At 58.6% G+C, this 57,671-nt stretch carries 41 protein-coding genes and 13 pseudogenes (1 of these 54 running past the window's edge); 27 read left to right on the top strand and 27 right to left on the bottom strand.

The window, feature by feature from the left end:
• Positions 1-1,701, bottom strand: a pseudogene (locus tag EV130_RS27640) (hypothetical protein); the annotation flags it as partial.
• A 1,465-nt stretch (positions 1,702-3,166) separates the two neighbouring features.
• On the opposite strand from EV130_RS27640, the gene EV130_RS27645 reads away from it, so the two are divergent.
• Positions 3,167-4,054 carry a hypothetical protein gene (locus EV130_RS27645; protein WP_004678802.1) on the top strand — a complete coding sequence of 296 codons (888 nt, stop codon included), beginning with the start codon at positions 3,167-3,169 and terminating at the stop codon, positions 4,052-4,054.
• Positions 4,055-4,188: 134 nt separating this feature from the next.
• Here EV130_RS27645 and EV130_RS33565 read toward each other — a convergent pair.
• Positions 4,189-4,468 (bottom strand): annotated as a pseudogene (locus EV130_RS33565) (nuclear transport factor 2 family protein); the annotation flags it as partial.
• Positions 4,469-4,752: 284 nt separating this feature from the next.
• On the opposite strand from EV130_RS33565, the gene EV130_RS27655 reads away from it, so the two are divergent.
• Together EV130_RS27655 and EV130_RS34055 are read left to right on the top strand one after the other, a co-directional pair.
• Positions 4,753-4,956: a nif-specific regulatory protein,nifA gene (locus EV130_RS27655; protein WP_010032001.1), complete on the top strand. Its 204-nt coding sequence runs from the start codon at positions 4,753-4,755 to the stop codon at positions 4,954-4,956.
• Between the two features lie 276 nt (positions 4,957-5,232).
• Positions 5,233-5,808, top strand: a pseudogene (locus EV130_RS34055) (radical SAM protein); the annotation flags it as partial.
• Between the two features lie 211 nt (positions 5,809-6,019).
• On the opposite strand, the gene EV130_RS27665 reads toward EV130_RS34055, so the two are convergent.
• From EV130_RS27665 to tssK, 10 genes and pseudogenes are all read right to left on the bottom strand, one after another.
• Positions 6,020-7,030: a LysR family transcriptional regulator gene (locus tag EV130_RS27665; RefSeq protein WP_018247171.1), complete on the bottom strand. Its 1,011-nt coding sequence runs from the start codon at positions 7,028-7,030 to the stop codon at positions 6,020-6,022.
• Positions 7,027-7,170 (bottom strand): hypothetical protein, encoded by a 144-nt coding sequence (locus EV130_RS27670; RefSeq protein WP_004678808.1) that lies wholly within the window; start codon positions 7,168-7,170, stop codon positions 7,027-7,029. Before EV130_RS27670 ends, EV130_RS27665 begins: the two co-directional genes overlap by 4 nt.
• Before the next feature lie 52 nt (positions 7,171-7,222).
• Positions 7,223-7,549 (bottom strand): annotated as a pseudogene (locus tag EV130_RS27675) (carbamoyltransferase N-terminal domain-containing protein); the annotation flags it as partial.
• A gap of 827 nt (positions 7,550-8,376) precedes the next feature.
• Positions 8,377-8,623 (bottom strand): annotated as a pseudogene (locus EV130_RS34060) (SIR2 family protein); the annotation flags it as partial.
• A gap of 99 nt (positions 8,624-8,722) precedes the next feature.
• Complete coding sequence (locus EV130_RS27685) at positions 8,723-10,339, bottom strand: hypothetical protein (RefSeq protein WP_004678814.1); 1,617 nt, start codon at positions 10,337-10,339, stop codon at positions 8,723-8,725.
• A gap of 22 nt (positions 10,340-10,361) precedes the next feature.
• Positions 10,362-10,550, bottom strand: coding sequence for a hypothetical protein (locus EV130_RS27690; RefSeq protein WP_004678816.1), 189 nt, complete (start codon positions 10,548-10,550; stop codon positions 10,362-10,364).
• An 85-nt stretch (positions 10,551-10,635) separates the two neighbouring features.
• On the bottom strand, positions 10,636-14,241 hold the full coding sequence (gene tssM / locus EV130_RS27695; RefSeq protein WP_004678817.1) for a type VI secretion system membrane subunit TssM: 3,606 nt from the start codon (positions 14,239-14,241) through the stop codon (positions 10,636-10,638).
• A gap of 9 nt (positions 14,242-14,250) precedes the next feature.
• The gene (icmH, locus tag EV130_RS27700) at positions 14,251-15,540 is read right to left on the bottom strand and encodes a type IVB secretion system protein IcmH/DotU (protein WP_004678820.1); all 1,290 of its coding nucleotides are present in this window, start codon (positions 15,538-15,540) and stop codon (positions 14,251-14,253) included.
• Positions 15,540-16,706 carry a type VI secretion system-associated FHA domain protein gene (locus EV130_RS27705; protein WP_018247169.1) on the bottom strand — a complete coding sequence of 389 codons (1,167 nt, stop codon included), beginning with the start codon at positions 16,704-16,706 and terminating at the stop codon, positions 15,540-15,542. Before EV130_RS27705 ends, icmH begins: the two co-directional genes overlap by 1 nt.
• Positions 16,707-16,767: 61 nt before the next feature.
• Positions 16,768-18,123 carry a type VI secretion system baseplate subunit TssK gene (tssK, locus tag EV130_RS27710; RefSeq protein ID WP_004678823.1) on the bottom strand — a complete coding sequence of 452 codons (1,356 nt, stop codon included), beginning with the start codon at positions 18,121-18,123 and terminating at the stop codon, positions 16,768-16,770.
• 654 nt (positions 18,124-18,777) lie between these two features.
• Between tssK and EV130_RS27715 the strand changes: the two are divergent.
• Positions 18,778-19,325: pseudogene (locus EV130_RS27715) on the top strand (transposase); the annotation flags it as partial.
• 965 nt (positions 19,326-20,290) lie between these two features.
• Positions 20,291-22,756, top strand: a complete 2,466-nt coding sequence (locus tag EV130_RS27720) for a hypothetical protein (protein ID WP_225881312.1) — start codon at positions 20,291-20,293, stop codon at positions 22,754-22,756.
• Between the two features lie 1,285 nt (positions 22,757-24,041).
• Here EV130_RS27720 and EV130_RS33580 read toward each other — a convergent pair.
• Positions 24,042-24,398 (bottom strand): annotated as a pseudogene (locus EV130_RS33580) (IS3 family transposase); the annotation flags it as partial.
• A 93-nt stretch (positions 24,399-24,491) separates the two neighbouring features.
• Between EV130_RS33580 and tssA the strand changes: the two are divergent.
• The 7 genes and pseudogenes from tssA to tssG all read left to right on the top strand — a co-directional run.
• On the top strand, positions 24,492-25,484 hold the full coding sequence (gene tssA, locus EV130_RS27735) for a type VI secretion system protein TssA (RefSeq protein ID WP_004680423.1): 993 nt from the start codon (positions 24,492-24,494) through the stop codon (positions 25,482-25,484).
• A 35-nt stretch (positions 25,485-25,519) separates the two neighbouring features.
• The gene (tssB, locus tag EV130_RS27740; protein ID WP_004680424.1) at positions 25,520-26,074 is read left to right on the top strand and encodes a type VI secretion system contractile sheath small subunit; all 555 of its coding nucleotides are present in this window, start codon (positions 25,520-25,522) and stop codon (positions 26,072-26,074) included.
• 2 nt (positions 26,075-26,076) lie between these two features.
• Positions 26,077-27,564 carry a type VI secretion system contractile sheath large subunit gene (gene tssC, locus EV130_RS27745; RefSeq protein ID WP_004680425.1) on the top strand — a complete coding sequence of 496 codons (1,488 nt, stop codon included), beginning with the start codon at positions 26,077-26,079 and terminating at the stop codon, positions 27,562-27,564.
• Positions 27,565-27,679: 115 nt separating this feature from the next.
• Entirely contained in the window at positions 27,680-28,213 is a 534-nt protein-coding gene (locus tag EV130_RS27750) for an Hcp family type VI secretion system effector (protein ID WP_004680426.1), read from the top strand.
• Positions 28,214-28,299: 86 nt separating this feature from the next.
• Positions 28,300-28,803, top strand: coding sequence for a type VI secretion system baseplate subunit TssE (tssE, locus tag EV130_RS27755; RefSeq protein WP_004680427.1), 504 nt, complete (start codon positions 28,300-28,302; stop codon positions 28,801-28,803).
• Positions 28,803-30,689 carry a type VI secretion system baseplate subunit TssF gene (gene tssF, locus EV130_RS27760; protein WP_004680428.1) on the top strand — a complete coding sequence of 629 codons (1,887 nt, stop codon included), beginning with the start codon at positions 28,803-28,805 and terminating at the stop codon, positions 30,687-30,689. Before tssE ends, tssF begins: the two co-directional genes overlap by 1 nt.
• Positions 30,653-31,624, top strand: a pseudogene (gene tssG, locus EV130_RS27765) (type VI secretion system baseplate subunit TssG); the annotation flags it as partial. The gene tssF and the pseudogene tssG, both read left to right, overlap by 37 nt.
• Positions 31,625-31,729: 105 nt before the next feature.
• Here tssG and EV130_RS34065 read toward each other — a convergent pair.
• Positions 31,730-31,867: pseudogene (locus EV130_RS34065) on the bottom strand (CoA ester lyase); the annotation flags it as partial.
• A gap of 549 nt (positions 31,868-32,416) precedes the next feature.
• Between EV130_RS34065 and EV130_RS27770 the strand changes: the two are divergent.
• The 5 genes from EV130_RS27770 to EV130_RS34075 all read left to right on the top strand — a co-directional run bounded on the left by EV130_RS27770 (position 32,417) and on the right by EV130_RS34075 (position 37,248).
• The gene (locus tag EV130_RS27770) at positions 32,417-34,444 is read left to right on the top strand and encodes a type VI secretion system Vgr family protein (protein ID WP_004680430.1); all 2,028 of its coding nucleotides are present in this window, start codon (positions 32,417-32,419) and stop codon (positions 34,442-34,444) included.
• Positions 34,445-35,159: 715 nt separating this feature from the next.
• Positions 35,160-36,131, top strand: a complete 972-nt coding sequence (locus tag EV130_RS27775; protein WP_004680431.1) for a leucine-rich repeat domain-containing protein — start codon at positions 35,160-35,162, stop codon at positions 36,129-36,131.
• A gap of 525 nt (positions 36,132-36,656) precedes the next feature.
• Positions 36,657-36,962 (top strand): hypothetical protein, encoded by a 306-nt coding sequence (locus tag EV130_RS27780; protein WP_004680432.1) that lies wholly within the window; start codon positions 36,657-36,659, stop codon positions 36,960-36,962.
• A gap of 69 nt (positions 36,963-37,031) precedes the next feature.
• Positions 37,032-37,157 (top strand): hypothetical protein, encoded by a 126-nt coding sequence (locus tag EV130_RS34070; protein ID WP_312038661.1) that lies wholly within the window; start codon positions 37,032-37,034, stop codon positions 37,155-37,157.
• A complete protein-coding gene (locus tag EV130_RS34075) occupies positions 37,114-37,248 on the top strand; it encodes a hypothetical protein (RefSeq protein WP_004680433.1) in 135 nt (44 codons plus the stop codon). The genes EV130_RS34070 and EV130_RS34075 overlap by 44 nt, the downstream gene beginning before the upstream one ends.
• A 341-nt stretch (positions 37,249-37,589) precedes the next feature.
• Here the strand turns inward: EV130_RS34075 and EV130_RS27795 are convergent, their stop codons facing one another.
• Both EV130_RS27795 and EV130_RS27800 read right to left on the bottom strand, forming a co-directional pair.
• A complete protein-coding gene (locus EV130_RS27795; RefSeq protein WP_004680434.1) occupies positions 37,590-37,889 on the bottom strand; it encodes a hypothetical protein in 300 nt (99 codons plus the stop codon).
• A gap of 263 nt (positions 37,890-38,152) precedes the next feature.
• Positions 38,153-38,608 (bottom strand): phasin, encoded by a 456-nt coding sequence (locus tag EV130_RS27800; RefSeq protein ID WP_010024976.1) that lies wholly within the window; start codon positions 38,606-38,608, stop codon positions 38,153-38,155.
• A gap of 438 nt (positions 38,609-39,046) precedes the next feature.
• Here EV130_RS27800 and EV130_RS34295 point away from each other — a divergent pair.
• Positions 39,047-39,218 (top strand): annotated as a pseudogene (locus EV130_RS34295) (IS66 family transposase); the annotation flags it as partial.
• Between the two features lie 28 nt (positions 39,219-39,246).
• Here the strand turns inward: EV130_RS34295 and EV130_RS27810 are convergent.
• From EV130_RS27810 to EV130_RS33590, 3 genes and pseudogenes are all read right to left on the bottom strand, one after another.
• On the bottom strand, positions 39,247-39,747 hold the full coding sequence (locus tag EV130_RS27810) for a helix-turn-helix domain-containing protein (protein WP_010011748.1): 501 nt from the start codon (positions 39,745-39,747) through the stop codon (positions 39,247-39,249).
• 98 nt (positions 39,748-39,845) lie between these two features.
• Positions 39,846-40,304, bottom strand: coding sequence for a hypothetical protein (locus tag EV130_RS27815; protein WP_011053402.1), 459 nt, complete (start codon positions 40,302-40,304; stop codon positions 39,846-39,848).
• Positions 40,305-40,440: 136 nt separating this feature from the next.
• Positions 40,441-40,515, bottom strand: a pseudogene (locus tag EV130_RS33590) (DUF5372 family protein); the annotation flags it as partial.
• Here EV130_RS33590 and EV130_RS27825 point away from each other — a divergent pair.
• On the top strand, positions 40,480-40,746 hold the full coding sequence (locus tag EV130_RS27825) for a hypothetical protein (RefSeq protein WP_237358605.1): 267 nt from the start codon (positions 40,480-40,482) through the stop codon (positions 40,744-40,746). The pseudogene EV130_RS33590 and the gene EV130_RS27825 overlap by 36 nt on opposite strands.
• A gap of 789 nt (positions 40,747-41,535) precedes the next feature.
• Here EV130_RS27825 and EV130_RS27840 read toward each other — a convergent pair.
• Positions 41,536-41,712 carry a DUF3606 domain-containing protein gene (locus tag EV130_RS27840; protein WP_004668584.1) on the bottom strand — a complete coding sequence of 59 codons (177 nt, stop codon included), beginning with the start codon at positions 41,710-41,712 and terminating at the stop codon, positions 41,536-41,538.
• 474 nt (positions 41,713-42,186) lie between these two features.
• Between EV130_RS27840 and EV130_RS27845 the strand changes: the two genes are divergently transcribed.
• Positions 42,187-42,381, top strand: coding sequence for a hypothetical protein (locus tag EV130_RS27845; RefSeq protein ID WP_004668585.1), 195 nt, complete (start codon positions 42,187-42,189; stop codon positions 42,379-42,381).
• Positions 42,382-42,439: 58 nt separating this feature from the next.
• Positions 42,440-42,550: pseudogene (locus tag EV130_RS27850) on the top strand (IS630 family transposase); the annotation flags it as partial.
• 209 nt (positions 42,551-42,759) lie between these two features.
• On the opposite strand, the pseudogene EV130_RS33595 reads toward EV130_RS27850, so the two are convergent.
• Both EV130_RS33595 and EV130_RS27855 read right to left on the bottom strand, forming a co-directional pair.
• Positions 42,760-42,937, bottom strand: a pseudogene (locus EV130_RS33595) (IS630 family transposase); the annotation flags it as partial.
• 173 nt (positions 42,938-43,110) lie between these two features.
• On the bottom strand, positions 43,111-44,022 hold the full coding sequence (locus EV130_RS27855; protein WP_004668587.1) for a LysR family transcriptional regulator: 912 nt from the start codon (positions 44,020-44,022) through the stop codon (positions 43,111-43,113).
• A gap of 241 nt (positions 44,023-44,263) precedes the next feature.
• Here EV130_RS27855 and EV130_RS27860 point away from each other — a divergent pair, with 241 nt between their 5' ends.
• From EV130_RS27860 to EV130_RS27875, 4 genes are all read left to right on the top strand, one after another.
• A complete protein-coding gene (locus tag EV130_RS27860; protein WP_018247166.1) occupies positions 44,264-44,929 on the top strand; it encodes an ABC transporter permease subunit in 666 nt (221 codons plus the stop codon).
• Positions 44,930-44,933: 4 nt separating this feature from the next.
• A complete protein-coding gene (locus tag EV130_RS27865) occupies positions 44,934-45,683 on the top strand; it encodes an ABC transporter permease (protein WP_016737468.1) in 750 nt (249 codons plus the stop codon).
• A 57-nt stretch (positions 45,684-45,740) separates the two neighbouring features.
• A complete protein-coding gene (locus EV130_RS27870; RefSeq protein ID WP_011053397.1) occupies positions 45,741-46,583 on the top strand; it encodes a transporter substrate-binding domain-containing protein in 843 nt (280 codons plus the stop codon).
• An 81-nt stretch (positions 46,584-46,664) separates the two neighbouring features.
• Positions 46,665-47,900 (top strand): CapA family protein, encoded by a 1,236-nt coding sequence (locus EV130_RS27875; RefSeq protein ID WP_004668595.1) that lies wholly within the window; start codon positions 46,665-46,667, stop codon positions 47,898-47,900.
• A gap of 71 nt (positions 47,901-47,971) precedes the next feature.
• Here the strand turns inward: EV130_RS27875 and EV130_RS27880 are convergent, their stop codons facing one another.
• The 4 genes from EV130_RS27880 to EV130_RS27895 all read right to left on the bottom strand — a co-directional run bounded on the left by EV130_RS27880 (position 47,972) and on the right by EV130_RS27895 (position 52,421).
• A complete protein-coding gene (locus tag EV130_RS27880; RefSeq protein WP_018247165.1) occupies positions 47,972-48,457 on the bottom strand; it encodes a helix-turn-helix domain-containing protein in 486 nt (161 codons plus the stop codon).
• Between the two features lie 376 nt (positions 48,458-48,833).
• Positions 48,834-50,240, bottom strand: a complete 1,407-nt coding sequence (locus EV130_RS27885) for a hypothetical protein (RefSeq protein WP_018247164.1) — start codon at positions 50,238-50,240, stop codon at positions 48,834-48,836.
• Between the two features lie 2 nt (positions 50,241-50,242).
• The gene (locus EV130_RS27890; RefSeq protein ID WP_004676106.1) at positions 50,243-51,499 is read right to left on the bottom strand and encodes an MFS transporter; all 1,257 of its coding nucleotides are present in this window, start codon (positions 51,497-51,499) and stop codon (positions 50,243-50,245) included.
• A 70-nt stretch (positions 51,500-51,569) separates the two neighbouring features.
• A complete protein-coding gene (locus EV130_RS27895) occupies positions 51,570-52,421 on the bottom strand; it encodes a helix-turn-helix domain-containing protein (protein ID WP_157214064.1) in 852 nt (283 codons plus the stop codon).
• Between the two features lie 288 nt (positions 52,422-52,709).
• Here EV130_RS27895 and EV130_RS27905 point away from each other — a divergent pair, with 288 nt between their 5' ends.
• Together EV130_RS27905 and rctB are read left to right on the top strand one after the other, a co-directional pair.
• Complete coding sequence (locus EV130_RS27905; RefSeq protein ID WP_004676105.1) at positions 52,710-53,723, top strand: class I SAM-dependent methyltransferase; 1,014 nt, start codon at positions 52,710-52,712, stop codon at positions 53,721-53,723.
• Between the two features lie 163 nt (positions 53,724-53,886).
• Positions 53,887-54,357 (top strand): SMa0974 family conjugal transfer regulator, encoded by a 471-nt coding sequence (rctB, locus tag EV130_RS27910; RefSeq protein WP_004676103.1) that lies wholly within the window; start codon positions 53,887-53,889, stop codon positions 54,355-54,357.
• Between the two features lie 104 nt (positions 54,358-54,461).
• Here rctB and traA read toward each other — a convergent pair whose 3' ends face one another.
• On the bottom strand, positions 54,462-57,671 hold the 3' portion of the coding sequence (gene traA, locus EV130_RS27915; RefSeq protein ID WP_018247162.1) for a Ti-type conjugative transfer relaxase TraA. 1,449 nt of this gene lie beyond the right edge of the window; the window shows 3,210 of its 4,659 coding nt (coding positions 1,450-4,659); its start codon lies off the right edge, out of view — the gene reads right to left on this strand; its stop codon occupies positions 54,462-54,464.

A 57,671-nucleotide genomic window follows, 5' to 3' on the forward strand; every position in this document is an offset into this window, starting at 1 on the left:
ATCGATAAGCCGCGTCCTGGCGGCGAGATCCGGATCGTTTCGCTGCAAGTCCTGCATTAGCAGCTCATAATCCGTCTGGATATGCTGGTCGCCCAACCATTCGGTATGGTCGAGCGACAATCCGCTGCGGCCTTCGATCGATGGATCAACCTGCTGCAGCGGCGAAGTTGATCTGAACTCGGCACGTGAATCCGAACGGCCGTCCAGACCGGCCGGTTCCCGGCCACTTGCCTGCTCAGGGGACAACCCCGACGCTGCGTTCGCCTCAACGACTTGCTGGTACTGCCGAAGCCGCTTGAAAGACATGGTGAGGTTTTTTCCCATGGCTTCGGTGAAGTCTTGGTAATCTTTTTTCAAGGACCTTTGCTGCATCTCGCTGCCGTTGAGCCGGCTCGCTATGCTCTCCCTACCCCTGGTTTGCAGCCAATTACTAAACTTTCGTTGATTGCTGGCTATAGTCCAGACAACATTCCTCTTGGAAGTCGAGCCCGATCCGAGCTTGCTCAGCTCTTCGTTGGCGAAGCTATCAATCATGAGGGCGTCGTCGGGATAAGGATCATGCTGTTTCAACTGCGACTCGGCGCCTAGATACTGCCGCAGCCGATCGAAACCCACGACCACTTTTTTTCCTTCATCCTTGGTAAAGGCCCTAAAATCCTCCTGCAACGACCGTCGCTGCTCATCAGTACCGGTGAGTCGGCTGACTATGCTCTCCCTGCCCTCCCTTTTGAGCCAAGCGCTAAACTTTCGTTGCCCACTGGCATTTTTCCGAGAATTCGGGACCTCTTCCTTGGCCAAGCTATCAATGACGCGGGCGTCGTCGGGATAAGGATCATGTATCTGGCGTCCCATCAGGCGCGGCCCAGGTCCAACGGCTTGGAGTTCTTGCCCCTCAGGCGCGAGCCTCCTGAAATGAGACAGTGCTGACTGAAGACGGCCCTGACCATCCCCACCGCTTGCCCAATAAGCCGCGATATCAACGGCTAGTGAATCTGGATCGTTTAAAAACCGAGAAGCCATCGAATCTCTGTTCTCTGCTCTGAGCCAACGAGCGAACCTCTTAAGAATCCCCAAATTGTTCTCGACGGTACGCTCGGGAACCCTTCCGTCCCCTCGGCCGATGCTACCGTCGGGTAGAATTTCGTAGTTTCGGACTGCTTCCGCGAACTGGTTGATGCGGGACTCGTCATCGGGATGCATGTCCCGGTCGGCGGGGCGACCACGCTTGGCGTAATCGACGCGAACCTTGGTTGAGACCACGTGAGTCTCGGTTGCGGCATCGACGTCTTGCTGCCCCGAACCCCGCGACGACGTCTTGCCGCTGCTCAATCCGAACGCCTTCTTGAACCCTGACACCATGCGCGACTTAAATCCGCGGCTTCTGCCCTGCGGCGCCGCGGCGACTTCTCCCGCGTCCGCCATATTGCTCGATGTCTTGCTCCCCGAGCCGCCGAATCGCAAGCTGCTGGAGCCCGCCCGAGAGACGTCTATGCTGTGGCGGGCGCCGCTCAACGAGTTCTCCGGCGCCAGCGACTGCGGCGTCACTCGCATCGAACCGCCCACGGATCTGCGACGCGGCACACGGTCGCCGGCGTCACTGTCGTGCGAACCGAGGCGCAAGTCGCTCGGATCCTGTTCCATGTCTCGTCTCTGTGAATAGTAGTCCTGGATCCAGGCGTCCGTATCGAAAGCTCCGGTCACGTCTTCGATCCACCCACTTACTTCGCGAGAATCGTCATCGCGCGGCTGGTTCCGTCTTGGGTACATCGATGCGGGTCCTCCGGAAATTCAAATTTGGAACCTCGATCCTAATGCCTGCCGACCGCCGCCCGGCATGCTAAAGCCAGATCCAATCATGCCCTCAAGGCATGGCCGAACGCTATATGCGACGGCTTGCCGACAATCGTCTGCACTCGACCATCAGGCCGGCACATGGCTTGAGAGGCTCGCCAGCTTGCCGCTTGCCATGCGGAGCCCGCTAAAATTGGCCTTCATTTAAGCAGTTTCGGGTGATGTGTGGAACATGCAGCGTGAAGGGTGCCGTCAGCATTCCGATTCCAACCAATCTTTCCGCCGGCCTTTCTGATTTCGCCGCCTCAGTGCGCGGCGACAAACAAGGTGAGACTCAGCCAGATTGTCGCTCTACAGAACCCACTCGGCCTTCCGTGATCATTCAACTTTTGAGGCTCATTCCCGCACCCGTATCTGTCTACACTTCAGCCCCCCCCGTTACCGCGACGCCCGCAAGACTCGCCCCGGCTTCGCCGCTGTGACTTTGGCCGGATGGGACTTGCGCCGCCAAGCAGCTATCAGCTTGGCATGACGTATTCCCGAGCGGAGGTCCATCATCTCATTGGTCATCAGTGGCCTTCTATCGGGCTGTGCTTGAACAACCAGACCCTGCCGAAAAACCACTGATGCCCACCTACTCCTCAGAACCTTCACCACCTAAGGGGACTCCGTGGATCCGCTTTTCCAAAGCATTTTGGAATATCGGTTTTGCATGATGGCGGCCAGTCCGGTTGCACTAGCATATGCGTAATCTGCAATTGGAGACCAACAACGGTGAACACAGAACAGGCCCGCGGGGCGGTAAATCCTCCGAGGACACCTCTAACATTCAAGCTAATCTTAGCCCTGCCGCGGCGCAGACACCTCCGACGGACTTCCACGATGGTTTGGCGAAGGGACCACGCTTTCACGAATCCTCGAGGCTTGGGCTGAGGAAAGGGATCAGGAGGAGACGAGGAGCGGCTGGAGGCGGTAAGACGAACTATAACGTGGATGGACGCTGGCGATGTTAATGCAACTACAATCACTGCGGCTGGCCAAGCCGCCGGCACTGTTCCGCCAGAGCTCCAGAAGCTCGCGGACGACAACCGGCTGTGAGCAGCTTCCCGAGCGGGTCCGGACGACGCTGGCAGAACCAGTGATCGCATCGGGCTATATGGGCCCCGCAGGTCGTCTTTCCGCCCAGTTCGCGGAAGTTTAGTCCCCTCTAGGCGAGACCAGGAGCCGCGCATGCAACGCGTACCCCCCGCTTCATCGAAGCTTAGCAGTCACGTATCCGCTTTATAGGCCGGACATGTGAGCGCACCGTTCCCACATGTGAAGCGACTGAAAAGGATGCGCTTCATCACACCTTTCACTCTCAGGAGAGACCGCCATGGATAACACAGAACGATCGCTGCGCTACAACATTTCCGAGGAAGATGATCGCACCCGGGCCATGGCGGGGTGGATCGAGAATATGACCGGGGCACAAACACTTACGGGCATGCCGTCCCGATCAACGTCAGATCCCCATGCTCGTTCGCCTTCGTCGCCAACGCGGCCATACTCGCTCTCTTCCGAACCTCCAATTAAGGTGCTCGACAGATCGACATTTGCCAGAAAAGTGAGGGAATTTTACGGTGATGATATCAAGCACATTTCCGTCAATCCACAAGAGTACTCGCCCTTCGTGTCCTCTAAAGCCCTGCGTACGGCTACCATCGCTCGACTCTACGGCGGCACCGACAATGATACGCCCAGCGCGCGATATTTCAGCTATGATCTGGGAGAACGAAGCGTTGGGCTTTTAAGAACAGAGGATGGATTTAGCATCGAGAACGAGCCGTGGCGGGAACTTTTTCCCGGTCGGAAAAGAATCACTTCGATTGTAGACCTTCGCGTTACTCATCCGCTTGTCGAGAACGCAGGCGATATTCTGCTCGAACATCAACTTCAACTCGACGGCGAACAGCCGTTAATCATGTCACGTCCCGCTTCGCCAGAGATGGGAGCCCGTCTAGAGCAGATGGGTTTCGTTGACGTGGGTCAAAATCGCTGGGTGCTCGACCCTACGCAACATCCGGACAAGTGGACAAAGAATAGCAAGGGTGGATGGCAGCGCGCAGGCAAACCTTGGAGTTATCTCTCGAAAACCGTGGACTATCTTAGCGACGATGAAGCAGGTGTCGAGGGGCATTCGAGTGAAGCCAGTGTCGAGACAGATTCATCCGATGATGACCCCTCTTGGTACTTCGAACACCTCAATTTGAACCGCGAATAAAAGCTTGCCGTCATCGTGATGACTTTTTGCGCCGCCGGCCGAGTTGATACGCCCCTCTATTACGAGGACGCAGGCGAAGATTAGAGACTGCAATCTTGCTGCGACTGTCTGCGACGGCCCGCCTCATGCTGCACTGTGAAGTAGCTCTCGACAGTTGCTTCAGTCGGGCTGATAAACTCAATCAGAACTTTCGTGATCTGGTGGATGTTGGGCGGTTCGGTCTTGAAGACACCAAGCGCGAACTCAATGAAGCCTCGGCGGAGCCCGTATCCGCTCCATGATTGTCCTGCGCATCGACCCAGAAGGAGCTGCGCAGCGCCGCCTCGTCCGCCTGTCTATCCCGCGGCAATACCGATAGAGACAGTCGCGGATCGTTTCGCGATCATGCAATTCGACCATTTTCTCTTGGTCCATGGCTCGTCGCAAGTCTAGTCTTGAGTTGAAAGTGGCGTTCGGTGCATCTGCGAACGGACATTCGCGCCGTCGGCGCTTGACCTGGCCTCGCAATGCCGCTTCCCAGGGAACGTCTGTGAACTTGAAACCGCGTGCGTAGGACAGCAACTCTCGCGCAATCAAGGACCATTGCTCCGTTGGATTTTGCCTGCAAGAACAGCCAGTGCCCCTCTGCGCTTGTGTGGAAGGGAGCTAACGGTCCATTCGGCAACAATGCGATTGACGAGTTCGCCAGAAAGAGCCCAATGTCGACTGGATCCCCGTTTGCGGCCGCCGGGCGCGCCGGCGCCTGCCTCGGCGAAGCCTCCTCCAAAGCCTGTGATCCGAACGATCCTGCCTGGCTCGCAATCGGTGCGCGTCTGACCGAGCGGGAACGGCTGATCGACGCGATGGAGAAATCTGGGTGGGTTCAGGCCAGGCGGCTCGCCTCCGGCCTCACCCCACCTTAGGTTGGTTATGCCATCCGCGGGCATCAAATCGGGGTGAAAGAAAGTTCTAAGCCTGGTGTGGTCGAACGGCCCGACCTGCCCTCCTCAACTCATGCACTCGAGGCGAGCCGCCATTTTACCGGTGTCTGTCTATTGTCAAATGCCTGACAACCCTATGTCGGGTAGCAAATGGAGGGAACCGGACAAAAAACGCTAACCCGCTGAAAAACCTAACTATTTGCATTGGCATGGCCCTTGCTTTTTGAACCGCGATGTTAAGCAGCAACGGAGCCTTCAATGTCCCCACCAATGATTTCGCTCAAGAGCCTGACCAGCACGACAACCATGAACCAACTGCTGGCCACAGCGAAGTCCACTGCTTGCGCCGCGTCATTGTGCGGTTCGTCCGCAAAGCCGCACCACGCCGAGCCGGCTGTGTGGGAGAAAATCAAGGACCTTTCCTGCTATTCAGAAGAAGTTTACTATTTCGCGCGCATGCACGTCGTAGCCGCACCAGCCTGCAATATCCAGTGCAACTACTGCGATCGTAAATACTGCGCCAACGAAAGCCGGCCTGGGGTCGTCTCGGAAAAGCTGACGCCTGACCAGGCCCTGCGAAAGGTCGTTGCGGTCGCCAATGAAGTCCCTCAGCTTTCCGTGCTCTTTATCACCGGACCAAGCGATGCCTGTTATGACCGAAAGAAGACAAAGGCGACATTTGAACGCGGAGCCACAGAGATCCCCGATATCAAGCTGTGTCTTTCAACCAACGGTCTGGCACTGCCGGACCGTGTCGGCGAGCTTGCTGACATGAATGTTGATCACTTGACGATCACCACCAACATGGTCGATCCGAGAGTCGACGCGAAGATATCCGCGCCACTGCCGGGCCGTGCCGCAGCTCAGCAGAAGCCCGGACACAAGCAGGCCCCGCGAGCACATAGGCAGCCAAGTCTCGATATTCGTCCAACATGCCGGGCACTCTCGGTCGCAGCAGCGCTGAGGCCTTGGTCACCTCCCCGCGCAAAATGCCCGGTTGCTCTCTTTGATGCTTCAGGAGCATCCCGATCACCCGCTTCTTGTGTCAGTCCGCTCCCGTCTCCAACGCGGCGGCGACCTCCTTGCGCAGCCATTTATGCTGCGGGTCGTGATGGCACCGCTCGTGCCAGATGAGCATGACCTTGTACGGTGCCGGCTCGAGGGGTGGATCAACAACCCTAAGCGGCAGCATCGCGGAAACTTGGGTCGCAACGCGGCGCGGGACGAGCAATACCAAATCCGTTGCCGAAGCTACCACCGCTGCCGTGAGAACGCTGGAAAAAAGTATGGGACTACGATCCGCTCGCAGGTTGGGCAAGTGGTCGTAGATCGGGCCGAAGTGGTCGGGGGAGTCCGTACTGATGGCAGCGTGACGCAAGGTCGCGAAGTTGTCGATCGTCCATTCCTGCGCCAGCGCTGGATGGCCGTGGCGCAACAAACACGCGAAGCGGTCTGTATAAAGACTGCGCCGAAAATAGCCAGGCAGTTGCACGTCGATATGCCCAACGGCCAAATCAATATCACCTTGCTCAAGCCCCCGCACGGCACGATCAAACGGCAAACAGGCGAGTGTGTCGAGATGAGGGGCACGCTCGCGTAACCACGGCAGGAGGCGCGGTAGTACAGCCAAAGCTTGATGATCGGGGATCGCCAGCGTTGCCCCCCTCCCCCATTCTTTTGAGATTACGCTGCGGCTTGTCACCATCTCTCGGATCGTACGCAGTGCCGACGGCAGCCTTTGAGCCAAATGTTCGCCTTGCGGCGTTGGGATCAAACCCGTTGAAGACCGCACCAGGAGATCATCATTGAACAAGCCGCGCAGCCTTCCCAGTGCCCGGCTCATCGCCGGTTGACTCCGCCCGATGTGCTGGCCCGCGTGCGTCACGTTCCGGTATTCGAGCAGAGCCTCGAGCGCCACCAGGAGGTTGAGGTCTATTGATGCTAGGTTTATCTGGTGTCCAGTGAGGCGCTCTCCTCTCCAATCTTGCAACATCTTTCGCCTATAAGCGAGTTGATCCGTCACCTCTTTTTCTACATTGCGTTTCATGAAGTTCATTCCTCAACAATCAATTCCGGGTCCAACGTTTTCGAGTTCATCTCGGCGGTGGAGCGCGGGTGACAACCTCCATGGCATTGTGCCATCACGCGTCCAATGGGCGGCCAGATCTGTGTGACGATGGCGATCACATGGAACATCGGGGTGTCCCACAGGAATATAGAGCCCGTGTCGACCTCCCCGAGCCCGTTGCAACAGCCTCGCATCCGATACTGGGGTGCTTGGGTGAGAGAGGCGCACGCGCTCGAGCACAGCGTTGCAATAGGCCTCGGTTGCATAATACGCGATGCGGTCGATGTCGCTAAGCTGAACACCTGCAGATGCGAGGCAATATTGAATCGAACGAATTGGTAGCGTGTTGGAGTGCTTGATTCGGTTAGGCCGTTCCTCTTCGACTGCCGCTATCACTCGGCCGTCGCGAACGCGAACCGCAGCCCCATTGTGCATAAAGCTGTTCGGTAGATCGAACGAATTTTCGTAGACTCTGCTTAGACGCCCACTCAGCCCTAGACACAGCATGTTGCTCTCCAGTCCGTTTCGAAAGGTAGGTCGCTCTGGCCCGACCGCCGGCTTTCGTAAGTTCAAAGCTTGTGTTTGACGTGTCAGATAGAGCTCACAGGCGAAGCCGATACTAATAGCGACCGGCTCGGCGACATTGCCGACAATCGATGCTGCGCAACCTTCTTGATGCTATAGTTGCGACGCCGCACGGAAACCCTGACCGAAGCATTTGCAGCAGAACTGCCACGTAATCTATCCACATTACTCAGTCCTTCATATTTCGGCCCGACAGCCGCAAGAAAATCACGAGGTTTGGTGTTCCTGCAAAAGGCGCAGATCATGTCCTTGCGGCTGCGAGCGCGCCTGCTCTGGCTTCTAGTCATTGTGAGGGATGCACTCACAGATTTAGTCGACCAGGCAACAGTGCTTCTTGTGAGAGCCCATTAGCACTGAAACGGCAGAAGCAACGGCCAAGATTTGGCCGATCACGTCCAACGTGATAACAATCGAGGCCAGGCAACTGACAGAGTGCTCCAACTCGTTTTCCAGCACAGTCTCTACCGAACCTGAGGACCCATTTTTAGAACTCCACACAATCGTTCTGCACAGCGCTCTTCAGCGTTTTTTCTAAGGGCAATTGTTTTGACCAGTAAAATTGTTTGTTTGGATGGAATGCGTGCAAAAAAGGGATGGGTGGATTCATAGCAAGGCGAGCGGCACTTTCAAACAGCGGCCGTGATGATCAACGTTTACGGCAAATCCGCCTCCGACGTCGGTGCCGACGACCGACCTCCGAAATCCTCGTGTATCGTCGTACCCGCAACACTCCTTCTCTACTCTGGTTTTCAGCCGATAAGCCTAGCCGCAGCTTCGCCAGTCGGCACGTCGATAAGCGTGATCGGGCTTGCTGCAAGGAAACGGCGTTGGTTGTTGGTCGGCGCTGCCGCATCCAGCACCGCAAAACGTGGTGCGTTGGATCGCGTCATGATCTGTCGGGCGTAGGTGCGCAGCATCTGGTCGTTGAAGCGGCAGCCGATGAAGAAGAGCCGAAGAGCCTCTGTTGGTGCGCCGCTCCTTCACCGCTTCGCTGACCCACCTGAGCGGCGGAACTCCTTCCGTCGCTGATGAGGCCGTTGATGGCCTGCTCGCCCGGCCTTCCGGTGGGTCGGCCGGCATCGAGACAGGCGATTATTACGCGGCGGGCGCGGCGCGCGAGGTTTCGATGCGCTTCAGTCCATCGGTGATGGCCGCGAGCCCTTCCCGCAGCGTCTGCCCTATAGTGCCCGGACCGATGTCGATTGGAGGATTGTCAAGCATGGCTACAATGTCGCTGCCGTTGAGATAATCGAGCTTCTTCTGGACTGTGGTTCGGACACGCTCGGTCGCGCTCGACAGTGCCTCACCGTTGCGTTCGGTGATGGCGGAGAGCTGATCTGAAAGCTCTCCTCCGAACTGCAGGAAGATGTCGTCGACATACCTCCACGTTCCGCCGCGGGCTTCCACATCGACCATCTGGTTGATCTTGCTCTTTACCTCATCCCGCAGCGTCAAGGCAGTGTCGAGATAAGCCTGCCATATAGCTATGATACTTTCGACCGAGTTCTCGATGGATTTGGTCCGTTCGGGCTGGTCTGCGATGCCAAGAAGGACCAGAAGTTGATCATCGTTACCGGGCCGCGGGACCACCGCTGCGATCAGACGCTCCACAACCGCGCGCCTACGGGCTGCATCGCCTAGTTCCTTCGGCCATTGCGACGACACTATCTTCGCAATCCTCTCAGAATTCGCGTTCTCTAGCGGATAAGAAAGCTGTCGCTCCTGAGCCTTTGCCTTGATCAGACGGAACAAGGACTCTACTACCTCGTCTTGATCGAGAGCGCCCGTTGGAACTCTGTTCAGATCGATCCCATTCACCACGACCTCTTCGCGGCGGTCGCCGTTTGTCTCGCCCTGCCCCGCCCCATCGGGCATGTCATCCACATATTGAAGATTTCGCAGATTCTCAGGATAGGCCAGCATCAACAGAAGTCGGCCGGCGAAGTTGTGCAACGTTGCCTCCTGCTCTTCCGGAGGCGTCGCAGCCAGCACACGTTGCAGCCAATCCGCGATCTTCGTGGTCAGATGGGACAACTCTGCGGTCTGTCCCGCGCCAATTTGCGCGCTGAGACTTACTGCGTGATTGGAAATGGTCGCGGCCGCGGCGGCAATCCCCTCCTTCACTTCCGGGAGAAGCTGCTCCAGGAGCTCAGCCCCGCCTTCACGCTTGCTTCTCTCTTCAGTTTCCTCAACACTCCCTGCAGAGTTCCCTTCCGCGCTATCGAGCGCCGTCATCGGCCGATTGAATTCTTCAGAGTCGTCGGGTGGAAGAAATTGGGAGTTCTCCTCGGCGTTCATCTCAAACTGCTGAATGTCTTCTTCAGTTAAGATTCCTGCTTCCTGCATGTCAGGCAACCTCATGCGGAAGTTCACGAAATACTTCTTCATCACCTTTTGGACCTGCGGGAACCCGGCCTTTCCACCATCAGCCAACTTGACGAGGATAACGCCGTTTTCGTTCATCCTGCCCGTGCCTCTCCGCAGAAGCGAAAAGTTCTCCTTACTACTATCCTCATCATCTTCAAAAGGCATGTTTTTCAAAGTTTGTGCCAATCCATTGAGCTTTTTCTTACTCACCAGGACAGCAGGCTTCCGCAGATCGCCAACCGTGCCAACCGCAAAGCAGAACTCCAAATCCGCTCTGTTCTTCGTCTGGTCGATCAACTGCAGAAATTTCTTCGCTCTTGTCCTATTGTGCTTCATTCCGGCCATTATATCTCTCCAGTTTCCTGTTCTAGATCAGTGTACGTCGGTTGATAGGGTGGGACAGGATCTGATCACCCAACTTCCCGAAGATCTGCCTGATGGAGGTGACCGCGCTCTCCAGCGGTCTAGTCGAGCGGGAAAGCGGCGCGCCGAGATCAAGCGACGATCGCCGCCAGTCGCAGCCGTGACCGCCTCCGATCCGGCCGGCAACCGACATGCCGACCTCTCCCGCCGCAGACCTGCGTGGGCGTCTCGTGACCCCATAGGGCTTTCCCAGCGCCAGTCGGATGCTATCCCGGCGTTCATAAGAAATCTGGACATCGGAATTCTGACAACAGATTGCGGGACAACGGGCTCATCACGCTGTCAGGCTGGAGGTTAAAAACCGCCCAATGGCGACCGGACACCAGTCGTACCTGAATAAGGTCCCCTCCTCCCAATGGCTGCTTATCCGCCTCATTTAAGAGGCGAAACAGCGCCCAATGGCCGCTCTTGGAGAGGGTGGCGCCTTGAAAACCGATGAAAGCGACGGAAGCGCCGCCGACGCCGCCGGCCGTAGGCCAATGGAAATGCATGGCCGCGGCGGCTGTTCCTCGTCGATGTTCGAGGCGCTGGCCGTCGATGTCTACCACCACCTGGTCTGTCAACGGATCGGTCTCGGCGACGGTGAGCAGGAATCCAACTGACACCTTGCCGGCATCATCGAACATGGTGTCGCGGATCGTGGCTGCCCGTTGGAACTGGGCCAAGGTATTGCGGCCGATAGGGAAATCGACACCGCTCGTTGGCCGAAACTGCCACGAGCCTTTGGATTTGTCGACGAATGGGGAAAGGTTCTCGGCGAAGAAAGTGTCGATCTCCGCCTTGCGGCCGAACAGCCGGGCGAAATCGCTCAAAGGGATATCCCGGCGGGATCCGCTCGCGAAGGGATACCGTCCTTCGGTAGCCCGTCGGCACAAATCGCCGGGGCCGCCCGCCCAACCGCTCGCCAACCCGCGCCTCATGCCGCTGACGGTTAAGTCCGAGCTGTGGCGGCTGAGGCCGAGGATCCATTGCCGGATGGGTTCGGGCAGATCGGCCGCCCCCGCCTCGATCTGTTGGATGGCGACGCCCGCCTGCCCGTTGTGTTCCAAGATGTTCGAACCCGCCAGCCCCTGCGCCTGGCTGAGGGAGCGATACAGTTCGCCAAGATCCCGGAGAGCACTGTCAATCGGCGCCTGCGCGCCCGCTTGGCTGTTCGACGGCACTTCGACCAGCTGGTGCAGCCACCGGAAATGATCGCCCATATAGAGCTGGACGTGAGCTTCAGGCGTGTCCGCGGCCGGTTGGGACCGGAACAGTGCCTCGAGCTCGCTTGGCAACACCTCGCCCTGGGGGACACTGTCACCTTTCGTCAAGCCGTCCTCGGGAGCCGGTGGTTGCTTGAGCTTTAGCTCCTGCGCCGCCGCGAAAAGGAACAGGCGCATTGGTGACGTCGGCGCGGACAGCGTGTTCAAGGTGCGCAGCGCGTCATCGATACCCCCAGAGGGGCGGATGGACATATCGCCAATGAGCTGGTCCCAGCGCAACGCGAACTCCTGAGCGTAGAGATCCGCCGCCGAACGCCGCAGCTTCTGGCTCACATCACCGGCTGCAATCGGCGCGACTACCTGTGAGTCGAGAACCCAGCCTTCTGCAGCGACAGCGTCAGCCACTTGCGGCAGCAATCGCAGGAAGGTTCCGTAAAACCCCGCCCTCGTGTAGATGCCAGGAACCCCCTCGCTGAGCGGCTGTCCCGATTTGCGAGCCAGGACGCCCTGCGCCAGCGGCCCGGCATGGTCGGCCAGACGCCAGGTTGGCGCCCGCGAGGCTTCGGGACTGGTCGCGATGATGTCGAGGACGCGGCGCGCCATCGAGACGGTCTGGAGCTTCGCGCGGCTCCTCTCGATCAGTTCGCCATTAAGCTCACTATGGGGCAGCGGCCCTTCCATGAGTGCATCCAGGTGATCAGCGAGCGCGCTGCGCAGGCCGGCATCGGCTTCGGCCGGAAACATCACTCGCCAGTCGGCAGCCATCCAGTTCTTGACGACCGCGCGCTGGAGCGGACCCTGCTGACCCAGCATCAGGTAAACCTTTAACGCCTGGTAGACGAACTGATCATCGTCGTGCCGCTCGACCAATAAGGTTTCCAACCGGAACATCAGCCGCGGCAGCAGGATGGTGTTCACGGCGCGGCGGTACGCCGCGAGCGTCTGAACCTTGATTTTCTTACTCTGGTCGAGACCCGAACTTGATAGGGGGCCGCCCGCGCTGTCGCCGTTGGCATCACGCAGCCGCTGAAGCAGTGGCAGGATGGGTCGAAGATCGCCACTCTCAACCCGGTCGAGCTTCAGCTTTTCGGCCCCTCTGGCATAGCTGCCAGCCATTAGGCGAACGCTCTCGATCAGCTGAACATTCCGAATATAGCTGAACGTCCATAAGACGCTGGCGGTAACAATGACCGCCGCTATCATCGTGTAGGCGCCATACCGGATCCGCCGCTGGCGCCGATCGAAGCGGTGATTGGCATCGACGAGCCCAGCTTCGGCGAAAACGACTTCGCGCAGCAGCCGGCTGATGAAATAACCACGGCCCGGGCCACGAAGCGCTGTACAGGGCGGCTGAGCGATCTCGAAGGTCTGAGATCTGGCGTTCGCAAGTCGATCGAAGGGCATGCCAATTTGCGTGCCGCTTAAGAAGTAGACGCCGCGGAGCATAAGCGGTTCCTGGAACGAATTCCCGCCAAAGGCTTCCTTCAAGAACTGTTGCGTCAGGTGCTTGAGGCTAGCGACCTGCTGTGGGAAGCCGAACATGAGCGCGCGACGCTGGAGGTTGCTTTCGTGCTGCATTCGTTCAAGCAGCCTTTCGTTTAGGCGGCCAACAAGCGCATCGTATGCTGCGGCAAACGCCATCGGATCGCCTTCGTCCTCCGACGCCTCTTGCGCATAGGTGAACCCCCACACCGCCTCCCGCCCCTCGCGACCCAGATCGTCGAAGAATTCAACAAATCCCGCCAGCAGATCGCTCTTAGTGAAAAGCACATAAATCGGCAGTTGCAGGCGAAGCTCCCTGTACACTTCGAGGAGCCGCTCACGGATACAGCGCGCGCGATCGGCGAGCACTTCCTCGGATGTAGAATTCAGCTCGCTGATTGCGATCGTGACTAAGACACCGTTCAGCGGCTGCCGTGGCCGGGAGCGTCTGAGCATACGAAGCAAGCCACGCCAAACCGCTTTGTCCCGGTCTGCATCACCCTCCTGTATCGTGTAGCGCCCAGCAGTGTCGACGAACACCGCGTCATCGGTGATCCACCAGTCGCAGTTTTCCGTACCCGCTAACCCACCGGCGGCTCTCAGACCGGACCTCGCCGCCATCGGAAAGCTGAGCCCGGAATTGACTATTGCTGTGGTCTTCCCCGAGTTGGGCGGACCGATCATCACATACCAGGGCCGCTGATAGAGCCACCGCCTGCTGATACCTCCTGCGTAGCGGCGCCCCTTGAGTGTGGTAAGGGTCTCGCGGAAACGATGACGAATCGCCTCCAGCTCTCTTTCAGCAAGCGTGCTGGCTTGCCCCACACTTCGGTCGGAAGGCCTTGGGTCTCCCTTCTTCTGCTCGGCCCCACCCGCGTCCAGCGCTCCCGACACTCGTGATTGGACGAGGTCTTCAAAATAGGCCTGAACCTTGTAAAGCTGGGACTGGATCAAGTAGATCACGGTGTATCCGACCGGAATCAGCATCGATGCCGCGATCTGGCTGCGAAGGCTGTCAAGCGGCGCAAATCCTCCGACCGAGATATGCGGTCCGAGCGTGAAGATTAAGGCACATACGATCGCCGCCCCGCCGACACGGAGCCATTGCCACCTAAGCGCTTTCTTGATTGACTGCATGGCTTGTCTTCATTGTGTCTTTGTGATGATGATTTGAATCCGACGGTTCCGCGCGCGGCCCTCGGGCGTGTGGTTCGAAGCGACCGGTTCTCCGCTCCCTCTGCCCTCTTCTCGCACGCGGCCTGGGTCATTCATCATGGATTTGATAATCTCGGCAGCTGCGCTCGCACGCGCGAGCGAAAGGGAATCGTTTGAAGGGAAGGCGAGTGATTGCACCGGAATGGCGTCGGTGTGCCCGGTCAGGAGGACCGATCCCGACTCACCGTTCAGAGAACGACCAATTCGTAAAAGAAGCGGCAGGAACATTTTCTTCACTTCCGGACTAGCAGAATCGAACATCCCGGAGGCGCGAATGATAACGACGATCTGCTGTGGGTCCTCGGACACAGTGACAAGCCCTTCGCGGATTTCGGGCTCGAGGAAGTTACGCAGTCGGTCGCTGCTCATAACAACCTTTGGTGGCAATGCGATTCTCGCCGATCTGACAACGCCGTTCGGCGGCAATGTCGCGATATCGTTGAAGACAGCGTCGGCGCGGGCATTTAATGCATGCAGGAGTCCGGCATAGATCGAGAGGAGTAATCCTGCCCCAAACGCTACGACGGCCCAGATTGGAACGATTGTGCGGCGTGGCTCCGGATTATTTGAGTTCCTCCGCCAGTGCGGGGATAGTTCGCGCTCGAAGTCACCACGGGCTGCTCGGATCAGGCGGTAGACGTCTTCGCACAGCACACTGAGCTCTGCGGCTCCTCCCGCAGTGACGCGGTAGCGGCCTTCGAAGCCCAACCTCATGCAGTAATAGAGCAGCTCCAGCAGTTCTATATTGATGGCCGGTTCATTTTTCAATTGCGTCAGCAGATCGAAGAAGCGCTCGCCGCCCCAGGTATCGCTGAACAGCGATCCCACCAAGCTGCGCGTCGTCCAGACGCTGTTGCTGCCCCAGGCTGTGTTCAGAACGATGTCATCGATGGTCGCGCAGAGGGCGTATTTGCAGACCTTGATCGCTCGCGAGGGCAATCCGAGCGGCGTGATCCGACGCTCAAAAGCATCGATCTCCCGCAGCACCCTAAGGCGCAGTGCTTCAACGTCGATATGGCTAGCACTGCTCTTGAGCTGAGCGCTGAGACCCAGCAGCGCCGCCGCGGCCGCGACCAGTGGATTAAGTCGGTCGAGCGCAAGCATCTCCCAGGTAAGTTCCTCCGCCACTGGCGATGACGGCGAAGGGACAGCCAACTGCTCCTCGGCGTGAAGGAGGACGAGTGGCTGGGATTTTGGCATCGTTTCCTCAATCACCATCATCAACCCGCCCACTTCCCTTTGGAGCGGACGCTCTCATCGTGGGATCGGCGGGTGGGTCGACTACGCTCTCGCACTGGGCGCGCGAAGTCGGCGCCGAAGCTCCGGAGCAAATCGGTTTCGATGCTCGATACGACGTCATTGAAGACGCGCACGTACGCACTCCGGTTTCGCGCCTTATGGTTGCGGTGCAAAAGGGAACGGGGCCGCCCCATCGCCTTCTCGATCCCTGCTAGGGACAAGCGTGCACGGACGCTGGACAGAGCCTTCTGCACAGCCGCGAATGACACGTCATGCGTCCCACGGTCGGTGAAGGCTTGCTCAACGGCCAGGTCTCCGCGGAGGAACCCGCTGGAGTCATTGCACAGAACTGCGCGCAACGCCTCACCGACATCGGGGACGAGACTCAGGGTTTTTTCGTCGGAACTCTTATTTCTGAATAATTGTTCGCCAGCTCTCGCTCGGAGAGTATGCTGTGCAGCGCGGCGGAATACAGAAGCATTTTCCCTGCACGATCCAACACGCTTACGATGCCGGCATTCCGGACATCTGCCAATGATAAGCCGCAGGCGGCAAGGAAAGCCGTGACAGCCGCTCGATGATTCTTGGCGAGATGATTGCTCCACCTTGGGTTGCGTCAAGATGGGGGCCCGATCTGGCACACTGTCTGCGTAGATATCCCACGGACTTCTCATCATGCCCGCCAGCGCGTCTAAACGAGTGCCTAAGAACGGCAATGGTAGGAACTCGCCGTCCCTCAGGTCCAGCAGCGCTTCTTCACCCCGGGTGCAATTGCCCGCCAGGAGCGACGAGGCCGTTTCGAGGGGGCCAAGAAGACTCAACTCCTCACTTGTCGCTGCAAGTTGTCCCTCCGGTTCGGCGGCACTCTCCGCAATGGATATCGAAGGCGACACCGCGACGACATCGGTCATATAGGCGCCGATCTGAATAACATCGCTGGTTTTCCGGGCGACCGGCGCCTCTGACGGAAGCGGCACCGCCTCGTCATTTTGACATGTGTCGTCGCGGCCTCGGTCGATCAGTACGTATCGCCGTGCCATGCACTCGATTGAGCAGTGGGATTTCGAGACCATCTGCTGATCATCCGGCAGAACCAGGCTGTTGCCTGCTCGGCTGGTAGTCAGTCCACCAGCCGCGTCGCCCGGCACGAGATATTCCGGAAAACTACATCTATTGCTGTGTACACGTAGCGTGAGGGGCATTGGTGGGCTAACTCAAATGTGGGTTCTGTCCGGCTCGGATGGCCCAGAGAGCCATTTCGAGATTTGGGAAGTCGCCAGCAACGTGCAGCGCCAAGCCGGCGGATTGGGGCATATCCTTCCAGAAGCGGCTATTTTGATCGATCTCGAAATAGCTGAATCCAACATGGAACGGGATCTGACGCGGCGCGACCGGTAGGGGATTGATGATAATGCCGGGCAGTGCGACATTGACGAGTTCCGTGATTTTCTCCGCCGGGCCGATCTTAATCTGAGACGGGAACTCGCGCCGGAGGCGCTCGACCTCAATATCAGCCCGAGCAGCCAGCACGAAGCTCGAGGTCGTAAAGAGAGAGCGGTCGGCCACCTCAGCCACATGGACACCGTATTTTTGCCGCTGCAGCGGTACGGGGACCGCAGTCTGCTCAATCACTGCACCCAGCGAAGCCCGGATCGACTGCATCACTGGCAAAAACGCCTCCGCGAGAGAGTCGTGCTTGTAAACACCAAGGGTCGGGGCACGTTTATCGACGCGGGCGAACGTGGCTAGTTCACCCGCCAATTGGAGCATGACAACATACAGCGATTCCGGATTTACAACGGCGGCCTTGGACAGGTGGCAGAAGTACGGCTCGTACCGATTGATCGCCTGCAGCAGAAGGAAGTCCGCGAGCTCTGCAACCCGGCTCGTTCCCGACTGGGAGACCCGAGTGGCCAGAGCTTCACCACGATGGTGAAGCAGGCCGGTGATCTCAGTGATGTAGTTCGAGAGGACCCGGGAGCTGGCGCAGTCGGGGGTTGGCGGCACGTGCGTTTCGTCCAGAATGATCTGTCGGTCGGCCCGGACCTCTATGATACGGGCGATTGGGATGCAAGTGTAGCCAGACCGGTCTGCCGCGTCCGGCAGCAGTCGAAAATCCAGCCTCGCTACGTCGATGGAGGCGCTGCCTCGCTCGCCAGCGTTGGTGTCGACAACATCCTCAGTGGAGACTGCGAAGCGGATAGGTACGTCAATTCCCGCTTGCGCGTCGGTTTCAAGAGCGCCGGGTTGATAAAACGGTACCGCCAAGTGAATAAGCGAATCTCGAAAATCCGGCGGAACGTCGTAGGGAGTTGGCTGGTTGGCTTCGTCAGGAATACTGAAGGGCATCCCGTCCTCCAAGACGCCGCGAGCCGCTTCGATGGCGATCTTACCGAGACCAAGCAGCTCTCGATTGAGCCGCAGCTCGCTGATACCCCACCCGTACCCATGCAAAACCGCCGTCCTGCTGCGCACCAGCTGTTCGACGTGACGATCGGCCTGCTGAAAATGCTGCGGGCGGAGGAACAAGCCCTCCGACCAGACGACCCTATTATTCCACGACATTCAAGACTCGCCTCGCGTCCACCTGACAGAACGGCTTTCTCCGTAAAAGTAGCAGAGCTTCACTGCCCCCTTGCATGCACATCTGATATCCAACAATGCGCTGGTAGAAGGGCATCGCGTGTCGGGACAGCTCAGATATGCAAGCGCCGAAGCTCATCAGGATTGGTCATGAGCCCCCTTGCAGCGCGACAAGCAAGGGGTCTCATCTAGACTGTCGCTCAGTAGCCCGTTGCCCTCAGAGCCTTATTGGTCGTTCATGTTCACACTGACCTACAACGCGCCAATTCGCCTGTCCTGTCACTCGTACGAGATGAATCTCGCAAATGACCGCCCGGAAGCCTTGAGACCCGGCGCCGCAAGTACGGGGCCAAAAGAGCAGCGCAACAGGCAAGGTGACACGTGATGCGCATTGCCTCGTCGAAAATGTTCCTGAATACGCTGAGGCAGTGCCGCCGCCAACATCGTCTTCACGCGCCGCCGCCCCTAAAGCACCTTGACGACCAGTTTAGCGATTAGACAACCACCTCCTGGACACGATCCACGAACCGGTTGCAGTCCCGGTTCGCGCCAGGTGCGGGATAGCAGCCCTGGCGGCATGGATCATTCATGCGGCGAAGATAGGCATTTCCACATTTGGTGATGCCCAATAGCTAGCGAATGGGATATGCGCTGCGCCTCATGTTGGCGCGCGAGCACATGCAAGATGGCACGGTGGAGATCGACCGTTTTCATCTCGGTGAGCGACCGAGAATGGATCCGGACGGTCTACCGCCTGGACGGGGCCGAAAAGGCCTTTCGATACATGCAGGGCGCGCGACGGCGAAAGGGATCGAACCGCAACCTGCCTGCTGGGCGGTGAGGCGTTCATGGCGATTGGCAAGAGCTTTGCTACGCATGAGAACGTAAAGCATTCGAGCCGCGAATTCGTCCAAGTCGCCGTCCACTCGGTGGGAGGTTTCAAGTCCCGGGTCCGCCGCACCATTGCCGGCGTCTTTCATCATATCAGCCCGCAGCATGCCTTGTCTTTCCACGAGATCGGCTTCCGCTGGTCACAGCGCATTGTTACGGGCCAGGCAGTGCGGATACTAGTCACGGGTGCCGCCGGCGCTGCGATTGCTGCAAGTCTTTCGCGCTATTACCGGCCGGCAATGCGCAGAAGTCCGGATGCCGGGATCATCGTTAAATCTCCCAGCCTTTTGTGATAAGGCCGCGTTGTTTAGCGGAAGCCAGCAAGGAGTTCGAAGATGAAGGCCGACCTCACTGGCGCCGCAATTGGCGACAGTTGCCACTACCCTGGTATCGGTGGGCCAATCCCACCATAGAAGAGATCATGTCGATGTTTCGTCGTAACCGGCTTGCGCGGCACCGGCGGCCGTCAGCGTTGATAGCAATCCGTGCCGATCGCCACATCAAGCACGGACCTCCGGTCTGGAGAACGGGTCGTCGCTGCATCTCTCGAAGGATCGCCGCTGTCGTTATGGGTTCACGCAGGAGCTGCGCCATAGCCGCTCACTAACCGGATGCGAGCATATCACCTGTGCATGCAATCCAATACCGGGACTGCGCTAGTTTGAATCGCGGGCTCTTCTCCGTGGTTTTTGAGGTTCTGCTGCAATGATGCGTTTACGCTACCAGTTATCAACGGCCTGGCCATGTCTTCGGGATCTGCCGGCCTCCCGTCACCTGAGCTCGATTCCGCAGAGCCGCCCCATGCCACAACAGCAAAAAACGGGACCCACGGTGATTGAGCGGCGTCCGAACGAGGCTCGGCAAGCTGGAGCGGTCGATGGTCGCAGTCGCGCCCCTTGCACTCTGGTTAAGTCGCTTGAGCCCCTGATAAATTCTGACCTTCCGTCAGCAGTCGGTGCCCGACAGCTGACCCCTTGTTTCCTGAAGGCCATATCCCAGGGGGGTGAGCATGGTTGACAGGGACCCTCGGACTAAGGGGCAGGGCTCTTCGCGGCCGGATGAGGGCCGGCACCCAGCGGATCAAAGAGCGCAGTCTTCAGTGGCGCGTGTCGATCAAGTGGCCGACAACTTCAATTCGGACGACATCTGGCAAGAGAATTCGGTATTGCGTTACGTGGAAAGGCTAAGCGTCGGCCAGCCAAGCCCGCCGACCGAGCTTCAAAGCCCTGAAGAACAAACCCCGCAAATGATGGCTGACATGACGGAACTGACGAGAGTTCCGGTCGTCCCGGCAGAGACCGCGTTCAACCTCACGAGGACAACAGATGAATACAATAATGCCGATCGCACTATTCACCTCGTCGAGGGCCAGCCGCTGGAGACTGGCCCTCAGCGCGGGGGGCTGCATGGCCTTGGGAATTTAGAAGCCTCAGCGGTTGCCGGGCCCACCGAGGTGCCGGGTGGAAGAGAGGAGCATTCGGCCATGTCCGAGGTGCCCGCGGAGCCCAGCGATCCGACCGGTGGCGGGCGCAAGAGGCGGACTACTGAGAAGGACGCAGATCCCAGGCCCAGCCGCAGGCAGACGTTATATGCTCAAAGGCCGCTGGCGTTGGCGCCTGATCTCAGCGCCGCGAATGCCGGCATAATCGTGGGGCCTCGAGCGGCGTTCCGGACGGTGTCGGCCCAGGACCAGGCGAGGCTGGACGAAATCGCCAGGCAGACACCGCGGCAGTCGAGGCAGAGCAAGGGGGCGTGGGCGGACGCGCTGAAGGCGGCCCATCCCTATCTCAGCGCCGCCGATGCCGCCGTAATCGTGGGCGTCGTAAAGCGGGTTATCGCCAGGAGGGCGGCGTATCGAACGGTGTCGGCCCAGGACCGGGCGAGGCTTGACGAGATCAAGGCGGCGACACCGCAGCTGCCGGGGCAGAGCAAGGGGGCGTGGGCGGACGCGCTGAAGGCGGCCCATCCCGATCTCAGCGCCGCCGATGCCGCCATAACCGTGGGCTCTTTTAAGGACGATATTGCAAGGAGGACGGCGTTCCGGACGGTGTCGGCCCAGGACCAGGCGAGGCTGGACGAAATCGCCAGGCAGACACCGCAGCTACCGGGGCAGAGCAAGGGGGCGTGGGCGGACGCGCTGAAGGCGGCCCATCCCGATCTCAGCGCCGCCGATGCCGCCATAATCGTGGGTGCCGTAAAGCAGGATATTGCTAAAAGGGCCGCGTTCCAGACGGTGTCGGCCCAGGACCAGGCGAGACTGGACGAAATCGCGGCGGTGACACCGCGGCTGCCGGGGCAGAGCAAGGGGGCGTGGGCGGACGCGCTGAAGGCGGCCCATCCCGATCTCAGCGCCGCCGATGCCGCCATAATCGTGAATGCCGTAAAGCAGGATATTGCTAAAAGGACAGCGTTCCAGACGGTGTCGGCCCAGGACCACGCGAGGCTGGACGAAATCGCCAGGCAGACACCGCAGCTACCGGGGCAGAGCAAGGGGGCGTGGGCGGACGCACTGAAGGCGGCCCATCCCGATCTCAGCGCCGCCGATGCCGCCGCCATCGTGGGCGCCGTAAAGCGGGTTATCGCCAGGAGGGCGGCTTTCCAGACGGTGTCGGCCCAGGATCAGGCGAGGCTGGACGAAATCGCTAGGCAGACACCGCGGCTGCCGGGGCAGAGCAAGGGGGCATGGGCGGACGCGCTGAAGGCGGCCCATCCCGATCTCAGCGCCTCCGATGCCGCCATAATTGTGGGTTCCGTAAAGCATAATATTGCTAAAAGGGCGGCGTTCCGGACGGTGTCGGCTCAGGACCAGGCGAGGCTGGACGAAATCGCCAGGCAAACACCGCGACAGTCGAGGCAGAGCAAGGGGGCGTGGGCGGACGCGCTGAAGGCGGCCCATCCCGATCTCAGCGCCGCCGATGCCGCCACAATCGTGGGCGCCTTAAAGGACGATATCGCCGTGAGGGCAGCGTTCCGGACGGTGTCGGCCCAGGACCAGGCGAGGCTGGACGAAATCGCGGCGGTGACACCGCAGCTGCCGGGGCAGAGCAAGGGGGCGTGGGCGGACACGCTGAAGGCGGCCCATCCCGATCTCAGCGCCGCCGATGCCGCCACCATCGTGGGCGCCGCAAAGGACGAAATCGCCAGGAGGGCGGCGTTCCGGACGGTGTCGGCCCAGGACCAGGCGAGGCTGGACGAACTCGCTAGGCAGACACCGCAGCTGCCGGGGCAGAGCAAGGCGGCCTGGGCGGACGCGCTGAAGGCGGCCCATCCCGATCTCAGCGCCGCCGATGCCGCCGTAATCGTGGGTGCCATAAAGCAGGATATTGCTAAAAGGGCGGCGTTCCGGACGGTGTCGGCCCAGGACCAGGCGAGGCTGGACGAAATCGCGGCGGCAACACCGCGGCAGGGGGGGAGCAATGCGGCCTGGGCCGATGCGCTGAAGGCGGCCCATCCCGATCTCAGCGCCGCCGATGCCGCCACCATCCTGGGCACCTTTAGGGACGATATCGCCAGGAGGGCGGCGTTCCGGACGGTGTCGGCCCAGGATCAGGCGAGGCTGGACGAAATCGCTAGGCAGACACCGCAGCTGCCGGGGCAGAGCAAGGGGGCGTGGGCAGACGCACTGAAGGCGGCCCATCCCGATCTCAGCGCCGCCGATGCCGCCATAATCGTGGGTGCCTCGAAGAAACGGATAGCCAGGAGGGCAGCGTTCAAGGTGATATAGGACGGCTCATGACTCATCACCACATTCCCTAGGAACTGCACCATCATGTGCGTTGGTTGTCCACCACGGGATTGCATGAGCATGTGAGAGCGCCGAATTTTTCTTCAGTCTGGAGGCCAATACCTGGCTCGAGATCGATATTTAGGGGCACGACGGCCGGCGCATTCCGGCTGACTAACACGCCGAGAGCGACCTCGTCTTCGACGGTCGGGAGCGCAGAATGTCGGCTCGCATGCCGCTGCGACCATCAGCCCGCTCCTCGCAAGATTGGCGCCAAGGCCGCCGTCGAACGATGGCGACGAGGCAAGTTTTTCCAAAACTTTCTTTAGCATAGAGGTAGAAGGATCGCTACAGCGGGGTTGCAGTGCGCGGGCGGCTAGGGTGACTAAGTGCGTGCACTCCACGACCGTCAAACGGGGTCGGTGTCCGTCAATTCGAAATCGCAGGGATCTGCACGAGAGACCGCGTGGTTGCCCTGCACGACTAATGGAAGCAGGGTCGACAGTCACGTTGGGATGCGGTAGGTGCGCGATAGAACGGGGGATTGGCGGCGGGACTCGATTCTTTTTAGAAGATCACGCAAAGCCGCATCACACCCATTGTCAAAAGTAAATACCGCGACGATGGTTATTAAACTTCGACTTCCGTCGAAAACGGCAATGGCGCTCACGAAGGAGGCCGGCCGCTGCGAAACCCCGCCATCTCCGCACCCCACTCCTTCGCTCCAACTGGGAGCAAAATGAATGAGGCAACGTGCGAATCTCGGGGAGCATCGTTACATGCGGTCAATACGGATCTCATCCAGATTGTCGCCCTATATGCCTCGTGCGGCGATCCGGCGGAGCGCAGGAGATATAATGCCGTTGAAGTGCTCGAGCCGTTCTACCACTGACGCCGGGTCGCTGCACGCGCGATGGACCCGCCGGCTGGCTGCTCGTTCGATGAGGGTCCGCGCGCCGACACCCCCAAGAGCGATCGCCGAGGACGCCATCCACCTTATGCAGCAACTGGCGCGGAGGCGGCCGCGCGAAGACTTCGTAGTTGGAGGCCTTCAGGCTCACGTTTGCAACGGTACTCCGCAGGTTGCCCTTTGCAACGACTGCCCGACGATGTCAATTCAATCTGGCTGAGCTTGTACCGTCAAGTTTATCCAGTTTGGGGTTCGCTCCAGCGGTGGGTTGCGCATCTGCGGCGGCATCGGCGGGTTTAGGTGCGGAGACCATTCCGAATGCGTAGCACTGCATCACGTCGCGGGTTGCCGATCTGGGCGAACTCTGCAGGGTTAGTTAGCCGAGGCCAGAGTGCTTGGCTTGCCACGCTCCTCAACAACCCGATCCAGTCCACAGGCGACCGCAGGCCGGAGAGCGAAGTATCGGCGACGAGAGTCCGGCTTTCCTCACGACCATCAGAAGCCTGAACCCGCGCCAACGATCATTGGCAGCCAGCGGGATCAACACCAACGCTTGCCTTTCGCTCGTTTCCGGCCACGGCGCTTGCGCATCGTGAGCTTCTCCTCCCGATGGACCCGGAAGAGCTTCTTGTTGTTCACAAGGTGTCCCTCGCGCCTGAGCAGCACATAGCTGCGTCAAGATCCGAAGCGGCGGCATTCACGCCCCAAGCATTCACGACATATACGAATGTCGATTGTGCATGAGCAATCGCGTCTGCTCATTGCTAAACATTGAGAAACAGAGGCGCGACGATCTTTTATGTCGGGAAAACTGGGATTTGGGTCATGCTCGATGCAGATCATCTATTAAAACCGATCAGCGACGGCAACGCATGCGGGGATGCTCTCGATTACGATTTGAGCTTCCTGGAGCTGGAGATAGCGTCGCATGGCAAGCCGCACCAGCAGATAGGCGACTCCATCGCCACCGAGGAGGCTCCCGATTGGACAGAGGTGTGGCGGCTTGGCCTCGACCTTTCTGCCCGCACTAAGGATCTAAGAGTCGGCATCTTGCTCACACGATCCGCCCTCAGTCAGTTCGGCTTCTCTGGTCTAAGTCGGGGGCTTGAGCTGCTCGCGGCCTATGTCGAGCTCTACTGGTCAGAGCTACATCCGCGACCGGATCCAGAAGATGACGAAGATCAGACCGTTCGCCTCAACGCTCTAGCGAGCCTCTGCGATCTCTCCGGGCTCTTGGCAGAAATACGCCAAGTCCCACTCACCTCCTCCAGGCAATTCGGGACTTTTACGCTCCGCGATTGGGCTGGTGCGCTACGGTCCCAATCTACGGAAATTGATCGTTCGACCATCGAGCACGCCTTCATCGACACCGATCCACTGCAGCTCGAGCAGATCAGCACTGGTCTCCACGCCAGCCTGGCAGCCGCCACCCATCTAGACGCGAGTGTTCGGCAGCACGTCGCGAGTGACGAGGCCGTTCGATTCGACCCTCTGATAGTGCTACTCACCCAGGCCAAGGATCTGGTCGACGCCCATCGGAAAAGGGCCCAGCCTGCAGCCCCGGCATCTCCATTGCCAGACTCTAGCAAGGCCTCTTACCCCGAAGTGATCCGCAACCGCGATGACGTTGTCGAAATTCTTGGCCGCATTTGCCACTGGTACCAGGTGAATGAGCCCGCGAGCCCGCTGCCAGCCCTCCTGGAGCGCGCGCAGCGACTTGTCTCGAAGGACTTCATGGCTCTTATCAAAGAGTTGGCGCCAGAAGGGGTTGCCCAATACCGTTCGATTGCCGGTCTGGCGGTCGGCGAGGGCACGTGACGTGCGCAATCTTCCCTATCAGGAGAGTGGAACACATGACAAAGGCGAGTAGTCAAAAGTTCATCGCGCGGGTTCGTCCGCCTCGCGTACAGATCGAATACGACGTCGAGACCTATGGCTCTCAGAAGAAGGTTCAGCTTCCCTTCGTGGTCGGCGTGATGTCCGACCTCGCCGGCAATGCTGCCGAGCCGCTTGCCCCTGTCGCGGAGCGCAAGATGATGGAGATCGATATCGACAATTTCGATGATCGGCTCAGATCGCTGAGGCCCAGGGTGGTGATGCGGGTGCCGAACCTATTGACCGGAGAAGGCCAACTCGCTGTCGACTTGACGTTCGAGCGGCTCGAAGATTTCTCGCCGGCGGCCGTGGCGCGCAAGGTCGACAGCCTTAGCAGGCTGCTCGAGGCGCGAACGGAGCTCTCCAATCTGCTGGCCTATATGGACGGGAAGAACGGTGCCGAAGAGTTGCTCACCCACTTCCTCGCGGATTCGGCACTGCTAAGCGCCCTCGGCAATGGCATCGAGACTGAGAAGCCTGATGCAGTGGTTGCCGCTCCGCCATTGGCATCCCCAGACACAGAGGAGAACTGATCATGATGCCTGCAGATGCCACAGATGTACAGGTCGCCACCGTTGATCTCGGCGATTTCACCCGCATGCTTCGATTCGAGTTCAAGATCCGCTCGGACCACTCCCGTGACTTGGTGGAGAGTGCCGTCCGAACACTGGCCGAGCAGGCACTTCAAAACACGTCGCTAATCAGCGACGATGTCGTCACGACTATCCAAGCAATGATTGCTTCGATCGACCAGAAGCTTTCTGCACAACTCAACGAGATCCTCCATCACGAAAATTTCCAGCGCGTGGAATCAGCTTGGCGGGGCTTGCATCACCTTGCCATCAACACCGAAACCGATGAAACGTTGAAGATTCGCGTTCTCCCAGTTTCAAAGGTGGAGATGTCCCGAACTCTGCGGAAATATAAGGGTGTCACCTGGGATCAGAGTCCGCTATTCAAAAAAATTTACGAAGACGAATACGGCCAAATCGGCGGTGAACCCTATGGCTGCCTGATTGCCGACTACTATTTCGACCATACCCCACCGGACGTAGAGTTGCTTTCGGGACTGGCGCAGATCGCGGCGGCGAGCCACTCACCGCTTATATCTGCCGTCTCACCACATCTGCTGCAGATGGATTCTTGGCGTGAGCTTGCGAACCCGCGTGACATCACAAAAATCTTCCTCACGCCCGAACATGCCCCTTGGCGGGCGTTCCGCGAGAGCGAGAACTCTCGGTACGTGGCCCTGACCTTACCACGCACCCTTGGCCGGCTGCCCTACGGGGCCAAAACCAACCCGGTCGATGAATTCGCCTTCGAGGAGGACACAGACGGCGGCGACAGCGAGAAATACCTTTGGACGAACGCAGCCTACGCCATGGGCGTAAATATCACGCGCTCGTTCAAGCTCTATGGCTGGCTCTCCAGAATTCGTGGCGTCGAATCCGGCGGCCTGGTCGAGGGTCTGCCGGTACATACCTTCCGCAGCGACGACGGTGGCGTCGACCTAAAATGCCCCACTGAGATCGCGATCAGCGACCGCCGTGAGGCCGAACTGTCCAAAAACGGTCTTCTACCGCTGTTGCACCGCAAAAACACGGACCTCGGCGTATTTATTGGCGCTCAAACTATTAACAAGCCGGTCAAATACGAAGACCCCGACGCGTCAGCGAACGCCGAACTCAGTGCCCGGCTACCCTACATCTTCGCAACCTGCCGCTTCGCACATTATTTGAAGTGTATGGTCCGGGACAAGATTGGCACGTTCAAGGAGCGCCACGAGGTCGAGGAGTGGCTCAACCAATGGATTCAGGGCTATGTCCACCCCTCGCCCGAGCTTGGGAGCGAAGAGAGTAAGGCACAGCAGCCGCTCTCCTCAGCCGAGGTCAAGGTGGAAGAGGTCGAAGATAATCCCGGATATTACGTTGCGAGATTTTACATGCGGCCACACTACCAGCTCGAAGGCCTAACCATCTCTTTGAGACTTGTCTCGCGCCTGCCATCCGCCCGCAAGGACTGAGAAAACCCGCAGATGATTGTGCTCCGTTCTCGGCGCCAAAACTCCGGAATAGCTGCCCCGGGCTGGCCGATGCAATCCAGGCCCAATCAGATCAACGAGAAAAGGAAAGTCCATCATGGCGTTCGACGCGGTTATAAAATTCACGCAAGCGTCCAAGGACGGCATTTTGCCCAAGGGCGAATCTATCATTCTAAAGGACGGTATCACCCTAGCGGACGAATGGAGCTTTTCACTCGAAAACAAGCTGAACATTGGGCCTCATACCGCCGGGGCGGGCGCGGGCAAGGCCGAATTCGAGGTCTTCACTATCAAGAAGCAGGTGGATACGTCATCGCCCTCTCTGTACGTTGCCTGTGGTCGCGGCGCCCACTTCAATAGCGTCGAACTGAAACTTTTCAAAGCGACGGGGAGCGGACAAGCTACATCAGAATCGAACCTGTTCTTGCACTGGAGTTTCAACATGCTGGTAGTCGAGAAGGTCGAGTGGTCCTATGCGGAAGAGGCCCCCGAGGAGACGATCACATTCCGGTTCGGCGCCTGCAAGGTCATTTATTACAGGCAGGATGAAAAAGGCGCTCTTACCAAAGCTGGCGAGGGCATCTGGAACCAAATCGCGAACAGCACCGACTTCAATAGGCTCGTCGGCTGATGGGGCCATCGGCAACCCGGGAATATTCGGGGCTGCGCGCGAAAACGACAGATCGACTCGTCGCCATTGCACCTGGAGATTGTAACATGGGCAGAGATGTTAAGCGGGATCTCGTGCAACCATCCCTCCTGGACCGGCTTACGGACGATGAGCCGCGCAGCTCGTGTGAAGCGCAGGACAAGCGCAGCTTCTCTGTTCGCCAACTGGAAGAGGTGATTCTACGCGATGTTTCCTGGTTGTTGAACACCAATCAATTGGGTGCAACCGTAGATCTACAAGCGTACCCTCACGTAGCGGCCAGTGCACTTAATTATGGTGCCTGGCCTCTCAGCGGACAAATTCGCGAAGGCATGGATAAGAGCGCATTGCGCGAAGCGATAATCGAGAGCCTTCAGCGCTTTGAGCCGCGTCTCTTACCGGACACCCTGAAGGTCACGGTCCTGGACGATGGTCAGGGTTGCGGCACTTTTCGCTTTAGGATCGAAGCCGATCTGTGGGCGCAGCCATTGCCGGTGCGAATGGTGATGCGTACGGAGGTAGATTCCGAGCTCGAATCCGCCCGCGTTCATCTCGGTACAGAGATAAGCTGATGGATCCCCGGCTCCTGCGACTGTACAACGACGAACTTGCTTATATGCGCGAGATGGGGGCCGAGTTCGCCCGTGCATTCCCGAAGGTCGCCGCCCGGCTCGGGATGGAATCAGCGGAGGTCGCCGACCCCTACGTCGAGCGGCTTCTGGAAGGCTTCGCTTTCATGGCGGCGCGGGTGCAATTGAAGCTTCAGTCTCGCTTTCCGGAATTCACCCAGCACCTCCTGGAGATGGTCTATCCGCATTTTCTACCGCCGCTCCCCTCGATGACGATCGTCCGTTTCGAGCCCGACCAGGATGCCGGACGACTTGAAAATGGATACCTCGTGCCGCGGGGAACCAAGCTTTTGGGCCGTCTTGCTCCGGGCGCCGTCACACATTGCGAGTTCCGCACGGCCCATGATGTGCATCTCTGGCCAATTGTGGTGAGCGCTGCCGATTATTTTTCGACGCCGGGGCAGATCGCCGCACTGGATCTTCCGGCCCGGCAAGATGCGAAGGCTGCTTTGCGACTACGCCTTCGTACCACCAATGGCATGCCGTTCAATAAACTCGGACTAGAGGCTCTCACACTGCACCTAACAGGCCCCGGTGGCATCGGCGCCGCACTCGCCGAACAGCTTCTCGGTGACGCATGCAATATCATAGCCCGTCCGGTCGGCCGGCCTATCCCTTGGCAGGAAAAGATTCCGGTTCATGCGCTGCAGCAACGCGGTTTGGAGCCGAGCTGTGCTCTCCTGCCCGAGGTGCCACGCTCTTTCGACGGGTACCGTCTCCTACAGGAGTATTTCGCCCTCGCGGAGCGGACGTTGTTCGTCGAGGTTAGCGGGCTGGCAGACGCAGTAGCCCTGTCAACTGCCGAGACCCTTGAGATCGTCTTCGCACTCAGACGTGTCGAGCCACGGCTGGAACGACAGCTCGGGCCCCAAAATATCGTTCTCTTCGCAACGCCCGCGATTAATCTCTTCGAACGCCAGGCAGATCTCGTCCACGTGAGCGACAAGAACACCGAGCATCATGTGATTGTTGACAGGATGAGGCCGCTCGACTTTGAGGTCCACTCGATCCTCGAGATGAGCGGAGACGGGGCGAAAAACGAAGCGGCTCCCGTGAGGTTCTACCCGTTCTATAGCATCAGCGCGCACGGTCAGGAGGAGCAGCATTCCAGATACTACGCGATCCGCCGGGAGCAGCGCCTCATGTCGGAGCACCAGCGTCTAAATGGCGCGCGGACTGGCTACATCGGCAGCGAAACGTTCGTTTCTCTAGTTGATCGCCAGGCGGCTCCCTATTCGGCGGAACTCCGGCATTTGTCTGTAAACTGCCTGTGCTCGAACCGGGATCTGGCGCTGCTGCTGCCGATCGGCCGGGACGTGACAGACTTCACCCTGGAAATCGGCGCTCCAGTTACCGCCACCCGGTGCGTATCGCCCCCGAGCCGACCGCGCCACTCCTTCGCCAATGGCGATATCACTTGGCGATTAATTAGCCATCTTTCACTGAACTACCTCTCGATCAGCAATTCCGATAGGAACGACCACCGGGGCGCAGAAGCGCTACGTGAACTCCTCCGCCTCTACGTCGATCCAGTCAATGCCTTCGCCTCACGGCAGATCGACGGGATCCGGGAGATTCGGTCCAGGCCTGCGGTCAGGCGATTGTCCAGCGGTGGACAAGCCGCCGTAGCACGTGGGATTGAGGTTGGTATCATCCTGGACGAAGCGGCCTTCGAAGGCGTTGGCATCTTTCCGCTCGCCTCCGTGCTCAACCAGTTCTTCGCGAAATACGTATCCATCAACAGCTTCACCGAGATGGTCGTCTCGACGCTACAGCGCGGGGAGGTAATGCGATGGCCGACGATGGCCGGCCGCCGGGCGATCCTTTGATTTCGGGGGCACTCGGCGACTTCCTAAGCTCGCTCAGGGCCGAACCGCATGCCTGCGACTTCTTCCAGGCTCTGCGGCGGATCGATGCAATCTGCTCAGATCGGCCTCGGCTGGGAGAATCGAGCGGTCCCAGCCTGGATCGCGTGCGGATCGCCCAGCAGCCCTCCCTTGCATTTCCGACTCGATCGATCGCGGGCGTGACTGCGCACGAGGAGAACGACCCCGTAATCTCCACCTACGCCTTCGGCTTGTTTGGACCCCACGGTCCCCTCCCATTGCATCTGACGGAGTACGCCCTTCTCCGGCAGCACAACGCCGCGGATGAGACGCTGATCCGATTTGCTGATACCTTTCATCATCGAATGGCCTCGTTCTTCTTCCGCGCATGGGCGGAGGGCGAACCGACCGTGAGCTATGACAGGCCACAAGAAGATCGATTTGCCCTTCAGCTCGGCGCGCTAGCCGGCTTCGGGATGACCTCCCTGCGCGCGCGGGATGCTATGCCTGATCTGGCCAAACTCCACTTCACCGGCCGTCTCGCCTCACACACCCGCAACGCCGAGGGGCTCGCTGCCATCCTCGCCAGCTTCGTCGAGGCGCCGGTTGATATCCGTGAATTTGTCCCAAAGTGGGTGGATCTGCCCCGCATATCGCTCTGCCTCCTGGGCCACGACCCGGCCACGGGCACGCTGAACAGCAACGCTATTGCAGGTGCGAGGGTCAGAGTGTGGCACCATCGGTTCCGACTCATTGTGGGTCCCCTCAGCCTGGCTCATTACGAATCGCTTCTGCCCGCAGCTCCCGGCCTTAAGTCGATAGCGGAGATCATCTGCAACTACCTTGGAGATGAACTTGACTGGGAGATTAACCTCGTTCTCCGTCAGGAGCAGGTCCCGGAAGTGCAGTTGGGTCGCTGCGGCAGACTCGGATGGTCCAGTTGGATGGGCAAGAGGAAAACGCGCCAGCACGCCGATGACTTGACAACTACCCCGACTGACCGGGGCCCACCGGCTGCCGCATGGCACTCTCCTGAAACGGACATCCATGATGCGGCGGGCCCGCTCGACCTTCTTTTCGGGCGGGGAGAAGATCTCCTTGGCGAGATCGATCTGGAACGGGTGAATGGCCCACGTAACCTCGATACCAAGTGCGGCGGCACGGCGGGCGGCGGCTTGGAAGGCCCGTTATGACAAGCATCGGAAGCTCGACTCTCTTCAGTAAGCTCAACGCAAACTGCAATGGGACCGCCAAGGCCCTTTGCAAAATTCGCCGTGACGCCTCTTTGGAACGTTATCGCCATTTTGACGCCCTTGAGGCTTCAGCAGCGGAGAGGCCTATCGAGCCGACGATCGCGGCGAAACTCGACCACCGTGGTTGTCCGCTCGGGCGCTGCGCCCTGGGCCTGGTTGAATCTTCCAGGAGACACGTCGTCGCTAGCACCGCCGGAATCCGCCAACTCATCGATGTTACAAGGCCGCATGGCGAGATTTGGGTGGGACTTAGCGTGGGTGAGTTCCAAGAGACCCACACGCTTTCTTCACCCCGCCCTCCCCCGCTTGGCTCTGACGATGCGGGCCAGCAAGACATCTTGGCTGAGCAACGGTCGGCGATTTCGATGCACGAAATAAACGCTTTTCGGCATCTTCGCCGATGGCTTCGGCAGCATCCTACTCACGCCATCGGGCGCAACCGCGCCTTCTCATCAAATCTGCGGAACACACACCACCATGGTCGAGTCAAGAATCGAGAGTCTCTTAAGGCACAATCGTTTTGTTGCGGTCACTTCGGCCGCGTCCGAGTTGAATGAAATCTCTCTCCGGCGGCTCAGTGGCACCGAGCGGCTGGGGGAACCTTTCCTCTACGAGGTGAAGCTCGCCAGCCGCAATCCAGTTCAGAACTTTGCTACGATCCCCGGTCAAAACCTGACAATCGGCCTTAAGCTCAAGGACTCGCAAACGCGCTTCTTCAACGGTGTTGTTACGCGCTTCCAATATCTCGGCCTCGACGATACCGAGCACCTCAACTACGTGGCGCAGGTGCGGCCGTGGATTTCATTGCTCGAGCATCGCTCTAACAGTCGGGTCTTTCAGAACAAGACGAGCATCGAGATCATCACCACGATTTTTCGAGAACATAAAGGCAATTTCAAGAATCAGACCGCCCGACGGTTCCCACAGCGCCCATATTGCGTCCAGTACGATGAAACGGATCTGGCCTTCGTCAGCCGCCTCATGGAGCAGGACGGCATCTACTACTATTTTGAACATGCTGAGGACCAACATGACCTGGTGCTGGTCGACAACGCCGCGAGTCACATGGCCTGCACGCCTGAGATCGTAGAGACCCACCACAATCTCAGGCCTGCCCGAAGTCTTTACCAAGAAGATGTCATCCTGCATTGGGACGAGGTCGTATCGCTACAGCCGAATAAGGTCGTTCTCAGGGACTATGACCATGAGAAGCCGATGGCAGAACTGACGTCTGTCGCGCGTGTTCCTCCCGTGAGGACAGGCGGCATTCCGCCATGCAAGCTCACGGGAAGCGCCATCACCCGACCGCGGGAGAGCGTGGCGGTCAGAACGGGCGAGACCTCGTCGGCAAGCAGCGGCTGCACGGCAATGCGGGAGGTCTTCGAGTATCCAGGCCAGTATACAAAAAAAAGCGATGGCGATTTCTACGCCACCATCCGTGCCGAGGAACTCGCCTGCAACGCTTATCGCGCGCGGATCGAAAGCACTGCGCGCCAGATAACGACCGGGTCATTATTCAAGGCGGCAAATCCCTTCTACTACGGCCAGGTCGGTTCCCGCCCGAAACCCACCGATCGCTTTCTGGCAGTCGGACAGGACTTCACTGTCATCGGTGAGGTGGGGGACGATCTCACTGCGGACACCGTGGGGGGGAAGGGCGAGCGGTTCCTCTATCACAGCAACGTAGAGATTATCCCCGCGACCACCCAGTACCGACCGAGGCGCCGCACACCGGCGCGGTTGATTCACGGACCGCAGACGGCCGTCGTCGTGGGCCCCGAGGGCGAGTCGATCGCGACGGATAAGTACGGCCGTGTGAAGGTTCAGTTCTTCTGGGACCGAGAAGGCGGAAAGAACGAGAACAGCTCCTGCTGGATTCGGGTGGCCCAGAACTTCGCTGGTAAGGGTTTTGGCAACCTGGTCGTCCCACGGATCGGCCATGAGGTCGTGGTTGATTTCATCCACGGCAATCCCGACACGCCCCTGGTGACCGGCGTCGTATACAATGGCTCAAATCTGCCGCCTGAAACCCTGCCGACCGACAAAACGCGGTCGACCTTCCGGACGCATACCGATGGCGGCGCCGCTAATGCCTACAATGAACTGCGCTTTGAGGACAAGCAGGGCCGTGAGGAGGTCTATTTGAAGGCCCAGAAGAATCATACCGTCGAGGTCGGGAATATCTACAGCATCGACGTCAAGAGACACTTCCTCCTGACCTCGGGCGGCGCCGCGCCCGACTCCCCTGCCGCAGCGGCCTTAGGTAGCCGCGTCGAGGTAACACCCGACAAGATCCGCCTTGTAGTATCGGGCAGAACCGGCCCGCAGGCCATCGAAATCAGCGGCGATGGGATCGCCATTATCGGCACGATGATTGGCGTTATGGCAACGCCTCCGCGGCTCGGGTCCATCGTCTCCATGCCGCCGCCGACACCGGGTCCACCCACGCCGTCGATAATGAAGCTTATTGCGACACTCGGGCTGCCGCCTGTTACGCCCGAGTGACACGATGTCAAGGTGAACTGGTTCTGGGCCTCGGCTGTCCGGAAGTCGTTGCCTTTAAGTCGGCAGGGCCCTGCAGGCGTAGAGAAAAAGCGTAACGGCTTCGGCGTCGTAAGCTGACCTACCAAATCAACGTGACACTGCGAGATTGCCCGAAAATGAGGAAAGGTTATCGCGCGTGAGCGTTTGTTCCGGGAACTTGCGCCTCAGTTAGATGGAGTTGCCACGCGAAATCGGCCGCAAGCGGCTCCAAATGCGTCTGGTTTAGGTCTCCACCAAGCTGGAACTGGTGGATGAAATACCTTTATCACTCGGCGTCACGAAATTGCGATCAGGGCGCGGGCGGCGCAAAAATCAGCGTTCTCGATCTGGGCGTTACAGCGCTGCTTTGCAGGGCGGGCTCTCGCCTCGAAGCGCTTCTGGCGGAGCGTGGCCGCCTCGAGCAGCAGTCGAAGCCTTTCACCATGCTCGAAGGTGTCTCGCTTCTATTTGCGTTTCGAGTTCCTGATAGGCGCTGGCCATGCCTGTCAGGCCGAGTTTGCGCAGCATGTCAATGGTGGGATTGTTCAACGTCGCGATAAAAATCATGCGCTGTCCAGCTCGAGGGAGGACGCTGGCCATGCCCCCGAAGCATAACGGGATACGAATTTGGTATTGGAAGGAAAGGTCGCGACGGAAGTAACATCAGCAGTGACGCAATGACCTAAGGAACGACGCAATGTACGGCAGAAGGCAGGGGGGTGTTGGCAATAGTTCCGAACAAGGCGGTGAAGACACCTTTAACTGGGTTGAAGGCTTGACTGGCTCCTCGTCCGGCGAAGCGGCACTGAAAGAAATTTTACTGGCCTGGGCGGAAGACGGGCAGCAGGAGCAGGACGAGGACCGGCACGAGGCAATGGCACGGATCGAGGCCTGGACGGAAACCCGCAATTTTCGTGCCCCCCTGAACTTAACATCGCTGTCCCTAACGGCACTGCCCCCCACCTTACCGGCCGGCCTCCAGCGGCTCAACGCCAATGACAACCGGTTGGGCAGGCTGCCCAACAACCTCCCGCCCGGTCTGCGAAAGCTCTCTGCCTGCGACAACCAGCTGACCACGCTGCCTGAGGTTCTTCCGGACATGCTCGAGACGCTCTACGTCGACGGCAACCGGCTGACCAGATTGCCGAACGAGCTTCCTTCCGGACTAAAGTATCTCTACGTCAACCACAACCGGCTGACCAGTTTGCCCGATAACCTGCCGCCTGAGCTCAGGGAGCTTCATGTCACCCGCAACGAAATCGCGCACCTGCCGGAGAATCTCCCCCTCGAATTGACGGATCTCCGCGCCGAACTCAATAATATAATTCGCCTGCCCGAGCGCCTTCCTGCAAAGCTCACGAGGCTCGAAGTCCCTCACAATGAACTGACTAGCCTACCCGAGGACCTCCCGGCCACCCTAAAGTGGCTCAGCACCGACAGTAATGAACTGACCCACCTGCCCCCTAACCTGCCGAGGGGGCTGGAGGAGCTTAGCGTTCGTGGAAACAACCTGAGAGGACTTGGCGACGGGCGAACTGCACTGCCGTACATTCTGTCGCAGCTTCCGCCTCATTGCAAAGTGTACCTGAATAACAATCCGCTGCCAGATCGACTGCGGGCGCACCTGAGCGCGCAAAGCGGGACGAGCCTTCCGCAGATCTTTTTGTGATGCTGCCTGACAAACGGGCCAAACTAGGTCCCTGCGTTTTGAGTAAAAGGCCTTTTGCCGAAGCCATGGCGGTGGGGTGCAGGCCAGGTATGACGCGTGCGGATCAAAAACAATGAGTTTGCAGGTTTATGCCGCTCGCCGGAATGTGTTGAGTTGTGGAAGCAACAGACGTCTCACTGAAGACTATGGCCGGAAAGCCCAGGCTCGGCACTTGTGTCCTTCGGGCGACCTTGCATGCGAGCCAGTTCGTACAAAGGATTACCCGCTATCGCGTACCAGGAGGTGCGACGCTTACGGCCTAGAGGCATTGCCGCCGGTTGGAACGTTCGGAAGCTGGACCCAGATTTCAACAGGCCTCAAGCGCATCCACCATTTCCACATGGTCCACCCCCAGCATCGCGTATTCGTTGATCTAACTACCCGAGACTCCAGCCTACGGGCCTATTTGCATTCGTCGGCGATCGACGACTCTGTCGCCTATTAGTTGAAATAGGGTTTCGTGGCGAGCCAGCAGAGGAACAGCCCATGGATGAGAAAAACAGCCCCATTGTTTGCATCTCGGGTGTAGACGAACGAAAGCTCGGCGCCGCTCTAATCGCGGTCCAATCGGCATTTAGTGTCGCGATTGCGGAACTATCGAAGCTTCACAAAGGGAACAGTCCTCAGTGGTTCGAAGACCTGGAGGAGGTGGTAATCGCTAACGCAAAAGGCACAGTCACCGAGGGCATCTCGCTGGATGTCGAGGTGGAAAGCCTCAAATTCGGCATCGACGTCCTTCGGGCGATCTTAGATGTCAGCCGCGTTGAGCTAGGCTTTGCAGCAAAGGAATAACCTTTCGCCCAAACGAGGTCTCGATGCTATTTGGCGCCGGAGATGTTCGATGCACACTCGAACCTTCGCATGAGTACCGCGCTCGTCGCCAAAGTAGCCCGCATCGTCACCAAATGGTACGGTCGTCCGACAAACCAGGAGGTCTTGCCGCATGATCGACGATACGACCTATGCATGGCGCACCGGCGTTTTTGAGGCAACGCGCGTTTTCCATGCGGAAGACCCGGGCGGACCAACCTTCATCGGGGGCAATTTGCGCAAGCCGGACTCCCATGGAAGACAATAACTTGTCGGACGCTGGGCGCACGAGACTGAGGGACTCAGCGTTGAAGATGTGCCGACAAGCTCGGCATTAGCGATGCACCCTGTATAGCGGGCAGCGACCGCCTTGCCATGCTTGAAGATGCCCTGAGCCGACACGCCCACAGTTGATAAAGATGTCGACTCAGTACCGCCGGCCGCTCCTCACCTTCTACCTTGCTGAGCCGCCAGCCATTGCGGCTCGTGGCAAGGATTTTTCGGACTCTTCCCGAGAATATGCACAACGCGACGCAGCGCTTGTCGACCCGCTGTTTCGTGAAGTTCGCGCTCGCCAGGAAATGGTGCGTGATGAGCCCTTTGTAAGAGTCACCCTTGCGCCGGCAGTCCGAGACCTCCCCGTTCATCTGGTTCGTCGTCTGGAATCGCAATCGATCGATGATCGACCTCCGCCCCTTCGTCGCAGGGATACACATCAAGTGGCATTGACCTGGACAGCGACCGCTCGCGCTGGAGCGCCGAATACCGGCGGCGCATTTCACCGGACGCAATCGACCCTGCCGTCCAAAGAGCGACCAGTTCCATGAAACCCGGGTCTTCATCGATCCGGATTCCTCGCGCCTTCCAACGCGCGATGACCCGCTCGGCTATGTCCCTGCGTGAATCCATTACCACTTCCCTGCCCCCTGCCCCCTGCCGCCTACGCGGTTAGATACCAAGATGGTGGGTTCTTCGCCAGTTCAAACCGTCCAATATGTCACGCCGGCCGCCCGCGATCCGTTTTCAGGAGCTTGTTAGCTGGAGCTATCGAGATCGCAGGACACACTTTCCAGCTCTCTCCCGACCTGATGGTCCCCGTCACCATCTTTTCCGTCCATGAATAAGGTAGGCCGCCCCCGATCAGTCCAGGCGATTTAAGTGCGAGTCCGCTTTTACGTCGCCTTGAGGTCCGTCAGCACCTTGTCAAAAGCATCCTTGACCGGCTTTGAGATTTCCTCCACCGCCCTGCTTGAGAGCACCCGGACTTCCTTGGCGTGCTGCAAACTTGTCTCAACGCGCTTGCGGAAAAAGGTCGACTGCTGTTCGAGGATCTGCGACGGCGAATTCGCGCCCAGCAAAGCTTGCAAATGTGAGAAGCTGGCCTCGGCGTCGGCCTGCAGTGCAGCGATCGTCTTCCACCACAATTCGTTGCCGAATAGACTTGTCGTTTCGAGGATCGGAGGCAGCATTTTCTGTGTCGCTTCAGCGCCGGACGCAAATTTCAAAAAAGCCTCTGTCACCTTCTTGTTCCCCTTTTCAACAGATGCGCCGAACTGATCTGGCACCTTGAGCGACGATGACCCCGGGTTTTCGATCGTTTCAAAGGATCTTTCGGAAATCTTGGTCATTGCATTTTCCTTCTCTTTGAGTTGGTTGCAAGCTGTGACATCGGGATTGACCCTTCCGCCGGCGGACTATGCATGGCCGCTTGGTAGAACGCGGATCCGATGACGAACGGTCAGGTGGCCTCCGTTCCGTTCGTTTCATGAACCGGCATAATGCAGACTGCTTTCTGCCGCTTGTAACCAGGGATCAGCAAACACCATGCCAACTGCTCCGACGCGCCAAGAAGATGATTTTCTTTTATCAATGGGCGGGTTGAGGGCAGGTTGATGTGTATTTGACGGAGAGACCGGCGAACAAAACGTTCCAATCACGACAAACCTGACAAAAGTGGCGGATGCCCGACATCTGCGAGAAATGTCGACGGTTGCGCTGGGGACAAGGGAATTCACGTGGACTTCAAATCGCGCCAAGGATCATGTGCCTGTTCGTGGCTAAGGGGCGTTACCCGGAAAATCAAAACTCGCGGAGCTCTCCGCTATTCCATATCGCGCCGCGATATCTTCGAGCGCTTCCTGAAAGACGGCCGCGTCGAAGTGGACTCCACATGTTGAGCGGGCAATCAAGCCCCAGGCGTTAAGAAAAAATAGCCTGTTTGCTGAAGGTGACGAGGGCGCGACATACTCCTCATCTGATGATGTCCTTATAATAAAAGAGGATTTTGAACCGGATCCTGAGATATCGGACGCCGGGATCGCCTGGCATCGGCTTCGCGGCGCACGGTTTCGTGTTGAAGGTCGGAAAGCTGGATGATCCACGGCGCTCCGGTGCATAACTGGCGAGCGGGAAGGACACCGCTGCTGACCATCCGGTAGGCGGTAGCTCGACTCACCTTTAGAATGTCGGCGGCCTCGTCGAGGGTTCTCTCACCGCGTTCGGCCCGTTCACCTTCTCGATAGACGGAGATGCCGTGGATGTTGCGAAGACTGCAGACGTGGCTTCGCGTCCAGCTGGCGCCATGCCCTGTCCGCTTGCCGGATCGATTCAAGATTGCTGCGATCGACAAATCGGGCAACTGCCTCGCCAAGTTGCGAACGAGATCGACAACATCAGCCTTAACTGCCCAGCGGGTCTGGCCGATCTTGTTTTTCTTCACCGTCATCCGGGTGTGATCGCCACCCTGCCAATGAATGACGAGCGCCAATGTGTCGTCAACGGTATCGACAATGATTTCTTTGATCAGCAGCCGAATGATCTTTTCGCGTGTCTCGATAGACGCGTCGGGACCTGTCCCATGCCTTATTATAGATCGCTACCGAGCATCATCAATCTTGTACGGTCGTCGGCCGATAAAGCAGGCGTGTTACGGTCGGTCGAGAGCATCTCGAACTGGACCTCGAGATCACGCAATAGGATCAGCTTCTCATTCCAGCGCCGCTCCAGTTCGCCGGCGACCAACCGATTGCCCGGATCGACAGCATCATACTGGCGGCGCGCCCTGGCAGCCTCGTATTGTGCTTGCTTGATTAAGTTCTCGAGTTGCTGTTGATTGTCGCTATGACGCTGCGTGTGCGCCTCCATTGCCCGCAAGGCCGCCTCGATTCCCAGAGGTTGCAATCGCTCGAGCACCTCCTGCGCCACGGCCCGATCGACCCGCATGCCGCCGAACCCGATACAGTTGCCGACCGCCATGGCGCCGAACGTGCCGCGACAAACATATCGCTGCGTATTGCCGCCTTTCCCGGAGTATTGAATGTGCAATCGGCGACCGCAGCGACCGCAACGGAATAGTCAGGCAACAAAGCTTGGCGCGCAGTTCAACGAGTTTGGTTGCCGAAAGGCGCGGCGCAGCTACGATCTCGATCGAACTTGCCGCAGGATCAAACATCCATGCCGGAATTTGAAATGAACCACCGTGTGCCAGAATGAGCAGATAGTGAACGCCTTCGTGCTCATGGCTGCCGGTTACCAAGACGGTTTGGTCAACCAGTGGATGGAAGGGATAGGTGACCCTTGCTTCAAACGTCGGAAATCCGGCATTATGAACCCGGCTCGGAAGGCGGCGGCAGGACTTGGGCGACGATCGCGACGCTGCTTCAAACTGCATTTTGCCGCGCGCGGCAAAAGCACGTTTATGCTGACCAGCAAACTATGCCGATTAACCGACTTTGCCAACGTTTCCGGCACCATAGCGGCCGCCTAGTCGGCATAGCTTAGGGTCTCTCCGTCGCGAAGGAGAGGACACATGAACGCAACTCAGGATCGCATCGCCCTATGCAGGAAGCTAGTCTACAGTCCACATCGGGACGACGATGCACGTGGCACTCGCTAAGCCTGTTTCGGGATCTGATCGACTGCCATGTCGGCAATGGAATACTCCGCAGGATTTAAGCGAGGTTCACGTCGACCGCTTCCCTGAGCATCGTTTCAAACACTGGAGACCCGACTCGGGCGATTGATCGGCGCTCCGCCGCTCGCCTTTGGCGTTACGGGAGAATGGCTTAATACCGACCGCGCTTCCTATTCAGCGCAGTGAGCACGAGAAGATCGACGATGCTGGCCGGTCCCAAAAACGGGATGGCAGCTTCTAGAAGTCGATTGAACGGACCGGTCGGGACCGGCGTCCGCACGCGGTGCCCCACGGTCTGTCGGCCTCTGAATTCTGTTCTGCAGGTAAAGTCAGCCGACGCCGTCGCGTATCGCGACTTTGGAGCTCGTTGGGTTCGCTCGCCAGCCCCTTCCTCATGCGATGCGGCTCCGCCCCTTTGCAAGAAACGCTCCGGCGTCCCAATACTTTTGGCTTTGCTCGACGGCGCTGTATCCCGCAGCTTCGATAGCCTTGCTCCGAAACGCTTCCTGCGGGGTCGTCAACTCCTGCAGTCAGGCGCCTTCCGCCGCTGCGTTATGATCCGTCGGAGCCAGACTTTCAGCGGCTGTTTCCGCCGCTGACTTTATGGCTGCGGACCCTCACGGTTGAACTCTCCAACCCGGATTAGTGCCGGTCGAGTTCGGCTTCGACCTTCTTGCGACTGTTGCCTACGTTCTTCACGGTCTTCTTCACCGCTTCCTTGGAAATGCCTTCCTTCCGGGCTTCGTACTTCACCTCGTGATCCTGACCACCTGCGACGCGAGCACGATCCTGGCTGCGGGCTTTGGATGTGGTTGCCATGGTGAGATCCTCCTAATGTCGGTCCTTACGAACGGGCGCCGATTCAATAAGTTCCGGCCTCCGTTATGGTGAGGCGCGCTTCGGCGATGTCGCGGACGCGCTGCACATGGCCTCGGGCGAGATGGTTCACTTCGACGATGAGATCGCGCAAGGCATATCTGCGACCGCAGTTAATCAGTAGCGGACAATTCTTCCCAGGCAGTTGGTACGGCTCGTCGTGTGCCTATGAGCAAACCCATGGATTGATTGTCATAGAAAGCAGGACTAGAACAACAGCGCTAATGCAGGAGCGCTCGGCATCCGAACGCAGAACAAGATCGCGGCGGAAGCCACGCAAGAGCGTCGTCTGCGAAGAGAAACCAAGCGGCTCGGCAGGTTGCGGCTAACCTCTGACCGAGTCGGCACCACGAAGGAGCCAACCCATCGGGGACAGATCCCCCTCAGCCGCTACATCAACGTGATTTGGAGTTTGGAATGGATCAATTTGCTACCGCCGACAACACCTCCGCAGCCGCTCGTCGCCGCAAAGCCAGGATTGCGAAGGGCTACAGCCTTGAGGACCTGGCCATCGCCACCGGACTTACGGTCGAGGAAATCGCAGCGGCCGAGGAACCCCTTCAGATCGTGCCTCAGCACCACCTCGAGCGCATTGAGCATGTGATCTCATAGCTTCCGTCGCCACCGGCACGCGGTCCCGGTTTAGGGGCCGCAGTCAACCACGGAGGGCGCGGAACGAAAGATCGATGCTCTATGGGACGTCCTAGGCGCATTGATGCTCCGCTTCACGCCGACAGAATGCGCAAACTACTTCAGGGCTGCTGGATATGACCCGGATTGAACAGGATTTGCTCTAGTCGATATTGCGTCCAATTGAAGTGTCATCCGCCATTTTAAGATAACTGCAGAATCACTTAAAGAGAACATGGCACCAATGATCGCACAAACAACCGGTCCGCTTCTGCCAACCGACGCAGTTCCGATTGTCGCGATGTTCTTCTACGATATGGCGCAACTATCTGCTCGGTGGCTTAGGTAAGCCACCGCCGTTCGCGGCTTGTGGCTACTCATCCTGCCGGGCTGCGCTGTCCGTCGCGTCACGCGCCGCACCCAATCGATCGCGATGCTGATGCCAATGCGGAAGCGCTTGGACGCCGCCCGGCACCACACCCCTCCTGTATCACCGCTTCTACAACTTCTCGCGGTTATTCGAAACAGGTCTCGCCATCCAGCTCAGCCTCCTGACCGGCCAGAAGGATGAATCCGATTTGCGTCATAGGGAATCCTTCTCACGGGTCTACCTAAAATCATCCCGCTCTAAGCTTACGCGCACAACTCGCGGTTCAGCATGAACTCGCAACATCTGTTTTCCGGTGCGAGGGTCATACCTCGATGCGATCGTCAAGCAGCCCGATCTGTCAAAGCCGCGACTATCTCTTCCAATGCAAATCTTAGGCTATCACTCAGCTTTCGATCTTTTTGCCAAACGACGACGTAGTGATATGTTGCCCCTGGCTGAAATTCGCGGAATGCAACGTCGAATTCAGCATATTCGCTCGCAATAATCTCGTTCGTAATCGAGACGCCGATCCCTGTCATGACATAGCCAATGTCATTGCCATTGGCGTCATATTCCACGGCGATGTCAGGAGCGGTTCCCATATACCGAAGGGCATTGACGCTCATTTGGTGAGAGGCAAATTGCGGGTCGATGTCGATGATCGCCTCACCGGCAAGATCTTCGGCAGTAACAAGCTGCTGTGCCGCAAATCGATGGTTGACCGGAAAAAGACATACGTTGGTGGCTGAGCCGACCGGCATCCAATCAAGAATGCGCTCATCAAGAGGCAATCGGGAGATGCCAAGATCCGAGCGGCCGTTTAACACATGATCTGCAATCTGCTGATAGGTTCCTGTTTTCACCTGAACGGCGTAAGAGCGGCTTCTCTCCCGAAGCCTTTTGACCACTTTCGGCAAGGTCGCGAAGGAGAAAGCGCTTGGCGCCGCGATGCCGATCATTCGCGTATCGTTGCTCCGCAGGAAGTCGATTGACGGTCCGATCCGATCAAGTCCGGCAAACGCCGCGTCGATTGTGCGTAGAAATTCCCATGCCTTGACGGTGGGGATCAACCTGTTGTTTTCCCGGCGAAAGAGTGCGAAGCCGACAGTCTCCTCTAGCTGCTTGATGTTTTGGCTGACCGCCGGCTGGGTTATTCGCAACATCTGCGCTGCGAGCCTTTCCGAGCCGGCGCGCATGACCTCCCGTAATATTTGAAGGTGGCGGATCTTCACTCCGGAGTCGGTGATGTCCATGGCCGGGAATCTCAATCGTGGTCGAGCGACGCGCCTCATAAGTTGCGCTTATCAAAACTTCCTGAATCTTATAAATTGACGGCGGCAAGTCAAAGTATATTTTTGACATACGCCAAACTTAGAGCGCTGGTTAAGCTAATAAATCCAATCTACCCTCGGTTAATCTCGGCAAGCCCTTTGTATATGTCGGGAGAATAACTTTCCTATTTCGGCGCGCTCGCAAGAATATTGGAGACTTGCATTGTACGCATTTGTAGATCAATTTTTATCTGGATTGAAGAACACACTTTTAGTGTTTGCCTTGAGCTGCGCTTTCGGGACCCTATTAGGTTTGCTTATTGCCGTTCTCCGCAACTCGACCCGCAAGTCGGTTTCATCGTGCATGCGGGCCTACACGGGCATCATCCGGGGTGTTCCGGAACTTCTGATCATCCTCCTGACGTATTTCGGCGGAACCGCCCTTTTGAGCGCGATTACCGGTGGCTACATCGAGATTAATGCATTTGCGGCCGGTGTCGCGGCACTGACCGTCGTATTCAGTGGGTACGCCGCGGAAATATTCCGTGGTGCGATCAACGCGGTTGCACCAGGCCAACGAGAGGCTGCAGCGGCGCTCGGGCTTTCGAACGCGCAGATTTGGTTTCTGATCATCATTCCCCAGATGATCCCGATCGCTCTGCCGGCATTCTGTAACCTCTGCATCTCCTTGATAAAGGATACATCGCTGATTTCCGTCGTCGGGCTGACGGATGTCATGCGCGTCGCCTATATAGGCGCAGGCTCACTGCGCGCTCCACTCCCCTTCTATCTCGCAGCGTCTGCAATCTACCTCGCCCTCACAAGCCTGTCGCTTCTTTCGTTCCGGTTATTGGAGCGCCGCTATTCGCTCCCGGCGATGAAAGGTTGAGGCAATGAGCATGACCATCGCGCTTGAAGCGTTTCTCACCCTTCCCCGCGGCCTTCTTCTCACTCTGGTTCTGACATTCGCATCGCTTGCCGCAGGCTTCGCCGTCTCGGTCCCGCTCGCCTTCCTACGGGCATCATCAAATCCGTGGGCTTCCGCGCCCGTGCTGGCATATACCTATGCGTTCCGCGGCACGCCACTTCTGGTTCAGCTTTTCCTGATTTACTACGGGATTGGCCAGCTTCCCCTCGTCCGCCAAAGCTTTCTATGGGCCGTGATGCGAGAGCCATTCTGGTGCGCCTTCATTGCTTTCACCCTGAACAGCGCCGCCCATACGACAGAAGTTCTGCGCGGCGGGATCCAGGCGGTCCCGCGTGGGCAGATTGAAGCGGCCAAAGCCTTGGGCCTTTCCCGTTTCCACACTGCCCGTCTTATCGTGTTCCCTTTGACCCTCAGGATCGCTCTTCCCGCCTATGCAAATGAGGTGGTTGGAATGCTGAAGGCAAGCTCCCTTGCAAGCACCATCACGCTGCTTGAGGTGACCGGGCTCGCCCGACAGCTGGTGTCGGAGACATTCGCCCCATACGAGGTCTTCATTGCCGCGGGGGCTTTCTATCTGCTGCTTACCCTCTTGATCACGCAAGGTTTCCAGATGCTGGAGACGCGTTGGACGCCGACGGCAAACCGTCCACCGCCGGCGCAACCTGTACCTCGAAGAGCGAACGGAAAGCCGCCTCTCGCCTCGGCTGAAACTTGACGCCAGCCCACATCCCGGACGCCAACAATCAAACTCAGCAATGAAAGGAACATCGTCGTGAAACGAACACTTCTGCTTGCCCTGTCTCTTGTCGTCTGCGCCAACAACGCGGGAGCAATGGACAGGAAGACACTGACAATCGCCTCTGAAGGTGCTTCGCCGCCCTGGAATGCCATCACCCCCCAAGGGGAGCTCGCCGGCTTTGACATCGACGTCGGCCGCGATCTTTGCCGGAGGATGAAGTTCGAGTGCACTTTCGTGCCTCAGGACTGGGACGGAATCATACCGGCGCTCACCGTTGGAAAGTTCGATGCCATCATGTCGGGGATGGCGATAACTGAGAAGCGGAAGAAATCTATCGCTTTTTCCAAGCCCTACGCCGGAGGTTTCAACCAAGTTGTCATACGCAAAGATCTCAATCTTCCGCCCACGGATACGTTGGCCGAGCTCGACCTCACAACTATCGACCCTGAAAAGCAGGCAAAGATCGAGGAGCTTCGAGCCGCTCTCAACGGCAGAACTTTGGGCGTATTGCGATCATCGAATTCGGAAGCGGTGCTCAATGAACTGTTCGGAAAGGTCGCGACGATCAGGAGCTACGATTCCCAGGACAACATGCATCTCGATCTCGTGGCTGAGCGCATCGATGGCGGTCTTGCCGACTATTTCACCTGGAAAGCCTTCCTCGACAGCACGGATGGCGGGATTGCGACGCTCTACGGCCCGCGGCTCTCCGGTGGCCTGTGGGGCCCGGGTGTCGGCGTCGGGCTCCGGCAAGATGACGGCGAACTGGTTGCGGCATTCGATAGCGCCATCGAGGCCGCCACGAGCGACGGAACCCTGAAGCGGCTGAGCGAGCAATGGTTCAAGATCGATGTTTCGCCGCAGACATCGAACTAGACACTGGCTTTCCGACACGCATTTCCCCCGAAGCCATAGCGCGTGAGCAGTCGGCAGTCCCAAAGATCGAAGGTAGACCATATGTCCGCACCCTTTTCCATTGCTGTCACCGGCCAGTCGCTCATCCGTCATGATCTTCGAACGATCGGCGATCCACGGCTCGCTGAGATCGCCGAGATCCTCAAAGCAAGCGATGTTGCCTTCACCAATCTCGAGACGACTATCTATGGTCGTCATGGTGGATGGCCGCTCAAAGGCAGCTATTTCGGCGCTGCAGCGCCGGATGTCTTGGCGGCGTTGAAGGAGCTCGGTTTCAATAGCCTGGCTCTGGCGAACAACCATGCTTTCGATCTTGGACCGCCGGGGATCCTCTCGACGCTGGAGGAGGTTGCGGCACACAATTTCCTGCATGCCGGCATCGGCCACAACAAGCATCATGCTTCCACGGCACAGAAAATGACGTTCGGATCCCGAAATGTCGCGCTGATTGCCATGGATGCCGGGCCAGGCCCGTCTTTCATGTACGCCGAGGACGCAACTGAGGGCAGGATAGCAAGGCCCGGCATCAATAGTCTGAAAGTCTCCAGGGTATTCGACCTGGAAGCGGGAACATTCAACTTGCTTCGCTCCATTCAGGAGCGTCTTCTAAGTTCGCCCTTGGAGCGCGCGAATTATGCCCAGCCAGAGGATCCGCCTGATCTTCATGGCCAAGACGAAATTGATTTCTATGGAACCGTGTTTCGCAGATCAGATGAGACCGCTCGCCGCATCGTCATGGACCGGCACAGCGCCAGGGCTCACCTTTCGGCGATCGCGGAAGAAGCGGGCCGCGACACGCTCGTCATCGTGTATTTGCATCATCACCATTGGGAGCCGAACTGGCAGCAAGTCCCCGTCTGGGTCCGCGAATTTGCGCACGATTGCGTTAACGCGGGCGCAGGCCTCTTTGTCAGCCATGGCGCTCCGGTCCTTCAAGGGGTTGAGATATATCGGAATACGCCAATTTTCTACGGCCTTGGCAACTTCCTCTTCCATACGGAAAAGGACGAACAGGAATGGAGCCCGCCGGAAGTGTGGAGGAGCGTCATCGCGACCTGCAATTTTGGATCTAGCGGACAGCTGGAAAATGTACGCTTGCGTCCGATTGTGATCGGTGGAACCGAGGCATTATCGAATCCTGCACGCGATCGCCTCCCCTTCCCTGTGCTCGCCGATGGCAGAATGGCGGCAGACATCCTTGACGATCTTGCCGACCGCAGTGCCGGTTTTGGCACTGTGCTTGACCGAGAGAAGAACGTTGGCCAGATCGCTTTTTAGAACCTGCAGTATGCGGCGATAACTCTACGAACCGCTGACCAATTTTTGCGGCCGCGCTCTTGTTGGTCTTTTTATGGGGAAACGTCCTTGTGTTCTTCCATCTCTTCATCGACAATCGAGCTGACGAGGGCAACGACCCGGCTGCGCACACGCGGAGAAAGGAGCAAAACGTCGTCTATCAGACGCCGTCCCTCCGCCGTGGATATGTAGGCAATCTTCCCATCGATCTCTGTTATGAATTGCTGGCCCTGAGTGGTTTCGGGATCTGGAAGGCCTTCGAAAAACCTCGAAACCGGGATCTTGAGGCAATTGGCAAGCTCGTAGAGCATCGAAGCGCTGACGCGGTTCTTACCGCTTTCATATTTTTGTACCTGCTGCAAACTCACCCCGATGCCGGCGCCGAGATCCCCTAGGGAGACATTCGACTGCATTCGGCGGATACGGATTTGCTGTCCGACATGCCGATCGACTGGATGTACCGACTCGCGTGCAACATCCGACTGTTTGGCTTGCGCAGGTCTCGAAGTCCGAACCTGGGCTGCTACATAGCGCTTCATGGTGGTCACCCCGATGGAGAGTTTCACGCGGTGCGCCCCCGCTGAAAACTCGCTCAACCCACTGATCGGGGAGTTCGTAACCGTGCTAGACGGCCCTGTGGCCTTTAGTTCCGAGGAACCTGGACATACGCCACAGGCTCCTCGACCGAAGGTCAAGGAGTGTGGTGCCGAATCGGCCGGCACCAACCGCTAACAGGGGTTACGAAGCCCCAAGGCAGCGCGTACTGCCTCGCTGCCAGCTTAGTTGAAATCCGCCCGCCGCGCAACCGAATTCTTTACAAAATTCAATAGCTTCGCTTTACGCGCGGACACTTGTCTCAAAGCGAGAGGTCACGCTTCGGGCGGTAAAGTGGTCAGAAAACCAAAGGAGGTGCGATCAGCGGAACGCCCATTGCCAGGATTGTCTGCCCACTCTCCCGGAGGAATAGGCTACCGCAAGCTCCGCCCATAGGGGGTCCTGGGTGAAGCTGGAAAGGGGCCCGCAAGCGTCGATAATGCTCATCTTGCCGAACAGCCCGAGAAGCGTTTCAATTCCCCCACGGCTAAAAGCATTCAACAGCGAAAATGGCTCGCACGGCGAGGAGATGATGCGATGGCCCCAAACCCCCGGCCGTTCGTCCTTTGACAGTGCGTTGAGAAGCTGTGTGTCACGATGGTTGTTCCTCAACGCCTCGCAGAATGCCCAGCGCATCAACGGATAATAGATCGTATGCCGACTTCCACCCAGGACACGCACGCCAGGCAGGATCGACGTTACGATGAACATCAGCAGAAGGTTCGGAACGATCCGGCCAGTTCTCAGGGCCTCCACAAGACTTGGCGGCGAGAATTCAACACAGACATCATCTGTCGCCTTCGACCGGAGGACCCTGCCATCCAGCCAAAGTGGAAAAAGCCGCCCTTCAATGCAGCCCCAGAAAAAATGCGTCGAGTTTTTCAGCCAGCCTCGCCAAGCCGTGTCAGCGAGTTGATCGATGCAGTGGATGAGGCGCATCGCGAATGCTCGGTCCTCGATCAGCGAGGCTCGCAGCCAGGACCGGCCATCGGAAAGGTGATCCGCGACCAGATCGGCAACGTCGGTATCGTCAAGCTGAAGAAAATCGACCTGGCTGTCAGAATACCGCTTCCAGAGGCAAAGATTTGCCGCTTTGATCGCCTCTGCCGCCGACTGGAATTCGCCCCGAGGCAAAAGGTCTCGCAAGCACGAAATTGCCTCCGAGTCATCACCGGGCCTGTCGACGTTTTGAAGATGGAACCTGTAGCAGCCGTTTCTGCCAAGAATGCTGTAGGGGATCATTTTGCTGCGCGACAGCCCGAAGACGTTGACTGCATCGCCATCGACGTGGAGCCAGGCCGGACCCTTGCGACCGCGTTCTACGAACTTCACTGTCGAGCAAGCGTAGGAGATATAGGATGTCCTGCCATGCGCGCGAAGTCCCATCAGGGAGAACAGATGGGTGTAAAATGCGTCAGGCTCGATCAACAGGTGGAGGTGGGGGCCACACTGCAGCACCGGAGCGACTTCGATTTCGGTTTGAAAGCGCGATGCGGCTTCTGCTGAATAACCCTGACGTTGCGCGACGGCCGCCACGCGTGACCGCAATAAAGACATTGCCTGGCTTCGCGCGACGCACCCCGATTGATCCGATCCAACCGAGAAAGCCGCCTTTGCGTAGTCGTTCAGCGATGCCTGCTCAAACTGACGCAACCAAGGGAATAATTCAAAAATGAGGGCCAACACCTCACCTTTTGAAACCAGGTCGCTATTGGGCGACGTCTCCATCCTCAGACGAACCGGCTTTCCGCCGGCGCTCCCCGATCCATGTTAAAGTAAAAGAAGAGCGCGACGGTCACCATCAGCGCCCCGAAGAGGCCGAAAATCCCCGAAGGTGGAATTGCGTCTCCGATCGTCCCGATGATGCCATACGCAAGAAGCCCTATCGAAACACAGATCGTGTGGATCTGGCTTCGCGCCCGCCCCAACATGTCAATCGAAACAGTCGATTGAACCCGTACATCGATCAGGATTCGCGTGACATTGTAGCAGAAGCCGAGCAACACCAGTTGAACGAGCGCTGACAAAAAGCTCTGGAAAACCGGAAAGCCCAACAGAACAATGCCAGCGAGCGCCGACTGGAAGAGGATGCTTTGTCGTCGCGAACGCGCCCTTCTGAGAAGAAGGGTTGAACAGCCCGCCATCGAACCGAGGGCCCAACCTGCCTCGAGATAACCGAACTCTAGCGCCGACCCCATGAGTTCGCGGGTGACATATGCGACGCCCAATACACTCACAAGCATGCCCATCGCATAGGTCAACGCATACATGACGGCGGTGGTCTTCAGTGAGTGAACGACGAAGGTCGTCGGCAACAGATCCATCCGACGAATGCTCTTTGCCTGCAAATCCGATCGAGAACGAGAAGGCGGCTGTCGGCCGAGCAGTGCCAGCAGCCCCAACAGTGATAGGCCGAAAAAGGCGCCAGGCAGGATCGACGTCAGATTCATCCCGATGGCGGTTAAGCTGTACCCGGTGACGATGGCGGCGATGAGATTGCCCGCCTGCATCGCAATATAAGACGCCGAATTGAATGAAGTGAGGTTCTTAGGACGAACGATGTCTGGAATGATGGCCTGCAGCGCAGTCGAATAGGTTCTGTCGATGAACGCGAAGATGGTCCACGATAGGCAAAGAACACCAAGTGGGTCACCGAACGAGAGACCAATACCAGTTGAAAATATGAGGATCAACCTGGATAAATCGCAAGCGATACAGACGAAGCGACGATCAAATCGATCAACTAGAACCCCACCAACATTGCTGGTGAGCAACTCGGCGGCACTGCCGAGCGCCAAAAGGATAGCTAGAGCGCTCGCGCTCTTGCTGACATCTGTCGCAGCCCATGCCGCCAGCACGAAGTAGACATTCCGGCCAATGGCCGACGCCAGAACACAGAAGAGATAGATGCCGCGAGAGGCATAACACCCTATGCCGCTGTTTTCTGTTGCGCCCACTTCATCCAAACTCCCTACTGGCAGGTTCATGGGGACATGCTATTCTTCTGAAGAGCTGGCGGCTTTCATGAAATTGATATTATCTCTCGTCCAGAACCAGCTATTCTTTCCAGAGCGCCCGGTACTCGGCAGGGGAAAATCCCGTCTCTCGGCGAAATCTGGTCGAGAGGTGGCTCCCGCTGGAGTAGCCACAGGCGATGGCGATCTCGGTCACGCTGATCGCAGTCGTGCGGAGAAGGTCGGTCACGCGTTCAAGACGGCGTTGGTTATAGAAGCCATAGGGCGTCGAGCCTTGCGACTGCTTGAAAGCGCGGGAAAAATGCTCGTAGGTCAATCCCGCCTCTTCAGCCAGAGCGCGCACGCTCGGAGGTCGATCAATGTGAGCTTCAATTCGCCCTATTACGCGCTTGAGAACCGTAGGCGACAATCCTCCTCGAGACAATCTGCCAGATGTGCCGGAGCGGCGCTGCAGAAGTCCGAAGATAGCCGCGAGGTGCCCTTCAACGATCAGACTCCCCACGGAATCGTCGTGTGAAAGTTCTCCGGCAATCTGCCGCGCCAAGCATTGGATCGGCAGATCTCTAAATCCAAGCTCCGGACGTAAGGTGCCTACGCGCGGGAGCTTGGTCGTGAGGTTGGAAAAAAAATCCTGCGTCACGGTTATCATAAGATAACAACCCTCAGCATCGCCTTCATCCCAACCGCTCCAATGGCAACCGGGCGGAATGTAAACAAGCGAGCCGTCTGGACGCGGACTGAACTCGACTCTTCGTCCGTCCACAAAATTTTCGCCGGATGCCGCCGTACCCCTTATGTTGAGGAAGATCAGGTGGTCATCCGCGACAACGTCGATAACCTGTCGCCCGAGACTGCGCCGGCGAACGACATCTGCGCGGGCATGGCTCCAAAGGCCTTGCTGGTGAAGGATGATCTCCCCTTGTGACTTCTTCATCCTCTCGGGGTGAATTGATGGAATGATCCCCACTCGAAAGCTGCTCCCCTGAAAAACCGGTGTGGTAGCGACCCTACCTCACCCCAAGTTGTCAACAAGCCAGGCTTTAACCTCAGGTCGAATTTCATGTCAATTTCATGAAAACCAATCAAAATCGTGGATGCGAAAAGATGACGTTCGCGATCATCTTCTGCCGACATCATCGCTGACGGCACAATCTTTTCGGGATGCGCGATTTCCCCCTGAACCCCAAAAACGCGATGGTGCGAGAGAAAGGCAGGCTTTCGCATGCGTGAATTTGCCGACTTCATTGAGGAGTGCGACCGTGCCCCTCGCCTTAACGAGCTTTCTGAGTTTTTTTCGACCACCGCATCCGGTGAGGCCGGAATGCCTATCCGTCCGCCTGAGCTCGATCGCCGCTTGTTCCCAGTGGACATGACGTTCAGGCGCTTTTCAGCCCTTCATCCGCTGCGCCGAGGTCCATTCGATAAGCACTACTTGAGCAGCATACCCTACCGCCTCGAAGAGGAGTGCCGCATAGGCGGCGCGATCCTCAAATACGCGCGGGCCAGAAAGGGTCAACTGCAACTCTACACGCTAGGTACAGCCGAGGGGACGATGGCTCGTGTGATCGGCGAACTTGGCAAGGGCAGGATAGAAACACTGTCATGCAGTCCCAACGTCGAAAACCTTAGAAGCTTCTATGCCTATGGCGTTCCTCCTCATGCCATGTTTTTTCACGGACCATTTCATTATTTGACATCGCAAAGGGTCCAAGAAGACGTGGAGCTCCGAAAGTTTGGCAGCGGTTTCGATATCATCCTCGAGGACACGACTTTCCAGATGTATTCGCCAAATCGCTTCGATCAGATCCGTTTCGTCTCGCAGCATCTCAAGACCAACGGGCTCTTCATGTTCGTCGAGAAGTTCAGGCATGAAGACGCCGAGGAATATCGGCGGCGGGAACGCCAGAAGGACCATAGCTTCAAAGCTCGCTTCTTCAGCGCGTCAGATATTCGCGCCAAGGAAGAGACGGTGCTAACGCGAATGGATCGAAACGAAGTCACCCTTTCGGAGATGAGCGAAACACTACGCCGGTTCTTTGGACACTCATTCGTCACCTGGAACAGCGGCAATTTCTACACGCTTGTCTCCAGCAACAGTCGGGAGAATCTCGACCTGTTCCTATCGAAGCTGTCCCCACCCGCGATTCCGGCAGAATATGTCTATGCGGACCTTCCCTACCGCCTTTACCCGGAATCCGAAGCAAGGCGGCTATCGGGGCGATCTTGGACCCTTTAGCGATTCCTCATCTTCACCGTCGCGTAAGCGCAACTGCGTCACGTCTTCACGAGCCTCAACTGGAACAACGTTCGCGTCAGCAGAAAGCGCTCCATCACGTTGAGCAGCCCTCAGCGCTTTGCCACCTCTAAAAGCCTTTTTTCTCCAAATAGGCAGGAACAGCATGAAGAAATCGATTGGCGAAGTCCGTCACTTCGTTGAGCTGAGCCCGCCGTGCAACGCGCATCTGGTCCTGCCACGAGCGCCATCATTCGCGGGTGAGGAAGATGTTCCAAAGTGCGTGCACGTCGCCGAAGCGTGTGTCGCAATCACGCGCACGCAGCACGTTGCCGACAAGATCTGCACGCAAATCGAGGACTTCTACCAATCCCTCGTCTCCGTGGGACCTGACAGGTTTCTAGCTTTCGAAGGTGGAGGCGCGATCATAAGGCCGACCAGTGAAAGCCTGTTCTTCACGGTCTCAGCGCGAGACCTCGTCACTTTCTGTGGCATCCGCGCGCTGCTGGAAGCAGGCTTGTTTCTGGCCACGTCCGTGTCCGAGGGGGCTATAGAGTGGCTTCACGCAGACGGCACCCGATCTGGTGAAACCTGCAATCGCCTCTACAACGACCGCTGCGGAACGGACGAACAGTAGCTTCGACCGCTCCGCCACCCAAAGGAAGATCGATCTCGGGACAATCGGGTCGTAGTGCTTTTCCAATCGACCAACCATTTCGTCCCCCCGCTTTTCTTCGAGTCTCAGAGGTTGATGCCGCGAGCGCGGCTAGCAGCCCTTTGGCGCCGCTCCGCTATGATCTGCTCACTGCTCTGCAGACGGACAGTCTGCTGCAGGACCTTCAGCCGCTCCTGCATCGCCTCGAAAGCTCGACGCTGCGCCGGCGGCACGCGGTTGACAAGATCCTTGTCACCCCGGACGAGGGCATTGCGACCGAAGCGCTCGTCGAGCGCTCGGCTGACAGCGGCAAACTCCCGGGCAATGCCCTGCTCGAGGGAAGCGGCGGAAACACTCAGCTTCCTGCTGTCCTTCCTCACCTCGACCGTCAGGTGCGCCAAAGCCTCTTCCGCAGCTTTCGAAAGAGCTGGAATGGCAACCGCCATGCGCCGCCGTTCGTCCGTGATAGCCTGGCGTTCGGCATCGAGGGCATTGAGGTGGGCCGCACCGAGCGCGCGCAGGCGCGCTGCAGCTTCCGGCACGGCCCGCATCGCCTCTTTCCGCTCCTGGCCGGACGCCAGCATCCGGTCCAGCAGGCGATTAGAACCGCGCAAAGCCCCATAGGCGGCCGGATCATTGGTCACCGCGGCGGCGATTCGATCAGCAGCAAAGCCTTTCCGGAGCAGCTCCTCGATCTTGCCGACGGCGCCCGACGGATCGCGCCAGATCATTGTCGCGGCGTTGGCCAATGCGCCACGCTGCTGGCGATAGAAAGGGTTGGAGAGCGCCCGCAATCGAGCCTCATCGTCGACCGACGTCTTGAACACGATGACGGCAGCAAGCATCGGCGGCACGGCGACATTCTCCTTCCCCGGTCCGTTCTCTGTCTCTTGGCCCCGAACAACACTGGCAGCCATGACGATCTTCGAGCGATCCTGCCGCTCGGCGAGATGCTGCGCCTCGGCAAAACGTTTGACCGCTTCGAACAGCCGGGCCAGCTCCTCGCGCCGGCCGGCCGTCAGATCTTCCGGCAAACGCTCGGTCATATTGCGTTCAGCAACCGCATCCGCCTTCGCGGTGAATGCGCTCCAGCCGAAGCGTGCCGTTAACGCTTCGCTGACCGCCTTGATCTCCTGCACGACCGAGCGGTCCTCGGCGGCAAGCGCAAAGGCGCTCTTATAGGCGTCGTCCCCGTCCCGGTTGCGCACCGCCTCGATCTCCATAAGGCGCGCCATCGCGCGCTCGGAAAGCGCCGGGATCGATAATGACATGTAGGAGCGCCGCGTCTGCTCACGCATTTCGAACCGTTCGGCATTCCGGCGGAACCCGGTCGCATGGGCCCGGGCCAGGGGAAGCAGTTCCTCCAGGGCTGCCTTTGCGACCTTGCGCTCGGAAAGCGCCGCGCCTCCGTCGACGATCAGCTCGGAGCCACGCAGCCGGCCGAGCCGGTCGGGTGCTGCGGCAAGATCAGCAGTGAGCCTGCGGGGTTCGGTGCCGGTGTCCGAGGCGAGCGCATTCAGGGCGACAAGTGCTGCATCCGGATCCCGGTAGATCTTAGTAAGCAGCGGTCGCAGCATCGTTTCCCGCTCCGTCCAGGCCGGTGACGAACGCTGCGCCAGCCGCGCATCCGCCTCGACACTCCTAACGAAGGACGTGCTCGGCGGGATCAGATACTGTGGTTCGCCAGCGCTTGCGCTCGCGATGGTGTGGGATTCAGTTCGCGCCTCGTTGTAGGCGAAGCGCCGTTCCCGCTCGATGGCAAAACCGAGCGCCACGCTTGCCCGCTCCCAGAGCTTTTCCACCTGCTCTCGCTTTGCGGTAATCCACGTCCAGCGCCGGGAAAGGCTTTCCTCCATCTCGGCGGCAGCAAGCGAGAGATGATCGAGCCCGCGGCGCCGGGCGAAGTCTTGCGCCTGGGCGCGATAGCCCGCCTCGCTCTCAAAATCGAGCGTCGTCGTCTTGGCACCGGAGCGCGACAAGCGTTCGACGAGACGGCTGAACACATCCGGCCGATGACTTTCCCGTTCGATGCGCTCCTGACGCGCTTCGGCGGTTTCGATCTGTCTGGCCGTCCAGACATTGCGGTCGACTTCCCTCTCCTCGTAACGCTTCTGACCTGTCTCCTCGTCGACAATGGCAATCTGGACCTTGACCCGCTCGACACCATCCTTGCGCAGCGTGATGGTGTCGCCGTCGGAGATGCCGGCATCGTCGAGCGCTTTCGGCAGGCTGACGCCCCAGAGCCGATGGGCGGTTCCGTCGTCCGTCCTGACATCGGCATAGGGGCTGTCGTCGGCATCCTCGTCCTCGGGCCGGAATTTGGCTTCGCCGGTTTCGACAAGCTCGCCGGTGACACCGGCGGCATGATCGACACGCGGTTTGCGTCCCCATTCCGGTCTCGGCTCAAAATCCTCTTTCGCCGCATAAAGATCGACGCGGTCGCGATGCCGGGTCATCGACACATAGGTCAGATGCCGGTCCATCATGCCGGTGGCGAGCACGAAGGTGCGGTCGACGGTCGACCCTTGAGATTTGTGGATCGTTGCGGCATAGCCGTGGTCGACATTGTCATAACTGTCCTCGCCGAAGACGACTTTATTGCCATTGTCGAGCAGAACCGACAGCAGCGGATCGCCGCGTTTGTCGCCGGTCGCGGTGACCGTGCCGAGCATGCCGTTCTTGACATATTGCGGCCCGGAGTGCTTGGCCCGCGGCTCGAGGAAGCGGGCGTTCTCCAGGAAGATGATGCGGTCGCCGGCGGCAAATTTTCGCGCCCCGCGCTCGGTCCGGAAGCTGCGGCTTTCGCCGAGGGCATTATCGCCGGCCATCACCTCACGCAGCGCCTCGTTGAGCTTGCGGACATCGTCGTTGGTGTGGGCGAGCACCAGCAGTTCATCACCGCGAAGACGGCCATCCCTGCCCTCGGAGATCGAGCGACCGATTGCGTGTTTGCGTGCCTCTGTCCAATCGACCACAATCCTGTCGATCGTTTCCTCGCGTGTGCCCGCCTCGACCAGGTGGCCCTGCTGGGTATAGGCGTCGAGGCCCTTCTCGACCTCGCCGCGGGCAAACAGCCGCGAGGCATTACGTGCCCAGGCCTCACGCTGGCGGCGCACGCCGGCAAGCTCTGCAAAGCCGATGCGTTCGGTAATTGCCCGGAAGGCAGCACCGGCCTGGATCGGCTGCAGCTGCATCGCATCGCCGACCAGCACGACCTTTACCTCAGCCTCCTCGGCAATCTTCAGCACACGGGCCATCTGCTGCGAGGCCACCATGCCGGCCTCGTCGATCACCAG

It is taken from the genome of Rhizobium azibense (assembly GCF_004342325.1).
Classification (GTDB): Bacteria; Pseudomonadota; Alphaproteobacteria; order Rhizobiales; family Rhizobiaceae; genus Rhizobium; species Rhizobium etli_B.

Excerpts from the sequence above, each read along its gene's own strand:
- EV130_RS27645 (WP_004678802.1), top strand. The coding sequence starts at position 3,167 with ATGGATAACACAGAACGATCGCTGCGCTACAACATTTCCGAGGAAGAT.
- EV130_RS27655 (WP_010032001.1), top strand. The coding sequence starts at position 4,753 with ATGTCGACTGGATCCCCGTTTGCGGCCGCCGGGCGCGCCGGCGCCTGC.
- EV130_RS27665 (WP_018247171.1), bottom strand. The coding sequence starts at position 7,030 with ATGAACTTCATGAAACGCAATGTAGAAAAAGAGGTGACGGATCAACTC.
- EV130_RS27670 (WP_004678808.1), bottom strand. The coding sequence starts at position 7,170 with ATGTTCCATGTGATCGCCATCGTCACACAGATCTGGCCGCCCATTGGA.
- EV130_RS27685 (WP_004678814.1), bottom strand. The coding sequence starts at position 10,339 with ATGGCCGGAATGAAGCACAATAGGACAAGAGCGAAGAAATTTCTGCAG.
- EV130_RS27690 (WP_004678816.1), bottom strand. The coding sequence starts at position 10,550 with ATGTCGGTTGCCGGCCGGATCGGAGGCGGTCACGGCTGCGACTGGCGG.
- tssM (WP_004678817.1), bottom strand. The coding sequence starts at position 14,241 with ATGCAGTCAATCAAGAAAGCGCTTAGGTGGCAATGGCTCCGTGTCGGC.
- icmH (WP_004678820.1), bottom strand. The coding sequence starts at position 15,540 with ATGATGGTGATTGAGGAAACGATGCCAAAATCCCAGCCACTCGTCCTC.
- tssK (WP_004678823.1), bottom strand. The coding sequence starts at position 18,123 with ATGTCGTGGAATAATAGGGTCGTCTGGTCGGAGGGCTTGTTCCTCCGC.
- EV130_RS27720 (WP_225881312.1), top strand. The coding sequence starts at position 20,291 with ATGACGGAACTGACGAGAGTTCCGGTCGTCCCGGCAGAGACCGCGTTC.
- tssA (WP_004680423.1), top strand. The coding sequence starts at position 24,492 with ATGCTCGATGCAGATCATCTATTAAAACCGATCAGCGACGGCAACGCA.
- tssB (WP_004680424.1), top strand. The coding sequence starts at position 25,520 with ATGACAAAGGCGAGTAGTCAAAAGTTCATCGCGCGGGTTCGTCCGCCT.
- tssC (WP_004680425.1), top strand. The coding sequence starts at position 26,077 with ATGATGCCTGCAGATGCCACAGATGTACAGGTCGCCACCGTTGATCTC.
- EV130_RS27750 (WP_004680426.1), top strand. The coding sequence starts at position 27,680 with ATGGCGTTCGACGCGGTTATAAAATTCACGCAAGCGTCCAAGGACGGC.
- tssE (WP_004680427.1), top strand. The coding sequence starts at position 28,300 with ATGGGCAGAGATGTTAAGCGGGATCTCGTGCAACCATCCCTCCTGGAC.
- tssF (WP_004680428.1), top strand. The coding sequence starts at position 28,803 with ATGGATCCCCGGCTCCTGCGACTGTACAACGACGAACTTGCTTATATG.
- EV130_RS27770 (WP_004680430.1), top strand. The coding sequence starts at position 32,417 with ATGGTCGAGTCAAGAATCGAGAGTCTCTTAAGGCACAATCGTTTTGTT.
- EV130_RS27775 (WP_004680431.1), top strand. The coding sequence starts at position 35,160 with ATGTACGGCAGAAGGCAGGGGGGTGTTGGCAATAGTTCCGAACAAGGC.
- EV130_RS27780 (WP_004680432.1), top strand. The coding sequence starts at position 36,657 with ATGGATGAGAAAAACAGCCCCATTGTTTGCATCTCGGGTGTAGACGAA.
- EV130_RS34070 (WP_312038661.1), top strand. The coding sequence starts at position 37,032 with ATGAGTACCGCGCTCGTCGCCAAAGTAGCCCGCATCGTCACCAAATGG.
- EV130_RS34075 (WP_004680433.1), top strand. The coding sequence starts at position 37,114 with ATGATCGACGATACGACCTATGCATGGCGCACCGGCGTTTTTGAGGCA.
- EV130_RS27795 (WP_004680434.1), bottom strand. The coding sequence starts at position 37,889 with ATGGATTCACGCAGGGACATAGCCGAGCGGGTCATCGCGCGTTGGAAG.
- EV130_RS27800 (WP_010024976.1), bottom strand. The coding sequence starts at position 38,608 with ATGACCAAGATTTCCGAAAGATCCTTTGAAACGATCGAAAACCCGGGG.
- EV130_RS27840 (WP_004668584.1), bottom strand. The coding sequence starts at position 41,712 with ATGGCAACCACATCCAAAGCCCGCAGCCAGGATCGTGCTCGCGTCGCA.
- EV130_RS27845 (WP_004668585.1), top strand. The coding sequence starts at position 42,187 with ATGGATCAATTTGCTACCGCCGACAACACCTCCGCAGCCGCTCGTCGC.
- EV130_RS27855 (WP_004668587.1), bottom strand. The coding sequence starts at position 44,022 with ATGGACATCACCGACTCCGGAGTGAAGATCCGCCACCTTCAAATATTA.
- EV130_RS27865 (WP_016737468.1), top strand. The coding sequence starts at position 44,934 with ATGAGCATGACCATCGCGCTTGAAGCGTTTCTCACCCTTCCCCGCGGC.
- EV130_RS27875 (WP_004668595.1), top strand. The coding sequence starts at position 46,665 with ATGTCCGCACCCTTTTCCATTGCTGTCACCGGCCAGTCGCTCATCCGT.
- EV130_RS27880 (WP_018247165.1), bottom strand. The coding sequence starts at position 48,457 with ATGAAGCGCTATGTAGCAGCCCAGGTTCGGACTTCGAGACCTGCGCAA.
- EV130_RS27885 (WP_018247164.1), bottom strand. The coding sequence starts at position 50,240 with ATGGAGACGTCGCCCAATAGCGACCTGGTTTCAAAAGGTGAGGTGTTG.
- EV130_RS27890 (WP_004676106.1), bottom strand. The coding sequence starts at position 51,499 with ATGAACCTGCCAGTAGGGAGTTTGGATGAAGTGGGCGCAACAGAAAAC.
- EV130_RS27895 (WP_157214064.1), bottom strand. The coding sequence starts at position 52,421 with ATGAAGAAGTCACAAGGGGAGATCATCCTTCACCAGCAAGGCCTTTGG.
- EV130_RS27905 (WP_004676105.1), top strand. The coding sequence starts at position 52,710 with ATGCGTGAATTTGCCGACTTCATTGAGGAGTGCGACCGTGCCCCTCGC.
- rctB (WP_004676103.1), top strand. The coding sequence starts at position 53,887 with ATGAAGAAATCGATTGGCGAAGTCCGTCACTTCGTTGAGCTGAGCCCG.